This window comes from Sodalis sp. RH20 (assembly GCF_047324205.1).
In the GTDB taxonomy this organism is placed as follows: Bacteria; Pseudomonadota; Gammaproteobacteria; order Enterobacterales; family Enterobacteriaceae; genus Acerihabitans.
Window position 1 is genome coordinate 3,630,246 of sequence record NZ_CP178733.1, and the last position, 57,671, is coordinate 3,687,916.

48 protein-coding genes (1 of these 48 only partly in view) are annotated in these 57,671 nt (G+C 57.1%); 15 read left to right on the forward strand and 33 right to left on the reverse strand.

Translation table 11 applies throughout. The features are described 5' to 3' along the window. A protein-coding gene (locus tag ACL2XM_RS16765) for an ABC transporter permease (RefSeq protein ID WP_410016621.1) crosses the window boundary here: on the reverse strand, positions 1-191 show its start. 577 nt of this gene lie to the left of the window's left edge; only the first 191 of its 768 coding nucleotides appear in the window; the start codon lies at positions 189-191; its stop codon lies off the left edge, out of view. Continuing rightward, complete coding sequence (locus ACL2XM_RS16770; protein ID WP_413722152.1) at positions 191-1,126, reverse strand: ABC transporter ATP-binding protein; 936 nt, start codon at positions 1,124-1,126, stop codon at positions 191-193. Before ACL2XM_RS16770 ends, ACL2XM_RS16765 begins: the two co-directional genes overlap by 1 nt. 109 nt (positions 1,127-1,235) lie before the next feature. Here ACL2XM_RS16770 and can point away from each other — a divergent pair, with 109 nt between their 5' ends. Then, on the forward strand, positions 1,236-1,892 hold the full coding sequence (gene can / locus ACL2XM_RS16775; protein ID WP_410016385.1) for a carbonate dehydratase: 657 nt from the start codon (positions 1,236-1,238) through the stop codon (positions 1,890-1,892). A gap of 51 nt (positions 1,893-1,943) precedes the next feature. Here the strand turns inward: can and hpt are convergent, their stop codons facing one another. Next, positions 1,944-2,477, reverse strand: coding sequence for a hypoxanthine phosphoribosyltransferase (gene hpt / locus ACL2XM_RS16780; protein WP_410016386.1), 534 nt, complete (start codon positions 2,475-2,477; stop codon positions 1,944-1,946). Between the two features lie 300 nt (positions 2,478-2,777). Between hpt and ACL2XM_RS16785 the strand changes: the two genes are divergently transcribed. The 3 genes from ACL2XM_RS16785 (at position 2,778) to speD (ending at position 4,936) form a co-directional block, all read left to right on the forward strand. Beyond that, positions 2,778-3,125 carry a YacC family pilotin-like protein gene (locus tag ACL2XM_RS16785; protein WP_410016387.1) on the forward strand — a complete coding sequence of 116 codons (348 nt, stop codon included), beginning with the start codon at positions 2,778-2,780 and terminating at the stop codon, positions 3,123-3,125. A 124-nt stretch (positions 3,126-3,249) separates the two neighbouring features. Then, a complete protein-coding gene (speE, locus tag ACL2XM_RS16790; protein ID WP_410016622.1) occupies positions 3,250-4,113 on the forward strand; it encodes a polyamine aminopropyltransferase in 864 nt (287 codons plus the stop codon). Positions 4,114-4,141: 28 nt separating this feature from the next. Further along, entirely contained in the window at positions 4,142-4,936 is a 795-nt protein-coding gene (gene speD / locus ACL2XM_RS16795; RefSeq protein WP_413722151.1) for an adenosylmethionine decarboxylase, read from the forward strand. 25 nt (positions 4,937-4,961) lie between these two features. Here speD and ACL2XM_RS16800 read toward each other — a convergent pair whose 3' ends face one another. The 9 genes from ACL2XM_RS16800 to pdhR form a co-directional block, all read right to left on the reverse strand. Continuing rightward, positions 4,962-6,746, reverse strand: a complete 1,785-nt coding sequence (locus ACL2XM_RS16800; protein WP_413731268.1) for an ankyrin repeat domain-containing protein — start codon at positions 6,744-6,746, stop codon at positions 4,962-4,964. A 171-nt stretch (positions 6,747-6,917) separates the two neighbouring features. Next, positions 6,918-7,280 (reverse strand): YacL family protein, encoded by a 363-nt coding sequence (locus tag ACL2XM_RS16805; RefSeq protein ID WP_413731269.1) that lies wholly within the window; start codon positions 7,278-7,280, stop codon positions 6,918-6,920. Between the two features lie 249 nt (positions 7,281-7,529). Then, positions 7,530-8,831, reverse strand: a complete 1,302-nt coding sequence (locus tag ACL2XM_RS16810; RefSeq protein ID WP_413727142.1) for an ankyrin repeat domain-containing protein — start codon at positions 8,829-8,831, stop codon at positions 7,530-7,532. Positions 8,832-9,282: 451 nt separating this feature from the next. Further along, on the reverse strand, positions 9,283-11,880 hold the full coding sequence (acnB, locus tag ACL2XM_RS16815) for a bifunctional aconitate hydratase 2/2-methylisocitrate dehydratase (protein ID WP_413731271.1): 2,598 nt from the start codon (positions 11,878-11,880) through the stop codon (positions 9,283-9,285). 375 nt (positions 11,881-12,255) lie between these two features. After that, positions 12,256-15,126 (reverse strand): M66 family metalloprotease, encoded by a 2,871-nt coding sequence (locus ACL2XM_RS16820; RefSeq protein ID WP_413731272.1) that lies wholly within the window; start codon positions 15,124-15,126, stop codon positions 12,256-12,258. Positions 15,127-15,846: 720 nt separating this feature from the next. Next, a complete protein-coding gene (gene lpdA / locus ACL2XM_RS16825; RefSeq protein WP_413723545.1) occupies positions 15,847-17,274 on the reverse strand; it encodes a dihydrolipoyl dehydrogenase in 1,428 nt (475 codons plus the stop codon). A 232-nt stretch (positions 17,275-17,506) separates the two neighbouring features. Continuing rightward, positions 17,507-19,423, reverse strand: coding sequence for a pyruvate dehydrogenase complex dihydrolipoyllysine-residue acetyltransferase (gene aceF, locus ACL2XM_RS16830; RefSeq protein WP_413722147.1), 1,917 nt, complete (start codon positions 19,421-19,423; stop codon positions 17,507-17,509). A gap of 15 nt (positions 19,424-19,438) precedes the next feature. After that, positions 19,439-22,108, reverse strand: a complete 2,670-nt coding sequence (aceE, locus tag ACL2XM_RS16835; RefSeq protein WP_410016395.1) for a pyruvate dehydrogenase (acetyl-transferring), homodimeric type — start codon at positions 22,106-22,108, stop codon at positions 19,439-19,441. A 262-nt stretch (positions 22,109-22,370) separates the two neighbouring features. Next, positions 22,371-23,135 (reverse strand): pyruvate dehydrogenase complex transcriptional repressor PdhR, encoded by a 765-nt coding sequence (gene pdhR / locus ACL2XM_RS16840; protein ID WP_162363949.1) that lies wholly within the window; start codon positions 23,133-23,135, stop codon positions 22,371-22,373. A gap of 580 nt (positions 23,136-23,715) precedes the next feature. Between pdhR and ACL2XM_RS16845 the strand changes: the two genes are divergently transcribed. The 3 genes from ACL2XM_RS16845 to ACL2XM_RS16855 all read left to right on the forward strand — a co-directional run bounded on the left by ACL2XM_RS16845 (position 23,716) and on the right by ACL2XM_RS16855 (position 27,681). Beyond that, positions 23,716-25,092, forward strand: a complete 1,377-nt coding sequence (locus ACL2XM_RS16845) for an amino acid permease (protein WP_410016396.1) — start codon at positions 23,716-23,718, stop codon at positions 25,090-25,092. A 198-nt stretch (positions 25,093-25,290) separates the two neighbouring features. Next, positions 25,291-26,694, forward strand: a complete 1,404-nt coding sequence (locus tag ACL2XM_RS16850) for a glycoside-pentoside-hexuronide (GPH):cation symporter (RefSeq protein WP_413731274.1) — start codon at positions 25,291-25,293, stop codon at positions 26,692-26,694. Positions 26,695-26,721: 27 nt separating this feature from the next. Further along, positions 26,722-27,681 (forward strand): family 43 glycosylhydrolase, encoded by a 960-nt coding sequence (locus tag ACL2XM_RS16855; protein WP_410016398.1) that lies wholly within the window; start codon positions 26,722-26,724, stop codon positions 27,679-27,681. 39 nt (positions 27,682-27,720) lie between these two features. On the opposite strand, the gene ampE is transcribed toward ACL2XM_RS16855, so the two are convergent. Together ampE and ampD are read right to left on the reverse strand one after the other, a co-directional pair. Then, complete coding sequence (gene ampE, locus ACL2XM_RS16860) at positions 27,721-28,575, reverse strand: beta-lactamase regulator AmpE (RefSeq protein WP_410016399.1); 855 nt, start codon at positions 28,573-28,575, stop codon at positions 27,721-27,723. After that, a complete protein-coding gene (gene ampD, locus ACL2XM_RS16865) occupies positions 28,572-29,150 on the reverse strand; it encodes a 1,6-anhydro-N-acetylmuramyl-L-alanine amidase AmpD (protein ID WP_413722146.1) in 579 nt (192 codons plus the stop codon). Before ampD ends, ampE begins: the two co-directional genes overlap by 4 nt. A gap of 93 nt (positions 29,151-29,243) precedes the next feature. On the opposite strand from ampD, the gene nadC reads away from it, so the two are divergent. The 4 genes from nadC to hofC all read left to right on the forward strand — a co-directional run bounded on the left by nadC (position 29,244) and on the right by hofC (position 33,216). Continuing rightward, a complete protein-coding gene (nadC, locus tag ACL2XM_RS16870; protein ID WP_413722145.1) occupies positions 29,244-30,134 on the forward strand; it encodes a carboxylating nicotinate-nucleotide diphosphorylase in 891 nt (296 codons plus the stop codon). A 212-nt stretch (positions 30,135-30,346) separates the two neighbouring features. Further along, entirely contained in the window at positions 30,347-30,787 is a 441-nt protein-coding gene (gene ppdD / locus ACL2XM_RS16875; protein ID WP_410016402.1) for a prepilin peptidase-dependent pilin, read from the forward strand. Positions 30,788-30,790: 3 nt separating this feature from the next. Beyond that, complete coding sequence (locus ACL2XM_RS16880; RefSeq protein ID WP_410016403.1) at positions 30,791-32,014, forward strand: ATPase, T2SS/T4P/T4SS family; 1,224 nt, start codon at positions 30,791-30,793, stop codon at positions 32,012-32,014. Beyond that, positions 32,011-33,216, forward strand: a complete 1,206-nt coding sequence (gene hofC, locus ACL2XM_RS16885; protein ID WP_413731276.1) for a protein transport protein HofC — start codon at positions 32,011-32,013, stop codon at positions 33,214-33,216. The genes ACL2XM_RS16880 and hofC overlap by 4 nt, the downstream gene beginning before the upstream one ends. Positions 33,217-33,351: 135 nt before the next feature. Here hofC and ACL2XM_RS16890 read toward each other — a convergent pair whose 3' ends face one another. Further along, positions 33,352-34,395: a GMP reductase gene (locus ACL2XM_RS16890; protein ID WP_410016405.1), complete on the reverse strand. Its 1,044-nt coding sequence runs from the start codon at positions 34,393-34,395 to the stop codon at positions 33,352-33,354. 191 nt (positions 34,396-34,586) lie between these two features. Here ACL2XM_RS16890 and coaE point away from each other — a divergent pair, with 191 nt between their 5' ends. The 3 genes from coaE to yacG all read left to right on the forward strand — a co-directional run bounded on the left by coaE (position 34,587) and on the right by yacG (position 36,238). Continuing rightward, positions 34,587-35,210, forward strand: a complete 624-nt coding sequence (gene coaE / locus ACL2XM_RS16895) for a dephospho-CoA kinase (protein WP_413731278.1) — start codon at positions 34,587-34,589, stop codon at positions 35,208-35,210. Next, the gene (gene zapD / locus ACL2XM_RS16900; protein ID WP_410016407.1) at positions 35,207-35,962 is read left to right on the forward strand and encodes a cell division protein ZapD; all 756 of its coding nucleotides are present in this window, start codon (positions 35,207-35,209) and stop codon (positions 35,960-35,962) included. The genes coaE and zapD overlap by 4 nt, the downstream gene beginning before the upstream one ends. Before the next feature lie 93 nt (positions 35,963-36,055). Next, positions 36,056-36,238 (forward strand): DNA gyrase inhibitor YacG, encoded by a 183-nt coding sequence (yacG, locus tag ACL2XM_RS16905; protein ID WP_413733232.1) that lies wholly within the window; start codon positions 36,056-36,058, stop codon positions 36,236-36,238. A gap of 35 nt (positions 36,239-36,273) precedes the next feature. On the opposite strand, the gene mutT is transcribed toward yacG, so the two are convergent. From mutT to secM, 3 genes are all read right to left on the reverse strand, one after another. Continuing rightward, positions 36,274-36,666, reverse strand: a complete 393-nt coding sequence (gene mutT, locus ACL2XM_RS16910) for an 8-oxo-dGTP diphosphatase MutT (RefSeq protein ID WP_410016624.1) — start codon at positions 36,664-36,666, stop codon at positions 36,274-36,276. Positions 36,667-36,753: 87 nt separating this feature from the next. Further along, positions 36,754-39,471 carry a preprotein translocase subunit SecA gene (secA, locus tag ACL2XM_RS16915; RefSeq protein WP_410016408.1) on the reverse strand — a complete coding sequence of 906 codons (2,718 nt, stop codon included), beginning with the start codon at positions 39,469-39,471 and terminating at the stop codon, positions 36,754-36,756. Between the two features lie 88 nt (positions 39,472-39,559). Continuing rightward, positions 39,560-40,081 (reverse strand): secA translation cis-regulator SecM, encoded by a 522-nt coding sequence (gene secM / locus ACL2XM_RS16920; protein ID WP_413722143.1) that lies wholly within the window; start codon positions 40,079-40,081, stop codon positions 39,560-39,562. Positions 40,082-40,108: 27 nt separating this feature from the next. On the opposite strand from secM, the gene ACL2XM_RS16925 reads away from it, so the two are divergent. Beyond that, entirely contained in the window at positions 40,109-40,636 is a 528-nt protein-coding gene (locus ACL2XM_RS16925; protein ID WP_410016410.1) for a DUF721 domain-containing protein, read from the forward strand. Between the two features lie 30 nt (positions 40,637-40,666). Here ACL2XM_RS16925 and lpxC read toward each other — a convergent pair whose 3' ends face one another. From lpxC to mraZ, 15 genes are all read right to left on the reverse strand, one after another. Then, positions 40,667-41,584: a UDP-3-O-acyl-N-acetylglucosamine deacetylase gene (gene lpxC, locus ACL2XM_RS16930; RefSeq protein ID WP_410016411.1), complete on the reverse strand. Its 918-nt coding sequence runs from the start codon at positions 41,582-41,584 to the stop codon at positions 40,667-40,669. A 100-nt stretch (positions 41,585-41,684) separates the two neighbouring features. After that, complete coding sequence (ftsZ, locus tag ACL2XM_RS16935) at positions 41,685-42,845, reverse strand: cell division protein FtsZ (RefSeq protein WP_410016412.1); 1,161 nt, start codon at positions 42,843-42,845, stop codon at positions 41,685-41,687. A gap of 71 nt (positions 42,846-42,916) precedes the next feature. Further along, positions 42,917-44,173, reverse strand: coding sequence for a cell division protein FtsA (gene ftsA / locus ACL2XM_RS16940; protein WP_162363969.1), 1,257 nt, complete (start codon positions 44,171-44,173; stop codon positions 42,917-42,919). Between the two features lie 2 nt (positions 44,174-44,175). Beyond that, complete coding sequence (gene ftsQ, locus ACL2XM_RS16945; protein ID WP_413727149.1) at positions 44,176-45,009, reverse strand: cell division protein FtsQ; 834 nt, start codon at positions 45,007-45,009, stop codon at positions 44,176-44,178. A 79-nt stretch (positions 45,010-45,088) separates the two neighbouring features. Further along, on the reverse strand, positions 45,089-46,564 hold the full coding sequence (gene murC, locus ACL2XM_RS16950; RefSeq protein ID WP_410016414.1) for a UDP-N-acetylmuramate--L-alanine ligase: 1,476 nt from the start codon (positions 46,562-46,564) through the stop codon (positions 45,089-45,091). Between the two features lie 64 nt (positions 46,565-46,628). Beyond that, the gene (gene murG / locus ACL2XM_RS16955; RefSeq protein WP_410016415.1) at positions 46,629-47,720 is read right to left on the reverse strand and encodes an undecaprenyldiphospho-muramoylpentapeptide beta-N-acetylglucosaminyltransferase; all 1,092 of its coding nucleotides are present in this window, start codon (positions 47,718-47,720) and stop codon (positions 46,629-46,631) included. Continuing rightward, the gene (gene ftsW, locus ACL2XM_RS16960) at positions 47,717-48,919 is read right to left on the reverse strand and encodes a cell division protein FtsW (protein ID WP_410016416.1); all 1,203 of its coding nucleotides are present in this window, start codon (positions 48,917-48,919) and stop codon (positions 47,717-47,719) included. Before ftsW ends, murG begins: the two co-directional genes overlap by 4 nt. Further along, positions 48,919-50,235 (reverse strand): UDP-N-acetylmuramoyl-L-alanine--D-glutamate ligase, encoded by a 1,317-nt coding sequence (gene murD, locus ACL2XM_RS16965; RefSeq protein ID WP_413733233.1) that lies wholly within the window; start codon positions 50,233-50,235, stop codon positions 48,919-48,921. Before murD ends, ftsW begins: the two co-directional genes overlap by 1 nt. Before the next feature lie 5 nt (positions 50,236-50,240). Beyond that, positions 50,241-51,323, reverse strand: coding sequence for a phospho-N-acetylmuramoyl-pentapeptide-transferase (mraY, locus tag ACL2XM_RS16970; RefSeq protein WP_410016417.1), 1,083 nt, complete (start codon positions 51,321-51,323; stop codon positions 50,241-50,243). Then, positions 51,317-52,690 (reverse strand): UDP-N-acetylmuramoyl-tripeptide--D-alanyl-D-alanine ligase, encoded by a 1,374-nt coding sequence (gene murF, locus ACL2XM_RS16975; protein WP_413722142.1) that lies wholly within the window; start codon positions 52,688-52,690, stop codon positions 51,317-51,319. The genes mraY and murF overlap by 7 nt, the downstream gene beginning before the upstream one ends. Beyond that, on the reverse strand, positions 52,687-54,174 hold the full coding sequence (gene murE, locus ACL2XM_RS16980; RefSeq protein WP_413722141.1) for a UDP-N-acetylmuramoyl-L-alanyl-D-glutamate--2,6-diaminopimelate ligase: 1,488 nt from the start codon (positions 54,172-54,174) through the stop codon (positions 52,687-52,689). The genes murF and murE overlap by 4 nt, the downstream gene beginning before the upstream one ends. Further along, complete coding sequence (locus ACL2XM_RS16985) at positions 54,161-55,924, reverse strand: peptidoglycan glycosyltransferase FtsI (protein ID WP_410016420.1); 1,764 nt, start codon at positions 55,922-55,924, stop codon at positions 54,161-54,163. Before ACL2XM_RS16985 ends, murE begins: the two co-directional genes overlap by 14 nt. 24 nt (positions 55,925-55,948) lie before the next feature. Beyond that, positions 55,949-56,269 (reverse strand): cell division protein FtsL, encoded by a 321-nt coding sequence (ftsL, locus tag ACL2XM_RS16990; protein WP_410016421.1) that lies wholly within the window; start codon positions 56,267-56,269, stop codon positions 55,949-55,951. Next, positions 56,266-57,210: a 16S rRNA (cytosine(1402)-N(4))-methyltransferase RsmH gene (gene rsmH, locus ACL2XM_RS16995; protein ID WP_410016422.1), complete on the reverse strand. Its 945-nt coding sequence runs from the start codon at positions 57,208-57,210 to the stop codon at positions 56,266-56,268. The genes ftsL and rsmH overlap by 4 nt, the downstream gene beginning before the upstream one ends. A gap of 2 nt (positions 57,211-57,212) precedes the next feature. Continuing rightward, a complete protein-coding gene (mraZ, locus tag ACL2XM_RS17000; RefSeq protein ID WP_331119622.1) occupies positions 57,213-57,671 on the reverse strand; it encodes a division/cell wall cluster transcriptional repressor MraZ in 459 nt (152 codons plus the stop codon).

Here is a 57,671-nt window from a genome sequence, read left to right on the forward strand (position 1 = left end):
CCCGGCACGATAAATTGCATATACGAAAAGCCATGCATTTCGCCGATGCGCGATCCGATAAGATTGCCGAAAATAATAAAATACAATGCCATGGTAATCACCGGCGGCACCAGCGTCTGGATCCAGATCCGGCCGAAGCGGTTTATTTCCTTACGCCAGATACTCTTTAAGGCGATCCAATAAAGATGCATCATAATTTGGCCCTCCTGCTGGCCCGGTCGTCTTTTACCAGCGTGACAAACAGCTCTTCCAGCCGGTTGGCTTTATTACGCATACTCAACACCTGCACCCCCTGGGAGCTGAGCTGGCCGAACAAACTGTTCAGCCCCTGTTCCCGCATCACCTCCACTTCCAGGGTGCTGGTGTCCAGCAGTTGATGGCGATACCCCTGTAATTGCGGCAACGGGCTCTTGGCCGCCAGATCGAGAATAAAGGTTTCTGATTTCAGCTTGGACAGCAGCAGCCGCATAGACGTATTTTCCACCAGCTCGCCGCTCTGGATAATGCCGATATTGCGACACAGCATTTCCGCTTCTTCCAGATAATGGGTGGTCAGGATGATGGTGGTGCCGCTGCCGTTCAAATCGCGCAGGAAACCCCACATCGAACGTCTGAGCTCGATATCCACGCCGGCGGTGGGTTCATCGAGGATGAGCAGCTTAGGCTCGTGCATCAGGGCGCGGGCGATCATCAGGCGGCGTTTCATCCCGCCGGAAAGCATGCGCGCGCGCTCGTCGCGCTTGGTCCATAAATCCAGCTGGTTGAGGTACTTCTCGGCGCGCTTCTCCGCCACTTTGCGTTCCACGCCGTAATAACCGGCCTGGTGAACCACAATCTGCCAGACGGTTTCAAACGGATTAAAATTAAATTCCTGCGGTACCAGGCCCAGCTGGCGTTTGGCATTCACAATATCTTTATCGATGTCGTAGCCGAATACGCGCGCCTTGCCGGAGGTTTTATTGACCAGCGCGCTGATGATGCCGATGGTGGTGGACTTACCCGCGCCATTGGGTCCCAGCAACGCATAAAAGTCCCCCGCTTCCACATTAAGGTCTATCCCTTTTAGCGCCTGTACGCCTCCTGCGTAGGTCTTGGTCAACTTCTCCAACTCCAATGCATATGTCATAGATAACGACTTACCTTATTCTCAATGGATGTGACGAACTGATTTAAAAAAACGCACGGTTGACCTATATTAACGCATCGCACTACGTCGTTACGGGCTAAAAACCACAATGAAAGACATCACGGACCTTATCAGCAACAACCAAACCTGGTCTAAGCATCTCAAAGAAGAAGACCCGGGTTTCTTCGAGCGTCTGGCGCTGGCCCAGAAGCCGCGATTCCTTTGGATAGGCTGTTCCGATAGCCGGGTGCCGGCGGAGAGGCTGACCGGTCTGGAGCCGGGGGAGCTGTTTGTGCACCGCAACGTGGCCAACCTGGTTATCCATACCGATCTCAACTGCCTGTCGGTGGTGCAGTACGCCGTGGACGTACTGGAAGTCGAGCATATTATTATCTGCGGCCATTACGGATGCGGCGGCGTACAGGCCGCCATCGACAATCCGGAACTGGGATTGATCGACAACTGGCTGCTGCATATCCGCGATTTGTGGTACAAGCATAGCTCAATGCTGGGGGAGCTTCATCCCGAGGATCGCCTCAACACCTTATGTGAAATCAACGTTATCGAGCAGGTCTACAACCTGGGGCACTCCACCATTATGCGCTCGGCCTGGAAACGTGGCCAGAAGGTGCAGCTGCACGGCTGGGTATACAGCATACACGACGGCCTGCTGCGTAATATGGACGTCTCCGCCACCAGCCGGGAGACGCTGGAACAGCGCTACCGCCAGGGCATCGCCACGCTTTTGCAACAGCACGGCAAATAGCCGGCTACCCGTGCGTCATCCCTGAGACCGCCAAGGACCGCCGCCTGGCGGTCAATCCTGACGCACGACCTTGCCGACAAAAGGCAAATGCCGGTAGCGCTGCGCGTAATCGATACCGTATCCCACCACGAACTCGTCGGGGATGGCAAAGCCCACCCACTCCACCGGCACCTGCACCTCGCGGCGATCCGGCTTATCAAGCAAGGTGCAGATAGCCAGGGATTTCGGCTGGCGCAGTTGCAGGATCTCGCGCACTTTACTTAGCGTGTTGCCGGAATCAATGATATCTTCCACGATCAGCACATCCTTGCCGCGGATATCCTCATCAAGATCCTTCAAAATCTTAACGTCGCGCGTGCTGCTCATGCCGCTGCCATAGCTGGAGGCGGTCATGAAATCCACTTCATGCGGCACCGTCACGGCGCGGCAAAGGTCGGCCATAAACATAAAAGAGCCGCGCAACAGGCCGACCAGGACCATCTCACTGCCGCTGTCGCGGTAATGCAGGCTGATATCATGGCCAAGCTGCGCGACCCGGTCAGCGATTTCCCCGGCGGAAATCATGACGTCCACGGTGTGTTTCATAGCGGGATCACATTACAGAAAGTTGAAAAGAGGCGAATTTTAGCATAACCGCCAGGCGCATGCGATGCGCGGACACAAGGTTTGCACGGCTCTTCGTGCCCGCCCTTCCCGCTCAAGCCCACCGCGCGTATCAGCAATCTTAGCGGTTTTACCCACCGCGCGCGGGACAATCCGCCAGGTTTGCTCCATACTTTCATCAAGCGGTTTTCACCGCCAAAAATGCGGCTGCAGAATAAAACTTAGGGCGAAAATCATTAAATATGATAACGTCAACCTATAACGAATGATTCAGGTTTTCACATGAAATACACCCTATTGGTGACGCTGTTGCTCGGGCTGCTGGGTTTTTCAACCGCGTCACAAGCCTTATCCGAACCCGAAGCCGAAGACATGGCCGATTTAACCGCCGTGTTTGTTTATCTGAAGAACAACTGTGGTTATACCGACATGCCCAATGAACAAATCCGGCGTGCCATCCTGATTTTTGCCCAACAAAACCGTTGGGACCTCAGCAACTATGCCAGTTTCGACATGCGCGCCCTGGGAGAAGACAGCTATCGCGATCTTAGCGGCATCGCCATTCCCACGCCGAAGAAATGCGAAAGCCTGGCGACAAATTCCCTTAGTTTGCTCGCCTACGCAAAATAAAGAGTTTTAAATCCTGTTTGTGTGAAAATCATCCGTGCAAGGTGGGGCGGAGTTAGCTATTATGTTGCGCCGTTTTCTCATGGCGGTTTTCGCCGAGGGTTAGCTCAACATGTCACATCCCAACATGCCACAACACGACATCTGGTACGAAACGCTGCATGATAATTTCGGGCAGTATTTTCACGTGGACGCTATCTTGTACCGGGAAAAAACCGCGCATCAGGATCTGGTGATTTTCGCCAACGCCGCGTTTGGCCGCGTTATGGCGCTGGACGGCGTGGTGCAAACCACCGAACGCGATGAATTTATCTATCACGAAATGATGGCCCACGTACCGCTTATCGCCCACGGCAACGCCCGCAAGGTGCTGATTATCGGCGGCGGCGACGGCGGCATGCTGCGTGAAGTCTGCCGGCACCCCGGCGTAGAAAGCGTGACCATGGTGGAAATCGACGCCGGCGTCGTCACCTTCTGCCGGCAATATCTGCCGGGGCACAACGCCGGCTCGTTCGACGATCCGCGTTTTCATCTGGTTATCGACGACGGCGTGAATTTTGTCGGCGCCACCGACGACACCTTTGATGTGATCATCTCCGACTGTACCGATCCTATCGGGCCGGGATCGAGCCTGTTTACGTCTGATTTTTATCAGGGCTGCGCGCGCTGCCTGAACGAAGGCGGCATTTTTGTCGCCCAAAACGGGGTGTGTTTTTTACAGCAGGACGAGGCGGTACACAGCCACCGCAAACTCAGCCATTACTTCAGCGATGTCAGCTTCTACCAGGCGGCGATACCGACCTACTACGGCGGTTTGATGACCTTCGCCTGGGCCAGTCAGGACCCGGCGCTGCGCCAGCTGGACGCCGCCACGCTGAAGGCGCGCTTCTCCGCTGCGAAATTGGAATGCCGCTATTATAATGCAGCTATTCATCACGGCAGCTTTGCCCTGCCGCAGTATTTACTCAATGCCTTGTCGTCAGCACGCTGAGACGCAAGCCATAAGGGGGTGAACTCAATTGCAGAAGTTAAAACTACACGGCTTTAATAATTTAACCAAGAGCCTGGGTTTTTGTATTTACGATATTTGTTATGCCAAAACGGCGGACGACCGTGATGGATATATCGCTTACATTGACGAACAATATAATGCCAATCGCCTGACTGAGATCCTGAGCGATACCTGCGCGATGATCGGCGCCAACATCCTGCATATCGCGCGGCAGGACTATGAACCCCAAGGCGCAAGCGTCACCATTTTGGTCAGCGAAGATCCTATCGATCCGCTCAGCATCGATAAATCGGAGCACCCGGGGCCGTTGCCGGAATCGGTGGTGGCGCACCTGGATAAAAGCCATATCTGCGTGCATACCTATCCGGAAAGCCATCCGGAAGGCGGCCTTTGCACGTTCCGCGCCGATATTGAAGTTTCAACCTGTGGCGTGATTTCGCCGTTGAAGGCGCTCAATTACCTGATACATCAATTAGAATCGGATATCGTTACCATGGATTATCGGGTGAGAGGCTTTACCCGGGATATCAATGGCATAAAACATTATATTGATCATGAAATCAATTCAATACAGAACTTTCTATCGAAAGATATGAAGGCGCAGTATCACATGATGGACGTCAATATCTATCAGGAAAATATTTTCCATACCAAGATGATGCTGAAGGATTTTGATTTAAAGCATTATCTGTTCAATGCCAGGCCGGAAGATCTGAGCCCCAGCGAACGCAAGGAGATCACGGACCTGCTGTATAAAGAAATGCGGGAAATTTATTACGGACGCAACCTGCCGGTGGTATGACCCGCCGGTAGGTGTTCGGACCGGCTCAGGCTTCGTAGCCGGAATATTCCTCCCTACCTGCGCTCTCCGGAGCCCCTGCCGCCAGCAATTTAATCACCGCCCTATGGCCATAACAGCGGGCATAATCCATGGCGGTCTGGCAATGGCTATCGGCTATTGCGCCGTTGGCGCCGTGCGCAATCAGCAGCCGGACAATATCGACATGTCCCCGCGCAGCGGCAATGCTAAGCGCCGTCCTGCCATCACAGCCGATATCATTGACGTTAAGATTCCGGTCCAGCAGTGACCTGACAATGTCGCTATCACCATAGCGCGCCGCATACATCAGGCTGGTATAGCCGAAAGCGTTTTTGATAAAGGGGTCGGCGCCGCGTTCCAACAAGACATTAATGATCGCGGCATCGCCGCGCTGCAAAGCAAATGCCAGCGCCGTGTCACCATAGATATCGCCGGCATTGATATTGCAGGGTTGACGCGAAAGGGTAGCTAAAATGACGTCATTGACATTGACGGCGGCATACATCAGCGCCGTGCGATTTAGACAATCCGTCAGGGAAACATCGGCCTGGTGTTCGATAAGTCTTTTGATGATATCTTCACAGGAGGCATGAGCCGCCAACATCAAAGGCGTGGTGCCTAAAATATCCTGCGCATTCACATTGGCGCCATTGCTTATCAATATTTTTACTATTGTTTCCTGATGCTGTCCAATGGCATGCATTAAAGGTGTAAACCCCCTCCTATCCGTCATGTCAGGGCGGATATTTTTATTAAGCAAATGAATCATTATGCTTGGCCGACCATAAATGGCGGCATATATCATAGCGTCGTGGCCCAGGTAATCGCTTTGCAAAGGGTCGGCACCCTGTGACAGTAATAAATAAAAAAGTTGCTCAGTATTATATTGAATAGATATCATCAGCGCCGAGGCGCCCATCAAATTAACGGCGTTGATGTCGGCGTGATAATCCAATAAATAACCTACTATCTTATCGTTGCCGGTCATGGTGGCCAACATCATGGCCGTCAACCCCTGTTTGGTTTTAGCATCTGGATTGGCCCCGTTTGCCAGCAACAGGCGTACCACCGGTATTTGATTGTGAGAAATCGCATACATCAGCGGCGTTATACCCTCGCAGTCAGGTCTATTGATGATTTCCGCACCGGCATGACTCAGGAACAAGCGGACCAAGGCCTCATCGCCGCAGAGGCAGGCATGACACAACGCCCGCCTTAACAGACCATGCCAAATCTCGGGGTTGACGCCATGGTTATCCATGTCCGCGATAATATCCGCCCTGCCCAGATAGGCCGCCGCCACGAGCACACTCAGGCTTTTTTCCTGGCGATGCTCCCCCCTCAAGGCCGGCAAGGTCCCCTCCACAGGCGGGAATAGGGGAGAGGGTTGGCCGGTCAACGGCGTTATGCGGGCAATATTGACCTGATGGCCGCGGTGCTGCACACCGGGCGGCGCCGTGGGTTGGCCAAGCCTGTTTTTTTTGGCGGGCGAGTGGTCAGGCACGCATGGCGTTTGCGCCGTCACGGCGCAAGAAACGGCGGGCGCCGCCGGCGCCACGACGGCGGGACGTTTTAGACCGCCGTCGTGGCAAAGGTTAAGCGGATGTGCGCCATCATTACCGGCAGGAGGGTTTGTTACTGTGTGTACGTTGACAGACAAATTAACACAGGCGGAAAGCTTCTTTAATTTTGTCCAATATGCTTTTTCTGGCTTTTCGCCATCAGCAGAATGATATGTTCCTTCCAAGTGAGCTTGATTAATTTCACCTGAATTAATTGAGTTAGAATTCATAGCGACACCTGATGATCATTTTTTCATCGCCATCATGTCATAGGCACACTATTTTTTGAATTTCACTACTCGTTGCCATGGCGGATAATCTGGGAATAACTTTTATCGTTACGTTCTTATTTATAAATAAAACAAACGACGTCGCAGCCGGATCGGATGATACCCAGCGGGTTAGCGGGACAGACTAAAATCGCGATAATGCCGTAAAACCTGCAAAAAATCATCGGTCCCGCATAACGACAGGCTTTCTTCATCATAATAATTCATGCCTTCCTCCAGTTCGTCGTTCACAAAGGCAAGTTCATTGGCGCGGATTATCACCTCATCGCCATCGGTCCAGAAAGTGTACTCATGCCCGACGCATTGCCAACTGTCCTGGCCGCCGGCCAACCGCTTGATATGCCCCTCCACCTCGTCCAATAACACGAGATTGCCCTTGACCTCTTCGTTAAGCCAATGTCCCACGGCTTCATGCCCCATGGAAAAGGTCACTCTTATCTGACCGGTGATATCCCGTTGAAACGCGTAATCCATAGCCGTCCGCCCATACTCAGCCAATTGCGGGAGATGGCAGATAATTTCTGCGCAGGCCCGTACAGTAACGGTTATTTTACCCGTTTACCGGCATAAGATCGTTAGCTATGTTGTGTTTTACCGCGCTCGTGAGCGTTAAAGGGCGGAGAATGACGCGCCGGCCCGCCCTTCAGCCACATCGCCAGGTATAAACCATTGGTATAACCCGTTTGGCCGCGAACAAAAACCTATCCCTGAAAAAAGCCACAGCTACTGGAAAAATAACTGGCTCAAACGCTTTATTTTATTGATTAAATTAGCAAACCTTATGCCGTTAATGCCGGAGGGACCCGCGGCGCCGGACGTCGCGGCACTATGATGTTGCAGCAACGCCATGACCGGCGTATGACCGCGCCGCGCGGCGTAAAATAATGCGTCCCGGCCGTTATTATCAACGAGCGTAGCGTTCGCGCCGCGTAGCAATAGCGCATTGACCGTCACCTTGGCGCCGCGTTCGGCGCTTTGCATCAGCGCCGTACGGCCAATGGCGTTAACTTCGTTAATATCTGTCCGGTTTGCCAGCAGGGCATCGATCAATTTCAAATCGTCTTTTTTCGCCGCCATCATAAAAGGGGTCAGCGGTTCCGCGGGCCGGTCTGGAATATCGTCGCTTATGCCGGGCCTGGCCGGGGTATGGGGCAGCCCGGTTTGCGGTACAATGCCGGGGGAGCGTCCGCGCGGGCGCAGGATAGTCTGCGGCGGCGCAGGCGCGCTGGTGGTCGGCGGCTTGCGACGGGTGGTCTCGACAGCGGCCGTCGCCGGCGCCGCGTCATTACTCTGATACGCTTGCGTCAATAGCGTAATCATATCCAGCTGATGCATGGCCCTTGCGGAATCCATGGCCGTCGAACCGGTATTGTCGGTTTCATTGACATCCGCGCCTTGCGCCAGCAAAAAAGCGGCAATGCGCATATCACAGGCGCGTGAAGCCACCAAAAATACGCTCTCGCCACGGTTATTCAGCAACCAAAGGTCCGCGCCTGCAGCGAATATCGCCATAAAATGATCATAAAGATTCAAGCGCGCGGCATACATCAGGGCGGTGTTGCCCTTAAAATCCCTGGCGTCATAATCGATGCCTCTGTCCAGAAGCAGCCGGGTGACTGAAATATCACTCTCGGCGAATTCTTCAGAAAGCATTAACGCCGTCATCCCCACCCAGCATGCATTGATCTGAGCGCCGGCATCCAGTAATATTTCCACCACTGCACTTTGGTTATTAACCGTGGCGACATGTATCGGCAACATCCCTTTATGCGGCCATCTGATTGCGGCTATTTCAACGCTTACCCCTTGCGATATAAACATTTTGACCACTTCGCCCATGCCCACGCTGGCCGCATAAATTAACGGTACTTCTCCGTACGGATTATTATTGGCGAGCGCCAGGGCTGCTTCCAACTCGGTTTCTCTTTTCTGCTTACGCCCTCTTGCGGCATAATGCCCGGCATACATAATTTTATCTTTGCGGGCTAATACTATTTCCGCCATCGCGTCAGGATCCAGCGGCATAGCGGAGGTCGCTTCATGGTGATCATTTCCGGGCGTCGCGCAAGGTGGCGCGTCCGGCAGAGTAAAAGGAAAAGAGACCGGCAGGTTTTGCAAGGAAATTGCAGAATGGGAAACATTTTTCAAAATATTCCCTATTCGATTAACGCCGGTATAACTTTGTGCGGAATTATCGCCCAGCGCGCAATTTGCGCCGTTCGCTAATAAACAAGGATAAACGCCTGCATTCATAGAGAGACCTCCGTGCCTTGCACTTTATCGGGTAAATCAAAAGTGACATAAAATATAAACCCTATTTGCCCACTTTAGAATTGCGGTGGTTGTTTCACATAGCTTACGTTGAAAATTTAAAGTCGCTTCTGCTTTTCAACCCTAAAAAAACGGCCAGCCGCAATGGCTGGCCGTGGGATCGAAGCGCCGGGGGTTACGTTTGCGTATCCCAGGCATTACCCAGTTACACCGCCGTCTGGAAAATCACCTCGTCGGCTTTGTCGGTATACTCCGTCAACCGGTCAAAGTTCAGGTAGCGATACGTATCGGCAGCGGTTTTATCCACCAGAGCAATGGCCTGCAAATATTCCTCCACCGTTGGTAAACGTCCCAGCAGCGCGGTTACCGCCGCCAGTTCCGCCGAAGCCAGGTAGACATCCGCGCCGTTGCCCAATCGGTTGGGGAAGTTGCGGGTAGAGGTGGAAACCACCGTCGCGCCTTCGGCCACACGCGCCTGGTTGCCCATGCACAATGAGCAGCCGGGGATCTCGACGCGCGCCCCGCTTTTGCCGAAGATGCTGTAATAGCCTTCTTCCGTTAACTGGGCGGCATCCATTTTGGTCGGCGGCGCCACCCACAGACGGGTCGGCAGCTGGCCTTTGTGCTGGTCAAGCAATTTACCCGCCGCGCGGAAGTGGCCGATGTTGGTCATGCAGGAGCCGATAAACACTTCGTCGATTTTATTGCCGGCCACCTCGGAAAGCAGACGGGCATCGTCCGGGTCGTTCGGCGCGCACAGGATCGGTTGGTTGATATCCGCCAGATCGATTTCAATCACGGCGGCATATTCCGCGTCGGCATCCGCCGCCAGCAGATGAGGATCGGCCAGCCAGCTTTCCATGCCCTTGATGCGGCGCTCCAGGGTGCGGCGATCGCCGTAGCCTTCGGTTATCATCCACTTCAGCAGCACAATATTGGAACTGAGGTATTCGACGATCGGCGCCTGATCCAATTTGATGGTACAACCCGCCGCCGAACGTTCCGCCGAGGCGTCCGCCAGTTCAAACGCCTGTTCCACCTTCAGCTCCGGCAGGCCCTCGATTTCCAAAATACGGCCGGAGAAGATGTTCTTCTTACCCTTCTTTTCCACCGTCAGCAGTCCCTGCTGGATGGCATAATACGGAATGGCGTGCACCAGATCGCGCAGCGTGATGCCGGGCTGCATCTTCCCCTTGAAACGCACCAGGACCGATTCCGGCATATCCAGCGGCATGACGCCGGTGGCGGCGGCAAACGCCACCAGGCCGGAACCCGCCGGGAACGAAATGCCGATGGGGAAGCGGGTATGGGAATCGCCGCCGGTGCCGACGGTGTCGGGCAATAGCATACGGTTCAGCCAGGAGTGGATAATACCGTCGCCGGGGCGCAGCGAAACGCCGCCGCGGTTCATGATAAAGTCCGGCAGGGTATGGTGGGTCTCCACATCCACCGGTTTCGGATAGGCGGCGGTATGGCAAAACGACTGCATAACCAGATCGGCGGAGAAGCCCAGGCAGGCCAGATCCTTCAGCTCATCGCGGGTCATCGGGCCGGTGGTATCCTGCGAGCCGACGGAGGTCATTTTAGGCTCGCAATACTGGCCGGGGCGGATGCCCTCCATGCCGCAGGCGCGGCCGACCATTTTCTGCGCCAGGGTAAATCCCTTGTCGCTGGCGACCACGGCCCGGGCATGGCGGAATATTTCGCTGGGCGGCAGGCCCAGGGATTCACGGGCGCGCGCGGTCAATCCACGGCCGATGATAAGCGGAATGCGGCCGCCGGCGCGCACTTCGTCCACCAGCACCTCGGTATTGAGCGCGAAGGTGGCCAGCAGCCGGTCGGTATCATGGGCGCGAATCTCCCCCTTGAACGGATAGATATCAATCACGTCGCCCATGTTCAGCTCGGAGACATCAACCTCGATGGGCAGCGCGCCCGAGTCTTCCATGGTATTAAAGAAAATCGGCGCAATCTTGCTGCCCAGCACCACGCCGCCGCCCCGCTTATTCGGCACGTAAGGCAGGTCGTCGCCCATATACCACAGCACCGAGTTGGTGGCGGATTTGCGCGAGGAGCCGGTGCCGACCACATCGCCCACATAGGCCAGCGGGAAGCCTTTCTGGTTCAGCGCTTCAATTTGTTTGATAGGTCCGACGCTGCCGGGCTGATCGGGATCGATACCGTCGCGGGCATTTTTCAGCATCGCCAGGGCGTGCAGCGGAATATCCGGCCGGGACCAGGCATCGGGCGCCGGCGACAGGTCATCGGTATTGGTTTCACCGGTGACTTTAAATACCGTCACGGTGATTTTTTCCGCGAGCGCAGGGCGCGACAGGAACCATTCGGCGTCGGCCCAGGCGCGCATCACCCGCTGAGCGTGGACATTGCCGGCCCTGGCCTTGGCTTCAACATCAAAAAAGCTGTCAAACATCAGCAGCATGTGTTTCAACGCATCGGCGGCAATCGGCGCCAGGGTCTCGCTATCCAGCGCGTCAACCAACGGCTGGATATTGTATCCGCCCTGCATGGTGCCGAGCAATTCAACCGCCCGGACGGGCGTAAGCAGCGGAGAGTGCGCGTCGCCTTTGGCGACGGCAGCCAGGAAACCGGCCTTGACATAGGCCGCTTCGTCTACGCCTGGGGGAACACGGTTAGTTAACAGATCCAGTAAAAAATTTTCTTCGCCGGTCGGCGGATTTTTCAGCAGTGTCACCAGCGCCGCCATTTGCGCAGCGTCAAGAGGTTTTGGCACAATCCCCTGGGCAGCACGTTCGGCCACGTGCTTACGGTAGTCTTCTAGCACGACGATCTCCTCGCTTTAATAAGTCATTGCTCACTTTTATTGCTCTCGGCAGTCTAACAGAATTTGACCGTACTGTTAATTTGTTTACAACTAAGCAACATAATTTTTAGCTGAAACGTTAAGGCTATGGCGCTGATTTTACTGTGTTAAATTAACACTATTTTATAGTTACAACTACAGACCGTTGCCAAAAATACGATGTGGACGCCTACCCGAAAGCGACATAGGCAGCATCGAATTTTTGGATGCCACAAAAAATGGATAAGTGCGTTAATTCAAAATTTACCTCAGTTCGTTTTTAAAAAGTCTTGCCCTGAATTAAAATGCACTCATCGCAGCCAATATACCCGAAGTTGTCGGCTATGAGTGCCGATTTTAGGTATCTGACGATAAATCATTTTCAGTATTCAGAGCGGCGTTTTCCTGAGAACTCATTGGGCTATCTATCTCCTTTTGCCAGGCATCCTCTATAAAAATAAATTTTGCGACTTCACCACGCGCAATAATATATTGCTGTTTATCGTCTAAAATCACGTTTGTTGGAAAACCCGAATTTCCTGCGATCTCCACACGTTGACCATTGTACGCGAAAGGAGGCAATTTCAACATATCCAACCGATCGGTCTTAGTGAGCTGGATATTGACAGTAAAATTTTCCGCTAAGTAACCAAATAATTTCTCAGGGAAATTATTTAATTCATTAATATTAGCCTTGCCATTTATAAACTTCATTGAACGAGAGGATAATCCATTGACTGTGTAACCCAATCTGGTTGTTGGAGGGTTGAGCGTTAACGAGGTAACAATAACATTTCTTATAATAATATCCGCTCTGGCGGCCCGGTCTATCTGCCTGATATTGATATGGAATTTATTCATTCCAGCAGGGTTAATACGGCCTCTTGCTAATTGATAATGAATAATATCTGTTGACGTAGTCACCCGCAAATAGCATTCAAGCGGACTGACATTTTGGGAGGAAGAATAAATAAAACCATAACCACCATGCAATGCAGGATAAATAGTTGTAGGTAGAATTCTCTCGGGGTCATAATAACCCACTACCGTCGTTACCGGAACGCCAAATTGGCGAGGTACCCGCGTTCCTAACGCATCATTTTTTTCACGCGAGTGCCAAAGATTATTTTCAGCCACATAGCGTGTCGAATCTCCAGTTCTATAGATAATGGGAGTATTATTAACCATCACCGTCACGTCCCATGTTGCCCGGTTAGTGAAAGAAATAATCCGACCAAGGCTAATCGCTCTTGCAGCAGGAAAGCTAATATTACTGGTCCATGCACCATCACGAACTATAATTTCAACTTCTTGAAATCTTTGTAAAATAGTGCTTAGTTCAGCACCAGAAGGATCATTCCCCAGCCGCGTCAATTGTTGTTGAGTGTCGATGCGATAAATAGTATCATCTGTGTAAATAGGTGGATAAAAGGGCAACATGACATTTGGATCAATTAAGCCATTTACAGTTTTAACGCCACAATTGGCATTTTCAAAATCTCCTTCATTTTTATTTGACACTGAACCGCAGCCACGCTCACAATCGCATTTATCTTCACAATTATTTTTATTACGATGGGGGCACGCTCTCTTTTCTTCTTGTTGTAAAATAATCTCAAGAGTATTCGAGTTAAAGGGTAAATTGTCAGCGAGTATTATCCAATTCCTATTTCTTACTATAAAAATACTACTATTCCTGTATGAGACTCGATGAGATTGATTACCAATAATAATAAACATATCTGATTGTGCATCACTATCTACCCAAACGATGCTACCCTCGAGTTGTGCGTCTGCCGTAGGGAGATGAACATTACGAATCCAATTACCGTTACTGGGTATTAGTTGCACAATGCCCATGCGTATAAGCTGTGTTCTGATAAAGTTGCCACTGGTATCATTGGCTATAGCATTAAACTGCGCTTGATGGGAAATAATAACACTAGGTGGCCTGACATAGTTAACGTAATTAATATATCTCAGACTTTGTGGATCCCAAATTTTAAAACCAGTCGGTGAACTGCTTGAGAAAACAGCGTGCCGCTCAATAAAATTTTGTATGACATTAAGGACATATGGCGTATGTAACGCATAATAAGATAAAGGAGAACTTGCATGTCCTGATGCCATCACATCAGTATTAAAACGGTTGCCTTGGAAGGGGGGAATACTACCGCCGCAACAATTTTGGTTTCCTCCTTTGTCCCAGAAAAAGTTGGCGATAAATCGGTTAAGATCGCGATCCCAACCCCATGCGGCGTTAACACCATTAACACTAGGGCGTTGATGGGATGAACCTCGCCATTGTCCAGGATAATGACCGAGGCTATATGCGTGGCCTGCTTCATGACTCCATTCTTCTCCTGAAGAATCTTCGATAGTAAGCATTCCATTTCCACCGCTTCCACCATGTACTATAATTCCATTCTGATAGCGCCCACGTGAATTATGCGCAGTAATTTGAAATGCAACATAATTATCCGGTATTTCAATAGACCCATCAGAGCTATTAATACCATAATTTGCGCAATTGATACCTTGGGATATCAGAAACTTACCAATATATTCACGCATATCCCCTGTATGCCAACTACCATTGTCCGCCGATTGGCTTGTATAGATGACACCATTTGGCATGACTACACGTGTAAGATGGATGGGTTCGTATTCTCCAACAATAAGACGGCTAACGGGAATTTTTTGATAATAATCTCGATGTAAACTGGGCTGATTAGCAAAATCAAAACGATCGCGGGGGGTTACCAACATTCCGATATCGATTGTTTGGATAATCACTTCATTGGGAGCACCAATAACAATATTATTTAGACTACCAGATTGATTGCCGGCTTCAAATAAAAGCCTTAGACCAGGGTTTATCCAAGTCGCGGGTAATATAACCGACCACATATTGCGAGCATAAATTATATTTGTGATCGCAGGTGAATCAACCGTCGGCAACTGAGCAGGGGGTACCAGGTCCAAAACACCGAGTCTAACGCCATCAGCACGCGTTCCAGTTACGGAAATCGATGGCGGAAGCGTTACTCGGGGCTGTACCAGTAATAGGGTATCTCGTTGGGCCACCAAACGCGGACGGATATCATGCGGGGTTGCTCTTTGATACAACGTAATATTTTGCGCATAACATATTCTGGCTTCAAAATTACCAGTGAGATCACTTGTTGCCGGTAATTCATCAAATGCAAAGTTATTTAATATTTCCATTATGCTTACCTCATATAACATCTCTAATTAAATAGATGGATAAAGGCATATGACAATGCTTATATTCCATGGCTATATTAAGTGTTTATATTCAGTGAGTATGGCATTTGGTTGCATTCTAATCAATTTCAAAATTTAGTATCTCTATGTTATCCTCTGCTAATATATGCAATTCGAGACGATCATGCTTAAATTTGTGATCAGAGACAAAACTATTCTGTATTCAGATTGGACGCTTATCCGGAATGCGTTAGCTAAATTAGTGGCGCTCGGACCTTTATTACCCGGAGGCCAAGTATAACCGGCATCCAGCCTGATTATGGATTTCGACTTCTCTTAATATATCTGCGCTGCGATTCCACTGAAAAATAACAGTATTTGCAGATGCGTCGGGTGGTGGTAAAACCTGCATGGCTATGTCATGCAAGGTCAGGTCACGCTTGCCGGGCGTGATGTGCTGTTATGCCACGGATGCCTGGTTTATTGAAATGTATGTTCCAAGGCCCGCTGCCCGATCTTTAATAATCTTGAAAACCTTTAATCAAAGAGAGGATTTCGGGTAGCTTCCAAGGGGGATAAGAGCAGGACCAGGCAAAATAGGCGTAAAAAAATCCAGGAACGCAAACTTTCCCGGATTTTTGCACAGTATAAAAATTTTTCTAGATTTCCGGCGCGGCTCCTGAGCTGAGGGAGCCATCAGCCAATCTTAATCAGACTTGATTATTTCTTTTTCTTGGCCTTGGCGTTCGGCAGGTCGGTAATGCTGCCTTCATACACTTCCGCCGCCAGGCCGACCGATTCGTGCAGCGTCGGATGGGCATGGATGGTCAGCGCAATATCCTCAGCGTCGCAACCCATCTCGATGGCCAGGCCGATTTCGCCCAGCAGCTCGCCGCCGTTGACGCCGACCACCGCGCCGCCGATCACCCGATGGCTTTCTTTATCGAATATCAGCTTGGTGACGCCGTCCTGGCAGTCGGAAGCGATGGCGCGGCCGGACGCCGCCCAGGGGAAGGTGGCCACTTCGTAGCTGATGCCTTTTTCCTTCGCTTCTTTCTCGGTCACGCCGACCCAGGCCACTTCCGGCTCGGTATAGGCAATCGAGGGGATGACCTTGGGATCGAAGTAATGTTTCTTGCCGGCGATAACTTCCGCCGCCACGTGGCCCTCGTGAGTGCCTTTGTGCGCCAGCATCGGCTGGCCGACGATATCGCCGATGGCATAGATATGCGGCACATTGGTGCGCAGCTGTTTATCGACGCGGATAAAACCGCGATCGTCCACTTCCACCCCGGCCTTGCCGGCGTCAAGCAGCTTGCCGTTCGGCACGCGGCCGATAGCCACCAGCACCGCATCGTAGCGCTGCGGCTCGGCGGGCGCCTTCTTGCCTTCCATGGTGACGTAAATGCCGTCTTCCTTGGCTTCCACCGTGGTCACCTTGGTTTCCAGCATCAGGTTGAACTGCTTGCTGATGCGTTTGGTGTAGACCTTGACGATATCCTTATCCGCCACCGGGATCACCTGATCGAACATTTCGACCACGTCGATTTTGGAGCCGAGCGCATAATACACCGTGGCCATTTCCAGGCCGATAATGCCGCCGCCCATGACCAGCAGCTTTTCCGGCACGGTGCGCAGCGCCAGCGCGTCGGTGGAATCCCATACGCGCGGGTCGTCATGGGGAATAAACGGCAAGGTGATCGGCCGCGAGCCGGCGGCGATGATCGCATTGTCGAAATTGATGGTGGTGGTGCCTTTTTCGCCCTCCACCACCAGGGTGTTGGCGCCGGTAAATTTACCCACGCCGTGCACAACATTCACTTTACGGGCTTTGGCCATACCGGTCAGTCCGCCGGTCAACTGGTTGACAACCCGTTCTTTCCAGGTACGTACTTTATCGATATCGGTTTTCGGTTCACCAAAGGTGATGCCGTTTTCGCTTAGCGCTTTTGCTTCTTCAATCACCTTGGCGACATGCAGCAGCGCCTTGGAAGGAATACAGCCCACGTTCAGGCAAACACCGCCCAGTGTCGCGTAACGTTCGACCAGCACGGTCTCCAGACCTAAATCGGCGCAACGGAAGGCGGCGGAATATCCCCCCGGGCCCGCCCCAAGTACCACGACCTGGGTTTTGATTTCAGTACTCATCATGACCTCTTAGTTGTTTGACCAGCGGTAAGGCGTTAATTTTCTGACGAATTAAAGGCATAACGCGCCGATACCACCGGGACGCCTCCATCAAAACCAGTTTACAGAAATGTTAATAATCTGCAAAGCGGGTTCGGACGGCGCGTGACCTGTTTGCCCTGCCGGGGGAAAATGCGCCCAACCGGCAGCGTCACATTAAACAATCAGGCCGGCCCTGGGGCCGGCCTCGGGCTTACATCACCAGACGACGAATATCGGACATTACGTTGTTGATGAAACTGATAAACCGGGCACCCGCCGCGCCGTCGATGACGCGATGGTCATAGGACAGGGACAGCGGCAGCATCAGGCGCGGCGTAAATTCCTTACCGTTCCATACCGGTTTCATCGCCGATTTGGACACGCCGAGGATCGCTACTTCCGGCGCGTTGACGATAGGCGTAAACGCCGTGCCGCCGATGCCGCCAAGGCTTGAGATGGTGAAACATCCGCCCTGCATATCGGAGGACGTCAGTTTACCGTCACGCGCCTTTTTCGAGATCTCCGCCAGTTCGCGCGACAGCTCAAAGATACCCTTCTTATTCACGTCGCGGAACACCGGCACCACCAGGCCATTCGGCGTATCCACCGCCACGCCGATATTGATGTATTTCTTCAGCGTCAGCTTCTGCGCATCCTCGGACAGCGAGCTGTTAAAGCGCGGCAGTTCCTCCAGCGCCTTGGCCACGGCCTTCATGATAAACACCAGCGGGGTGATTTTCACATCCAGCTTTTTCTTTTCCGCTTCGGCGTTCTGCTGTTTACGGAAGTTTTCCACTTCAGTGATATCCGCCTCGTCGAATTGCGTGACGTGCGGGATCATGACCCAGTTGCGATGCAGGTTGGCGCCGGAAATTTTCTGGATGCGGCCCAGTTCGACTTCTTCCGTATCGCCGAATTTGCTGAAATCCACCTTCGGCCACGGCAGCAGGCCCGGCAGAGAGCCGCCGGCGCCGGCTGCGGGAGCGGCCTCGGCGCGTTTTACCGCATCCTTGACGTAGGCCTGGATATCTTCGCGCAGGATACGGCCTTTACGTCCGGTCCCCTTCACCTTGCCGAGATTAACGCCGAACTCACGCGCCAAACGACGGATAACCGGCGTGGCGTGCACATAGGCGTCGTTTTCGGCAAACTCGCTCTTGCCCTCGGTTTTAGGCTGGGCCGCCGCCGCGGCGTTTTTATTGGCCTGCGATGCGGGCGCCGGCGCCGCGGCGGCGGCGGTCTCGGTCTTCTCCGCGGCCGGAGCCGCGCCTTCCACCTCAAAGACCATGATCAGGGTACCGGTGCTAACCTTGTCGCCGGTGCTGATTTTGATCTCTTTAACCGTGCCGGCGAACGGTGCCGGGACTTCCATCGAGGCTTTATCGCCTTCAACGGTAATCAGCGACTGCTCGGCGCTGACCTTGTCGCCGACCTTAACCATCACTTCGGTCACTTCCACTTCGTCGCCGCCGATATCCGGCACATTGACGTCTTTCGTGCCGCCGGATTGAGCCGGCGCGGCAGCGGCCGGCTTGCTGTCCTGGGCCGGCGCGGCGGATGCGCCACCCGCGCCCGCCACTTCAAACACCATAATCAACGAACCGGTGCTGACTTTATCGCCGGTATTGACCTTGATTTCAGTGACTTTACCGGCAAACGGCGCCGGGACTTCCATCGAGGCTTTGTCGCCTTCGACAGTGATCAGCGACTGTTCGGCCGCCACGGTATCGCCGACCTTGACCAGCACTTCGGTCACTTCCACTTCGTCGCCGCCGATATCCGGCACCTCGACATTTTTACTTTCCGCTGCGCCGCCCGACTGCGGTTTCGCCTCGGCGGGCTTGGCATCGTTTGACGCCTCGGCCTTGGCCGGCGCGCTGTCTTCCGTCGCGCCGCCCTGGTCTTCAAAGACCATGATAAGCTTGCCGGTGGTGACTTTATCGCCCACCGCCACTTTCAGCTCTTTGACCACCCCCGCCTGCGGCGAGGGTACTTCCATAGAGGCCTTGTCGCCTTCGACGGTGATAAGCGATTGTTCGGCGTCAACCTTGTCGCCCACGCTGACCAGCACTTCGGTGACTTCAACTTCATCGGTACCGATATCCGGTACGTTAATTTCAATAGCCATTGATTTCTCTACCTCTTATGCCAAACGCGGGTTAACTTTGTCCGCGTCGATGCCGAACTTGGCGATCGCCTTGGCGACCACATCGGCGTCGATTTCGCCACGCTTGGCCAGTTCGCCCAGCGCCGCCACGACCACGTAAGACGCATCCACTTCAAAATGATGACGCAGGTTTTCGCGGCTGTCGGAACGACCGAAGCCATCCGTACCCAATACCCGGAATTCGCTGGCCGGGATAAAGTTGCGGATTTGTTCGGCAAACAGTTTCATATAGTCGGTGGAGGCCACCGCCGGCGCATCGCTCATGATCTGGGCGACATAAGGCACACGCGGTTTTTCAGCCGGGTGCAGCATGTTCCAGCGTTCACAATCCTGCCCGTCGCGCGCCAGTTCGGTAAAGGAGGTCACGCTATAGACATCGGAGCCGACGCCGTAGTCCCGGGAAAGGATCCCGGCGGCTTCGCGCACGTGGCGCAGGATGGCGCCGGAGCCCATCAGCTGAACCTTGCCTTTGGCGCCGTCAAGGGTTTCCAGTTTATAGATACCCTTGCGGATCCCCTCTTCCGCGCCTTCGGGCATGGCCGGCATATGGTAGTTTTCGTTCAGCGTGGTCAGGTAGTAATAGACGTTTTCCTGCGCCTCGCCGTACATACGGGTCAGGCCGTCATGCATGATGACCGCCACTTCATAGGCGTACGCCGGATCGTAGGAGATACAGTTCGGGATGGTCAGCGACTGGATATGGCTATGGCCGTCCTCGTGCTGCAGACCTTCGCCGTTCAGGGTGGTGCGCCCCGACGTGCCGCCGATCAGGAAGCCGCGCGCCTGCTGGTCGCCCGCCGCCCAGCACAAATCGCCGATACGCTGGAAGCCGAACATGGAGTAGTAGATATAAAACGGGATCATCGGCAGGTCGTTGGTGCTGTAGGACGTTGCCGCCGCCAGCCAGGACGACGCCGCGCCCAGTTCATTAATCCCTTCCTGCAGGATCTGGCCTTTCTCGTCTTCACGGTAATAAGCGACCTGCTCACGGTCCTGCGGGGTGTACTGCTGGCCGTTCGGGCTGTAGATGCCGATCTGGCGGAACAACCCTTCCATACCGAAGGTACGCGCTTCATCGGCGATAATCGGCACCAGGCGATCCTTGATCGACGGGTTCTTCAGCATCACGTTCAGTACACGGACAAAAGCGATGGTGGTGGAGATTTCTTTTTTCTGTTCTTCCAGCAGCGCGCCGAAGTCCGCCAGGGTCGGCAGCTCCAGCGGCTTGGTAAAGTTCTTCAGGCGGGTCGGCAGGTAACCGTGCAGCGCCTTGCGGCGGGCATGCAGGTATTCATACTCTTCCGAACCTTCCTTGAAGGTGATATAGGGCAGTTGCTCGATGGTCTCATCGGACACCACCGGGGACAGATTGAAACGATCGCGGAAATAGCGCACGCCGTCGATGTTCATTTTCTTGACCTGGTGGGCAATGTTCATGCCTTCCGCGGTCTCGCCCATGCCGTAGCCTTTAATGGTATGGGCCAGGATGACGATAGGCTTGCCGGTGGTCTTCTGCGCTTTTTGCAGCGCGGCGAAAACTTTTTTCGGATCGTGTCCGCCGCGGTTCAATGCCCAGACTTCGTCGTCGCTCATATCCTTGACCAGCGCGGCGGTTTCCGGATACTTACCAAAGAAATGCTCGCGCACATAGGCGCCGTTCTTCGATTTAAAGGTCTGGTAGTCGCCGTCGACGGTTTCGTTCATCAGTTGGATAAGCTTGCCGCTGGTATCCTTGCGCAACAGTTCATCCCAACGGCTGCCCCAGATGACCTTAATGACTTCCCAGCCGGCGCCGCCGAAGATACCTTCCAGCTCGTTGATGATTTTGCCGTTGCCGGTAACCGGGCCGTCCAGGCGCTGCAGGTTACAGTTGATGATAAAGACCAGGTTGTCCAGCTTTTCGCGGGTGGCGATGGTGATCGCGCCCTTGGATTCCGGTTCGTCCATTTCACCGTCGCCCAGGAAAGCGTATACCGTCTGCGCGGTGGTGTTTTTCAGGCCGCGGTGGTTGAGGTATTTGAGGAATTTAGCCTGATAGATGGCGCTGATCGGCCCCAGGCCCATGGAAACGGTCGGGAACTGCCAGAACTCAGGCAGCAGCTTGGGATGCGGATAGGAAGGCAGGCCTTTGCCGTGGACTTCCTGGCGGAAATTATTCATCTGGTCTTCGGTCAGGCGGCCTTCGATAAAGGCGCGGGCGTAGATCCCGGGGGAAATATGGCCCTGGAAGTACACCAGATCGCCGCCGTCCTGATCGTTGCGCGCACGGAAGAAGTGGTTGAAGCAGACTTCATAAATGGTGGCGGACGACTGGAACGACGCCATGTGGCCGCCCAAATCCAAATCTTTCTTCGATGCGTGCAGTACCGCCATAACGGCGTTCCAGCGGATAGCGGAGCGAATGCGGCGCTCCAATTCCAGATTGCCGGGATACTCAGGCTCGTCTTCAACCGGAATGCTGTTGATATAATTACGGCCCGAGGCACCGGCAGCGATGCTGACGCCACCTTTACGCGCGCCATCAAGTACCTGATCAATCAGGAACTGTGCGCGCTCAATACCCTCTTCACGGATAACCGATTCGATCGCCTGTAGCCAGTCGCGTGTTTCGATCGGATCCACGTCATTGTATAAACGTTCTGACATGGTGGTGTTCCTTATCTATCGCTATTAAATTGATTTAGTTGGAGCCTGTCTTCCTGTGCTCGTTGGCGCCGATGCGTTAGAACACACGAAGACAGGCTCATTATTTCGTTGCCGTTTTATCCCCGTCATACTTCAAGTTGCAGGTGCGTTGGCATTCCTCACTCACCCCGGTCGCTTACTTGAGTAAGCTCCCGGGGATTCGCTGTGTCGCCGCCTTCCTGCAACTCGAATTATTTAGGGCATAGCTCCCGTCGCCGGAGGCTTAGTCCTTGCGTTGCTGGAGCCGGCGCAGCGATCGTTCGCGCCTGCTGTGTTCCCGACTGAGGTCCAGCAAAATTTCCTCAATAAACGCCAGATGGCGGTGAGAAGCTTCGCGCGCTTTTTCCGGCTCGCGTGCCACTATCGCCGCGAAGATCCCGGCGCGGTGACTGCTCACCTGCGCCAGCATTTCCCGGCGCGAGTAGAGCAATTCAAAATTCTGACGTACGTTTTTTTCCAGCATCGGCCCCATACAGCGCACCAAATGCAATAAAACCGCATTATGGGCGGCTTCGGTGACGGCGATTTGATACTGCAGTACGGCATCGGCTTCGGCGTCGAGATCGCCGTTTTCCTGGGCCTGCTGGATAATCTGGTGGCAATCGCGAATGCGGTCGAGGTCCTCTTCCGTACCGCGCAGCGCGGCGTAATAAGCGGCAATCCCCTCGAGGGCATGGCGCGTTTCCAGCAGATCGTATTGTGATTCCGGGTGTTCGGCCAGCAGTTCAGCCAGTGGGTCGCTGAAGCTTTGCCAAAGATTGCTTTGAACAAATGTCCCGCCGCCCTGGCGGCGCAGGAGCAGGCCTTTGCCTTCGAGACGCTGGATGGCTTCCCTTAGGGAGGGACGGGAAACGTCGAACTGTTTGGCGAGTTCGCGCTCCGGCGGCAGCTTTTCACCGGGACGCAACGTCCCTTCCAGAATCAAATATTCCAGTTGCTGCTCGATGACATCCGAAAGTTTTGCCTGGCGGATTTTACTATAGGCCATTTATAATCATCTTTGCGATTGGCGCGGAGTCAATTGGTAATACCAATTTCATAAACGTGACGCTAAAGTAACAAAGTATTCACCTCCTGTCCATGACGGCTTTGACCTAAATCATGAAACACCGCACATTTAAACAATTGCACTAAGCTTGTGCTGCAATTTGATAACTATCCAGTTCCATCCACTGAATTTGAGAAATGACATATTTAACCATTTTGCAACGTTCAATCCGCCAAGCTGAACCGTTTGAGCCAATATTTTAGATTAAATAATAAGCAAATATTGCCTGGCAAAGTGTAACCATAACATTGTTGCTACATCTTTTTTTACAACATCCGTTTTTTACCGCTTCTCCTGGAAAATGCGTCAGATCATGCGGTTTTTGTATTTTCCCGTCCGACCCCATAAATCAGGTGCAAACTTTTTTGCATACCACTATTCTTGTGCCAACGACAGCCCGCGACAAAAAATAGCTCGACGGCTAACGTAAAATATAACGTACATAAAACGTAATGCAGGGATTACAGACCGCAATTTTACACTGGGATGGTCCGCAGACCGTACTAAAAGAGGATTTTCGATGGATGGTAAACAGCGCGGAGAGACGCTGAAACGCGGGCTAAAAAACCGCCATATTCAGCTTATTGCCTTAGGTGGCGCGATCGGCACGGGCTTGTTCCTGGGGATTGCCCAAACGATTAAAATGGCCGGTCCGTCGGTGATCCTGGGCTATGCCATCGGCGGCTTTATCGCCTTTCTCATTATGCGTCAATTAGGGGAAATGGTGGTCGAGGAACCGGTAGCCGGTTCGTTCAGCCATTTTGCCTATAAATACTGGGGCGATTTTGCCGGCTTTGCTTCCGGCTGGAATTACTGGGTGCTGTACGTACTGGTCGCCATGGCGGAACTGACCGCCGTGGGCATTTATATGAATTACTGGTGGCCGGGCCTGCCGACCTGGATCTCAGCGGCACTATTTTTTATCGTCATTAACGTCATCAACCTCGCCAACGTCAAGGTGTACGGCGAGATGGAATTTTGGTTTGCCATTATCAAAGTCGTCGCCATTATCGCGATGATTGTGTTTGGCGCCTGGTTGCTGATAAGCGGCCACGGCGGCCCGGACGCCAGCGTGACCAACCTCTGGGCCCAGGGCGGGTTCTTCCCCAATGGCGTCAGCGGCCTGATTATGGCGATGGCGGTGATCATGTTTTCGTTCGGCGGCCTGGAGCTGGTGGGCATTACCGCCGCCGAAGCCGATAACCCGGAGCAAAGCATACCCAAAGCCACCAACCAGGTCATCTATCGCATCCTGCTGTTTTATATCGGCTCGCTGGCTATTCTGCTGTCGTTGTATCCCTGGAGCAAAGTGGTGGAAGGCGGCAGTCCCTTTGTGCTGATTTTCCATGCGCTCAACAGCGACTGGGTGGCGACCATCCTTAACCTGGTGGTGCTGACCGCTGCGCTATCGGTATACAACAGCTGCGTCTACAGCAACAGCCGTATGCTGTACGGCCTGGCGCGCCAGGGCAACGGCCCAAGGCTGCTGGCGGCGGTCGATCGTCGTGGCGTACCGGTCATGGCGATCGGCGTGTCGGCCCTGGCGACCGCCGTTTGCGTGCTGATCAACTATCTGATGCCCGGAAAAGCCTTCGGCCTGTTGATGGCGCTGGTGGTATCCGCCCTGGTCATCAACTGGGGCATGATAAGCCTGGCGCACCTGAAGTTTCGCCGCGCCATGGCCCGCCAGGCCAGGGTGACGAAATTCCAGGCGCTGTGGTACCCGTTCGGCAACTATCTGTGCCTGCTGTTTATGGCGGCGATCCTGGTGGTGATGCTGATGACCCCCGGCATGGAAATTTCGGTCTACCTGATCCCGGTGTGGCTTTGCCTGCTCGGCATCGGCTTTTATTTTAAACAGAAAAATCAGCGCGCGTCCGGCGAACTGAGCCGTTAAGCCGCCTTCTGCGCGGCCTGGCTGGCCGCGCAAAGTTCTTTCCGCCGGCCTGCGCGACAAAATGCCGGCGCCTTCACAAATTTCCCGTTATGACCCGTTTGTCCATTTCATCAACCCGATCCTGCCGATCCTTTCACGCCGAATAGGCCAATACTGCCTGTTGTACTTCATGTCTTGTTTACAACGGAGAGTAGATCCATGAAAACACAGGCTTTGTCATTAACGGAAAAAATGGGTTTCGGCATGGGAGATGCCGGCTGCAATATGGTATGGGGTTCCATTACCATGTTCCTGGCCTATTTTTACACCGACGTTTTCGGCCTGGCGCCGGCCCTGGTGGGCGTATTGCTGCTGTCGGTGCGCATTATCGACGCGGTCACCGACCCGATCATGGGCGCCATCGCCGATCGCACGCGCTCCAAATGGGGCCGGTTCCGGCCTTATCTGCTGTGGCTGTCGGTGCCGTTCGCGGTGTTCAGCATTTTAATGTACACCACGCCGGACTGGAGCTACGGCGCCAAAGTAGTGTATGCCTTCGCCACCTATTTCCTGATGTCGCTGATTTACACCGCCATTAATATTCCCTACTGTTCACTCGGCGGGGTGATTTCCAGCGATCCGCAGGAGCGGGTCTCCTGCCAGTCCTGGCGTTTTATCCTGGTTGGCGTGGCGACGTTGATTATTTCGCTCACCCTGCTGCCGATGGTGGATTGGTTTGGCGGCGGCAACCGGGCCAAGGGGTTTCAATGGGCGATGACGGTGTTATCGATTATCGGTTGCCTGATGTTTTTATTCTGTTTCGCCACCGTGCGCGAACGCGTTAAACCGGCGATCCCGACCCATGACGCGCTGAAGGCCGATCTGCGCGATATCTGGAAAAACGACCAATGGGTACGCATTCTGCTGCTGACCTTCTTTAACGTTTGTCCCGGTTTTATCCGCATGGCGGCCACCATGTACTACGTGACCTATGCCATGGATAAAACCTCCGGGTTCGCCAGTATGTTTATCAGCCTGGGGGTCGTGGGCATGATGATCGGCAGTTGGCTGGCCAAACCGTTGACCGACCGCTTTTGCAAGCTGAAGGTATTTTTCTGGACCAATATTATCCTGGCGCTGTTTTCCTGCGGTTTCTATTTCCTTAATCCGCATCTGACCACGCTTATCCTGGTGATGTATTTCCTGCTCAATATCCTGCACCAGATCCCCTCGCCGCTGCACTGGTCGCTCATGGCGGACGTCGATGACTACGGCGAGTGGAAAACCGGCAAACGCATTACCGGCATCAGCTTTTCCGGTAATTTGTTTTTCCTGAAGGTCGGACTGGCGGTGGCCGGCGCCTTTGTCGGTTTTATCCTGTCCGCCTATGGCTATCGCGGTGACGCCATCACGCAAAGTCCCGGCGCCGTCCAGGGCATCGTGCTGCTGTTTACCGTGATCCCGGGCGTCGGTTACCTTATCACCGCGGGCGTGGTCAGGCTGCTGAAAGTGGATCGGCGGCTGATGCGGCAAATCCAGGACGAGCTGGAAAAACGCCGGGAGAATTATCATGAACTGGGCGCCTGGCGCGAGGACTCCCTGCTGGAAACCAAACATCCGTAAACCGCAGAATAAACAGGAGACGCTATCATGACCGAAGGACATTGGCCGAACCCACTGATAGAGCAGCGCGCCGACCCCTTTATCTACCGCCATCACGACGGGTACTACTATTTTATCGCCTCGGTGCCGGAATACGACCGGCTGGAGATCCGCCGCGCGACCACGCTTGCCGGCCTGGCGCGGGCCGAGCCGGCGGTGATATGGCGCAAGCCGGCCACCGGCGAAATGAGCGCGCTGATCTGGGCGCCTGAACTGCATGTTATCGACGGGAAATGGATTATTTATTTTGCCGCCGCCAAAACGCCTGACATTGTCGACGGGCTGTTCCAGCATCGTATGTTTGCGCTGGAGTGCGCCGATGACAATCCATTAACCGGGCGATGGCGTGAAAAAGGCCGCATCATAACGCCGCTCGATACCTTTTCGCTGGATGCGACGCATTTTGTCCACCGGGACAAGCATTATTACCTGTGGGCGCAGAAAGATCCGGCTATTCGGGGCAACTCCAATCTTTACCTGGCCGAACTGGCGACGCCCACCTCGCTTAACACCGCGCCGGTGATGATTAGTCGTCCTGAACTGCCGTGGGAAACCATCGGTTTTTGGGTTAACGAGGGGCCGGCGTTTATCCGCCACGGGCGACGGCTGTTTATTACCTATTCGGCCAGCGCCACCGACGAGAATTATTGTATCGGTTTGCTGTGGGCCGACGCCGACGCCGATATTACCGACCCGGCGCAGTGGCATAAGCTGCCGCAGCCGGTGTTCCGCACCCATAGGCGACACCGGCAGTTCGGGCCGGGCCATAACAGCTTTACCATTGGGGAACGGGGCGAGGATGTGCTGGTCTATCACGCCCGCCCGTATACGGAAATTACCGGCGATCCGTTGTACGACCCCAACCGGCATACCCGGGTTAAAGCCTTTGACTGGGATGAGGACGGCATGCCCCGCTTTGGCGAACCACCGGCGGACACCGCGGGTTAGCCGGGCGGATAACCACGCCGGGCGGTGGCGCTGACGGCGTTAAACCAGCGCGCCGTAGATGGTCAGCAGCGCCACCACCACCACAATCACCTGGGTGATTTTTTTCGCCAGCGATACCGCCGCGCGCGGCGTCAGCACGTCGTCCAGATGCGGTTCCCGCGCCAGCGAGAACTGTGCCAGCCGGGTTAATACCTGATATTGGCCGGTATGCACATCCGCCAGGGACGCAAACCATGCGGGCAGCGCTTTTTCACCGTGTCCCAGCAGCGCGTAGGCCACCCCCGCCAGACGCACCGGAATCCAGTCCAGCCAGTGCAACAGCATATCGATGCCGGAACGCGCGCGCTTGAGTGGCGTGGAGCGGCGCGCCATCCAGGTTTGGTACGCGCGCAGGAAAGCATAGCCGGCCAGCGCCACCGGACCGTACGGGCCGCCGACCACCAGCCAGAACAGCGGCGCCAGGTAAAAACGGAAGTTTATCCACAACAGGGCGTTCTGCAGTTCGCGCAGACGCTCCTCTTTATCGCAATCCACCGGCAGGCCGTGGATCAGGGCCAGTTCTTCGCTCATGGCGTCGCAGGCGTGGCCGTCGCTGGCGGCCGCGGCCCGCAAATAGGCCCGATAGTGCTTACGGATGCCGCCGGCGCCGATGCATAACAGGGAAATGATGATCCACAACACCAGCAACGGCACGCCAAAAAACCAGTTAGCCAGCAGCCGCAGGCACAGCGCCACGATAATCATCCAGCCCAGGGCCATTAAAACGGTCAGGGCCAGGGAGGCATGACGGATGCGGACAAACACCCGTTCCAGATGGTGATCCAGCTGCCAGTGCTCGCCCTGCTTGAACAGGCGTTCCCAGGCCAAGACCAATAGTAGCGTAAACAGCGTCATGAACCCTGACTCTCCTTCTTTATGTCCCCGCAGCGCGCAGCAACCAGCCGCAGGTAATGTTGCCACCGAAACGACGGCCCGGGATCGGTTTTACGCGCCGGGGCGATAGCGCTATGGCCGGTAATGCGCGCCGGCGTAATCGGATAATGCCGCATCAACAAGGCGGTCAGCGCGGCCAGCCGGTGGTACTGCGCGTCGGTGTAAGGGATATTATCGGTGCCTTCAAGCTCGATACCAATGGAAAAATCATTGCAGCGTTCCCGGCCGTCGAACGTCGATACGCCCGCATGCCAGGCGCGTTTATCAAACGGCACGTACTGGACAATTTCGCCGTCGCGGCGAATCAGGCAGTGCGCGGAAACCCGCAACTGATAAACCTGGCGGAAAAAGGGATGCGCCGCGGGATCGAGCGTGCCGGTAAAGAGCCGGTCGATATCCCCGCCGCCGAAGCGGCCCGGCGGCAGGCTGATATTATGCACGACCAATAGCGATGGCGCCTCGTGCGCGGGCCGCTCATCGCAATGCGGCGACAACACGTGCCTGACCCCCGGCACCCAGCCATTTTCCAACCGCATTATTCACCTCGCGCAGACCGGCGGTGGTACTTATCCCAGCAACAGAGTAGCATGTTTCTCCGATTCCCTTTATCCGCTATTTCGGAGTTTTTTATGCCGACACGCCGTTATAACGTCGAACGCCGCCGGGCCGAATTGCTTGAGCGTATTCAGCATGATATCCCCTTATCCGTCACCCAGGCCCTGCGCGAAGACCTGGGCGGCACCACCGACGCCAAAGCCGATATCACCGCCCGTTTGCTTGGGCAGGAGAGCGAGGCCAGCGCGGTTATCATCACCCGGGAAAACGGTATTTTCTGCGGCCAGCGCTGGCTTGAGGAAGTCTTTGCCCAGCTCGGCGGCGGTGTTTCCGTCGCGTGGCAGGTACAGGACGGCGATGCGATCCGCGTCAACCAGCCGCTGTGCCGTTTAAGCGGCCCCGCGCATCTGCTGCTCACCGGCGAGCGCACCGCGCTGAATTTTGTGCAGACGCTGTCCGGGGTGGCCAGCGAGGTCAAACGTTACGTTGATCTTCTGGCCGGCACCGGGACCCAACTGCTCGATACCCGCAAGACGCTGCCCGGCCTGCGCACCGCGCTGAAATACGCCGTGCTGTGCGGCGGCGGCGGCAATCACCGCCTGGGGCTGGCGGACGCCTTCCTGATCAAGGAAAACCATATCATCGCCGCCGGCTCTATCGCCAACGCGGTGGCCAACGCACTGGCCCTGCGCGACGATGTGCCGGTGGAGGTGGAAGTGGAAACCCTGGACGAGCTGCGCCAGGCGCTGGACGCCGGCGCCGATATCATCATGCTGGATAATTTTACGCCGGCCGATATGCAGCGGGCGGTGGCGGCCACACAAAAGCGCGCCCTGCTGGAAGTCTCGGGCAATGTCACGCTGGACACGCTCCGTGAATTTGCCCAAACCGGGGTGGACTATATCTCCGTGGGCGCGCTGACCAAACATATCCGCGCGCTGGACTTGTCGATGCGGTTCCAGTAGCCGGGCATCCCATACCACAGGCCTTCGGTCATCTCCGAAGGCCTTTCCCCCCTCCTTATCCTTAATTTTGCGGCATCCTACGCAAAATTCCTAAACCTCAGGTCACTCATCGCGTTTTTTTTGCCAACCTTTATCCCGTATGGCGACCCGCCGCTGGCCGGCCGAAGGCGTTGCCGGTAAGGTCGGGGCAGGATCGGCTGCGAGGGAAACGCATGTTTAATCAACAGGGATTTACCTTGGTGGAATTAATGGTGGTAATCGCCATTATCGCCATGCTCAGCGCTATCGGCCTGCCCGGCTACCAGCGCTATCTGGATAAAGCCGCCATGACGGATATGCTGCAGATGCTGGCCCCCTATAAATCGGCGGTGGAGCTGTGCGCGTTGCAGCGCGGCGAGGTCCGGGAGTGCCAGGCGGGCCAGGACGGCATACCCGAGGGCATGGCCTCGCGTTATGTCGACCGGGTCACGGTGCAGGACGGCGTCATCAGCCTGACCGGCAGACAGGCGCTGAAGGGCCTGACCCTGGCCTTGACGCCCAAACGGCACGGCGACGGGCTGCGCTGGGGCAGCGACTGCCGCGCCATGGAGAACGCCCGGCATCTGCTCGGGCCTTGCCAGGCGCTGTTTCACATGGATGGCGCGGAGGAGTAGCGGGTGACGGCAACCTACGATGACACGGCGCTGCGGGATTATATCGACGCGCTGCTCAACCAGGCACAAGCGCTCAAGGCGTCGGATATCCATATCGAACCCACGGGCGCGGCCGAGTATCGCATCCGGTTGCGCGTAGACGGCCTGCTGCGGGAAAGCGCCCATTGCATGCCAATACTTGCTGCGCGCCTGCTGGTGTGCTTAAAGATGATGGCCCGGCTGGATATCGCCGAGCGGCGCCTGCCCCAGGACGGGCAATTTGTCTTCGGACCGCCTGACAGGCACTGCTCGTGCCGGCTCTCCACACTGCCGACGCTGCGCGGCGAGAAGCTGGTGCTGCGTCTGTTGCGCGGGGCGCCGGAAGATCTCGCCCTGGAGCGACTGGGCATGCCGGCGGCCCTGCGCCGGCGGTTCCTGCGCCTGCTGCACCGTCCCCAGGGATTGATTCTGCTCACGGGGCCGACCGGCAGCGGTAAAACCATGACGCTTTACAGCGCGCTGAATACCCTGGCGCGCGACAGGCTGAATATTTGCAGCGTGGAGGATCCGGTGGAAATGTCGCTGCCGGGCATGACCCAATGCCAGGTCAACGCCAAGGCCAGGCTGGATTTTCCGGCGTTGCTGCGCGCCCTGCTCCGCCAGGATCCCGATGTGGTCATGGTGGGTGAAATCCGCGATCGCGCGACCGCCGCCATGGCGGTTAACGCCGCCCAGACCGGTCATTTGGTACTGGCAACCCTGCATACCCGCTCCGCCGCGGATGCCGTGGCCCGTCTTAGCCAGTTCGGGCTGGACGCCGAGCTGGCGCGCTCCGCCCTGCTGCTGGTGATGGCGCAGCGGCTGGTCAGGCAGCTCTGCCCGCTATGCCGCCGCGAGGCAGGCGCGCCGGAACAAACGGCGCTGCGGCTGCCGCCGGGCTGGGCGCCTCGCCGTCAATGGCATGCCGTGGGTTGCGAACAGTGCCACCAGGGTTATGCCGGCCGGCGCGGCATTTTTCATTTGTTGCCGGCGCAGCCCTCCCCCCATGACGGTGCGTACCCCGGGGAAAGTCGCCAAAGCGGCCCATGCAATGCCGCACAGGCGGCAGGGCGCGCCATGAACGACGCGGCGTTCAACCGCAAAGGCCGGCCAGGTCCCTCGGGACTTTGGCGCGCGGGCCTGGTATTGGCGGCGCGGGGAGTGACCTCCCTTGATGAGCTGGCGCGGGTACTGGGTGAACCGGCATGACCGGCTTCTGGCTTTACTCCTGGCGCGGCGTTACCTCCGCCGGGGAAGCCTGTGCCGGGCAGATCCTCGGGCGGGATAAAACCTCGGCGCGCCGGCAGTTGATCCGCCGGGATCTGCAACCGTTTCACCTGCGTACCGCCGGCTATCTGGGGGCCGGCTATTGGCGCAGGCATCAGCTTGCCGCGCTGACCGCCCAATTGGCGACGCTGCTCGGCGCGGGGCTGCCGCTGCGCGAGAGTCTGGAGCTGCTGGCGGAAGATCACCCGCGCGCCGGCTGGCGGTGCCTGCTGCGCCTGCTGGGCGAAAAGATCGAGCAGGGCCACACCCTGTCCCAGGCCCTGGCCGACTTTCCCCAGGTCTTCCCACCGGTTTATTGCGCCATGATGGCGCTCGGCGAGCTGACCGGCCGGCTGGATCGCTGCTGCCTGGCGCTCGCCGACCATGAGGAACGGCTCGGCAGGTTAACAAAAAAAGTGACGGGCGCGCTGCGCTATCCGGCGTTTATCCTGCTGATGGCAACGATGGTCATGGGGTTGCTCCTGGCATGGATTCTGCCGGAATTCTCCCGGCTCTATGCCGCCATCAATCTGCCCCTGCCCTGGCCGACCCGCTGCCTGCTGGCCGCGGCGGCAGGCGTGGAAGAGCATGCGCCGGCATTGCTTGCCGGGGTAGCGCTGCTGTCCCTGGTTTACCGGCGGTTCTGCCATTACCATGACCGATGGCGGCGGCGCCTCCAGGCGGGGGTGTTATATTTGCCCGCGGTGGGGACGCTGCTGCGTCATCACGCGCTCTACCAGTTGTTCCAGACATTGGCCATGACCCATCCGGCCGGCGTGCCGCTGGATAATGGCCTGGAGATTGCCGCGCGCACCCTCGGCCATCCCTTGTACCGCGAGGCGGCGCTGCAATTACGGCGGCATATCCAGCGGGGATATGCGCTGCATCAGGCATTTTATCGCCATCGCCTGTTCCCGCGCCATTGCCACCAGCTTATCAAGACCGGCGAGTTTTCCGGCACGCTGGACGAGGTATTCCGCCGGCTGGCCAGCATGCATGAGGAACAGGCGCAACGGCGCGCCGACGCGCTGGCGCAGCTGGCCGAACCCCTGCTGCTGTTGATCATGGGCGCTCTGGTGTGCGCGCTGGTGATGGCGCTTTATCTGCCGCTGCTGCAAATGGGCGATCTGTTTGGCCACGGCTGACGCCGTCCCGGTGATGGGATGGTAATACGCAGGAACACGCCGGACCGGATCTGAGGCAGGCGGATGCAGACTTAAGGCGTGGGGCCGCAGGATGGCTATCATTCGCATGATAGCCATCTATAGGACCGCAACAGGCTACAGCTGGGTAAACACCTGGTTTTCCTGCTCGGCCACGCGGATAAAGGTGGTGCGTTTGGTCAGTTCTTTCAAGCGGGACGCGCCGACATAGGTACAGGCCGAGCGCAATCCGCCCAGGATATCGCGTATGGAGTGTTCGACCGGCCCGCGCAGCGGCAGCTTGACGGTTTTACCTTCCGCCGCCCGGTACTGCGCCACGCCGCCCACATGGCGGTTCATGGCCGACTCGGAGCTCATGCCGTAAAACAGCATGAATTTTTCGCCGTTTTCCTCCACCAGCGTGCCCTCGCATTCGTCATGGCCGGCCAGCATGCCGCCCAGCATGACAAAGTCCGCCCCGCCGCCGAAGGCTTTCGCCACGTCGCCCGGCACCGAGCAGCCGCCGTCGCTGACAATCTGGCCGCTTAAGCCATGGGCGGCGTCCGCGCATTCAATCACCGCCGACAATTGCGGGTACCCTACGCCGGTCTTGACGCGGGTGGTGCATACCGAGCCCGGTCCTATACCCACCTTGACGATATCGGCGCCAGACAGGATCAATTCCTCCACCATTTCACCGGTGACCACGTTGCCGGCGCAGATGACATTATTGGGACAGGCCGCGCGCGCTTTTTGCACAAAATTAACGAAATGCTCGGAATAGCCGTTCGCCACGTCGATGCAGATAAAGGTCAATAACGGCGACAGGGCCAGGATATGCTTCATTTTCACGAAGTCCGCTTCCGAGGTGCCGGTCGAGACCATGACATGCCGCAATACCGATTCAGGGGCCCGCGCAACAAAAGCGCGCCATTGCTCCACGCTATAATGTTTATGCACCGCGGTCACGACATCAAAGGATGCCAGGGCTTCCGCCATGCGAAAGGTGCCGACGGTGTCCATATTGGCGGCGATGATGGGCACGCCCGACCAGGAGCACCCGGGGTGCTTAAAGGTAAAGTCACGCTGCAGTTCGACGTCGGAGCGGCTCTTGAGGGTAGAACGCTTGGGGCGGATCAAGACGTCTTTAAAACCTAACTTGATATCTTCTTCAATACGCATAACGGTTTTTCCTGGTCAATGGCGACGGGTCGCTTATAAGTTTCGGGTACAGAATGCCAATTCCAGTGACGGTATCATACGCCGGATTATTCTTACGGCAAGACTGCGAAAACCGCCCGATATACGCTACAATCGTAGCAATTTACCTGCAAACGGGCAGAAAGGAATACAGTAAGGAGTCAGTAGACTGTATGCGTTATATTGTTGCATTAACAGGGGGAATCGGCAGTGGCAAAAGTACCGTGGCCAATGCCTTCGCCGCACTGGGTGCCACGATTGTCGACGCCGATGTTATCGCCCGCCAGGTTGTAGAACCGGGCAGCGACGCGCTGCGTGCCATACAGGCCCGTTTTGGCGCCAGGATCCTGCTGCCCGACGGACGACTTGACCGCGCATTGCTGCGCCAGCGCGTGTTCAGTTCACCCGCCGACAAGGACTGGCTTAACCGTTTGCTGCATCCGCTTATCCAACAAGAAACCCGGCAACAACTGGCCCGCGCCGATGGACATTACGTATTATGGGTGGTGCCGCTGTTAATTGAAAACCAATTGCAGTCCCAGGCGGACCGGGTACTGGTGGTCGATGTGCCGACAGAGATCCAGATTGCCCGCACCCTAAGCCGCGACGGCATCAGCCCCGACCAGGTCAAAAGCATTCTTGCCGCGCAGGTTTCACGCCAACAGCGTCTGGCCTGTGCCGACGATATTATAGATAATAGCGGGCGTCCCGAAGCGCTAACGGCCGAGGTGGCAAAACTGCACCGCCGTTACCTTCAGCTTGCGGCATCAGCAACCCGACAGGATGAATTAAAATGAGTGACGTCTACTCGACCACGGTGCTGTTTGAGCATCCGTTAAATGAAAAAATGCGCACCTGGCTGCGTTTGGAATTTTTACTGCAGCAACTGTATAACTATCCGACGTTGACTGACATCTCAAGCGCGTTGCCGTTTTTTCGCAGCGTCTCCGATTTGCTGGATGTGCTTGAGCGTGGCGATGTACGCACTGAAATGCTCAAGGAACTGGACCGCCAGCAGCAGAAAATGCTGCAGTGGGACGGCGTGCCCGGCGTCGACAGTGAGCGCGTCAGGGCGCTGCGCAGCGAACTCAAACAGTGCGCCGCAGTATTGATGGCCGCGCCGCGCCTGGGACAGGCGGTACGCGAGGACCGTTTAATCGGCTCGGTGCGCCAGCGCCTGTCCATTCCCGGCGGCTGCTGCAGCTTTGATTTGCCCGGCCTGCATATCTGGCTTCATCTGCCGCAGACCGTGCGCGATCAGCAGGTGAATCTGTGGCTGAAAACATTTGACCCGCTGCACAGCGCATTAACCATTACGCTGGATTTGGTCCGGCATTCGGAACCCTTTAAAAACCAGATCAGCCTGAACGGCTTTTTCCAGGATAACGCCGAGGACGCCGATTTGCTGCGTATGCGCATCCCGCTGGTGTCCCAGCTTTACCCGCAGGTTTCCGGCCATAAAACCCGCTACGCCATCCGGTTCTTATCCCTGGACAGCGAAAACGGCGTGGTGCCGAACCGTTTGTCCTTTGAATTGGCCTGCTGTTGATCAATTGCGTTAAGATAACGGGTCGAGCACCGGTTGGCGTGACAGCCGACCCGATTTGCAAGGTTTCAGGAGTTAACATTGAGTGACGATATCATGGTAGTAAACTGCCCCACCTGCGGCGCGGACGTTGAGTGGACTGCGCAGAGCAAGTTCCGGCCTTTTTGCAGTAAACGCTGCCAGCTGATTGATCTCGGCGAGTGGGCCGATGAGGAAAAAATTATCCCCAGCGATACGCAGCTTACCGATAGCGAAGACTGGAGCGAAGATCAGCGCTGAAAGTGATATGGCCCCGGGGCGGGGCCGGATGCAGGTCAGGTCGCGGCGATAAGCTGGCGGATGATTGACGCATTGGCGGGCGGGAATTCATCGGCCCGCAGTTCCGCCTGGGGGCACCAGCGCACCGGCTGTCCCTCTTTGCCGTACGGCGTGCCTTGCCAGTCCTCGACCAGGAAAAAATAGAAGGCCATATCCCGATCGGCAAACTGGTGCTGGCTGGTGGCCAGCAGTTCGGCCCGTTCGACCCTGATGCCGGTCTCTTCCAGCAGTTCCCGTTTTAACGCCTGCTCGGGGGTTTCGCCCTCTTCCATTTTGCCGCCGGGGAATTCCCAGAAACCGCCCATATGCGAGTCCGCCGGCCGCTGGGCGATAAAGATCTGCTGTTGCGCATTACGGATAATGCCTACGGCAATGGTGCGAATAGTTATTGTCACAGGTACTCCGATAAAATCATCTCAGCACGGCTCAACGCCGTCACCCTAAGGCGACAGCGTCCCTAGCCTATCACTATTATATTATTGCTGTAATTTGCCGTGGCATTGCTTATATTTTTTACCGGAACCGCAGGGGCACGGATCGTTGCGCCCGACCTTGCGTCCCTCATGCACCGGCGTGTTGGCCAAGGCACCCACGTCGGCAAGCATCGGCTCGGGCTGGTGGCTAAGCTGCTGCTGGCGCGCCAGGCGCTCCGCCTCTTCACGACGCTGCTGCTCCAGGGCTTCCACTTCCTCGGGCATGCGCACCTGGACCTTGCTCAGGGTGCTGATGACTTCATATTTCAGCGATTCCAGCATGGCGGCAAACATGGCGAAAGATTCACGCTTGTATTCCTGCTTGGGATCTTTCTGGGCGTAACCACGCAGATGGATACCCTGGCGCAGATAGTCCATCGCAGCCAGATGTTCTTTCCATAAGGAATCAAGCGTTTGCAGCATCACGCCTTTTTCAAAGCTGCGCATCATCTCGGTGCCGACCACCTCCTCTTTACGCTTATACTGTTCCAGCGTTTGTTCCAGGATGCGCTCGCGCAGGGTTTCCTCGTGCAGGCCGGGCTCTTTATCCAGCCATTCCGCAATCGGCATATCCAGATCGAAATCGTCCTTCAGCCGTTTTTCCAGTCCCGGCACGTCCCACATTTCTTCCAGGGACTGCGGCGGGATATGATTGTCGAGCACGGTTTTCAGCACGTCCTCGCGGATGCTGATAATGGTCTCGCTGATATCGGCCACATCCAGCAGTTCGTTGCGCTGGCTATAGATAGCCCGGCGCTGGTCGTTGGCGACGTCATCGTATTCCAGCAGCTGTTTACGGATGTCGAAGTTGCGGCTTTCCACCTTGCGCTGCGCATTGGCGATAGCCTTGGTCACCCAAGGATGCTCGATGGCCTCGCCCGGTTTCATGCCCAGCTTGCGCATCATGCCGGTGACGCGGTCGGACGCGAAGATACGCATCAGGGCATCTTCCATCGACAGGTAGAAACGCGAGGAGCCGGCGTCGCCCTGACGGCCGGAACGGCCGCGCAGCTGGTTATCGATACGGCGCGATTCATGGCGTTCGGTACCGATGATATGCAGGCCGCCGGAGGCCAGCACCGCGTCGTGGCGAATCTGCCAGGCGGCTTTGATTGCGGCGATGTCCTCTTCGCTCGGGTTCTCCAGGTGGGAAATCTCCGCCTGCCAGCTGCCGCCGAGCACGATATCCGTACCGCGACCGGCCATGTTGGTGGCGATGGTCACGGCAAAGGGCGAACCGGCCTGGGCCACGATATCCGCTTCCATGGCATGGAATTTAGCGTTCAGCACCTTATGCTCGATGCCGGCTTTTTCCAGCTCGCGCGACACCACTTCGGATTTTTCGATGGAAATGGTCCCCACCAGCACCGGCTGCCCTTTGGCGGAGCAGGCCTTGATATCATCGATGATGGCGTCGATCTTTTCTTTTTCGGTCATATAGACCAGATCCGGTAAATCCTTGCGGATCATCGGCCGGTTGGTCGGCACCACGATAGTATCGAGCTTATAGATCGAGCTGAATTCAAAGGCCTCGGTATCGGCGGTACCGGTCATGCCGGCCAGTTTTTCATACAGGCGGAAGTAATTCTGGAACGTGATGGAGGCCAGCGTCTGGTTTTCGTTCTGGATCGCCACATGCTCCTTGGCCTCCACCGCCTGGTGCAGCCCGTCGGACCAGCGGCGTCCCGGCATGGTGCGGCCGGTATGTTCGTCGACGATGATCACCTCGCCGTCCTTGACGATATAGTCCACATCGCGCGAGAACAGCACGTGGGCGCGCAGCGCGGCGGTGACGTGATGCATCAGCATGATATTGGCCGGGGAATAGAGCGACTCGCCCTCTTCCATAATACCGGCCTGGACCATCAGTTCTTCAATCAGCACCAGGCCGCGCTCGGTGAGATTGACCTGGCGTGATTTTTCATCCACCGAAAAATGCCCCTCGCCCTGGAACGAGTCGGAGTCTTCTTTATCCTGGCGGATCAGGTGGGGAATGAGTTTATCCACCCGGATATACATTTCGGAGCTGTCTTCCGCCGGGCCTGAGATAATCAGCGGCGTACGGGCTTCATCGATAAGGATGGAGTCGACCTCATCCACCAGCGCGTAGTGCAGTTTGCGCTGTACGCGCTCTTCCGGACTGAACGCCATGTTGTCGCGCAGGTAATCGAAACCGTATTCGTTATTGGTGCCATAGGTAATATCGGCGGCATAGGCGGCGCGTTTGGCCGGAGCCGGCATATTCGGCAGGTTGATGCCGACGGTCAGCCCGAGGAATTCAAACAGCGGACGGTTGTTTTCGGCATCGCGCTGGGCCAGGTAGTCATTGACCGTGACCACATGGACGCCCCTGCCGCTCAGGGCGTTCAGGTACGCCGGCAGGGTGGCGGTCAGCGTTTTACCTTCACCGGTGCGCATTTCCGCGATGCAGCGGTCGTTAAGCACCATGCCGCCCTGTAGCTGGACATCGAAGTGGCGCATGCCGAAGACGCGTTTACTGGCCTCGCGCACCACGGCAAAGGATTCCGGCAGTAAGCTGTCGACGCTTTCGCCCTTCTCAAGACGGGCGCGGAACTCCACGGTCTTGGCGGCCAGCTGCGCGTCGCTCAGCTTTTCCAGCTCCGGCTCCATCCGGTTAATCAGTTCAACGGTTTTGCTCATGCGACGCAGGGTACGATCGTTGCGACTACCAAAAACTTTTGTAAGCAGTTTAGATAACATAATTATTTAAATCTCGTCACGGCCGGCGCTGATTATCAGGCAGCGGCCAATAGATGCGTAAGGGGTATAAAAAGTCCGTGATATACGGTTAGCTGAGGCGGAGGGGTCCGGCGCGAATTCCCTGTACCTGCGCCAGGCGAATTCCTGTACGATGATCGATAACGGGCCGGTAGTCCGCCCGGGCGATATGACGAATGACGGCCGGCAGCTTGGGCTCGTGGGTCAGCAGGGCGCTAAGGGAGCTTAACAGGACCTGGCGCTGTAGGTTTAACGGGGCGGCATTGTCCGCCGTCAATGCAGGAACGCCGGCGTGCTGCGCCACCCAGGCAATGGACAAATGGCGGATGACCGTGCGAATGGCATGCTGATGCCAATAATCCACCGTAAACGACGGACGGCGCTGCGCGTCCTTCAGCAGGGCCAGGTGGGTAAAGCCGGCGTGACAGGCGTTTTGCCGGCTCAGGCTTGGCAGGGTATTGGCCAGCTGCGCCTGCTCCTGCCCGCTGTTGAGGGCATAAGGCACGCCAAAGCCGGCCGCGACCATCCCCAACAGGAGATGCGGCCAGAAATAACGTCTGCCAAATTGTCGCCAACAATTTAAAATACCCATTACTTAATGCATTCCGCCGGAGTTGTTATGCGCGACAGTCGTCCACAATCCATTGATACCCTGTTTACTGTTCTTGCGACGCCGGAGCGCCAGACCCTGCAGCAAATCCAGCAACGCGCCGTGGCGCTGTTAAAGCTGAACCAGGCAGTGGCCGCGCTGCTTCCCGCGCCGATGAAACCCTGGTGTCGCGTAGCCAATTTCAGGCAAGGGGTATTGGTGCTTGAAACCGCCAATGCCAGTTGGATGATGAGGTTACGCTATGAACAATCACGGTTATTATCCGCTTTACGAGCGCAGATTCTACCATCATTGTCATCCATCGACATCAGGATTAACCCGACACTGGCAACAAAAGGGCATTTGATCACGCAAAACAGCAGCGAGCGGCAGATAAAGGATCAGGGGGAGGACATAAAAAGACGCAGGCTAAGCCCGCAGAGCGCCGAGGCGATTCGCCACCTGGCGGCCCGCAGCCCCGAGAAGCTGCAAAAGCTGCTCGAACGGCTGGCAGGGCTGGCCGGAGAAGGTGCCAACCCCACCCGTCGTGGGAAATAACAGTCCGTTAGAGCGCTAAATACCCGTGCGTCAGGCAATCACAAACGAGGGCGCGGCAAATGCCAGCGGCATTTCGGCTTCGTCTTCGAAGGTCACCATTTCCCAGGCTTCCTGGCGGGCCAGGACGGTCTGCAGCAATTTGTTATTTAATGCATGGCCCGGCTTGAACGCCGTAAACGAACCAATGATATTGTGGCCGCACATATACAGATCGCCGATACCGTCGAGCATTTTGTGGCGGACAAACTCATCCTCAAAACGCAGCCCATCTTCGTTCAGCACTTTATAATCATCAACCACGATGGCGCAATCGAAACTACCGCCCAGGCACAGGCCCCGGGACTGGAGGTATTCGATGTCGCGCATAAACCCGAAGGTGCGCGCGCGGCTGATTTGCCGCACGAAAGACTCGGCGGAAAAATTCAGGCAATAACGTTGCGAGCTTGCATCGATCGCAGGATGTTTGAAATCAATGGTAAAATCGAGCTTGAAACCATTAAACGGCGTCAGTTCAGCCCATTTATCGCCATCTTCAACGCGAACCTTGTCCTTGATGCGCAGGAATTTCTTGGCGCAGTTAAGCTCCTCGATTCCGGCGTCCATCAGCAGATAGACAAAGGGGCTGGCGCTGCCGTCCATAATAGGAATTTCAGGCGCATTGACTTCAACGATGATGTTGTCGATGCCCAAACCTGCCAATGCGGCGTTAAGATGTTCGACGGTGGAGATACGAACATCATGCTCATTGACCAGACACGTGCAAAGCATGGTATCCCGCACCGATTTAGCATCCGCCGGGAAGTCCACCGGAGGATTCAAATCCGTGCGGCGATAGATGACCCCGGTGTTAGCCGATGCAGGGCGCAGGGTCAGTTTTACCTTTTTACCGGTATGTAAACCAACGCCTGTGGCCTGCACAATACGTTTCAGTGTCCGCTGTTTGATCATCAGTTTATCTCGCAATGTTATCCATACCACCGACACATTATAGGCTAACGTCGGTGGGGCAGTTTAGCACAAAGAGCGGAGATTCCCAATTTCGTCTGATTTAGTCGGCCTGCTTGCGCAAAAACGCCGGGATATCCAGGTAATCGGGTTCCTTGCCGGCCTGCGAGTTTTGCTCGTTGACCGCCTTGGCCGCAATTTTCTGCTCTTGCTGTATGGGCGACATGCCGTGATTATGCTGCTGATAGCGGTTTTCCATTATCGGCTGGCTGTTTTGCTTATTGGTCACCAGGGTAATTTCAGGACGCTTGTCCATGCCGATACCGGTGGCCACGACCGTCACACGCAGCTCGTCGTTCATATCCGGGTCAAGGGAGGTGCCGATGACCACGGTCGCGTTGTCGGAGGCGAACGCGCGGATAGTGTTACCCACGGTTTCGAACTCATCCAGACGCAGGTCGAAGCCGGCGGTGATATTGACCAGTACGCCGCGCGCGCCGGACAAATCGATATCTTCCAGCAGCGGGCTGGATATCGCCATTTCAGCCGCTTCTTCCGCGCGATCTTCGCCGCAGGCAACGCCCGAGCCCATCATGGCATAGCCCATTTCGGACATGACGGTGCGCACGTCGGCGAAGTCGACGTTCATCAGACCGGGACGGGTGATCAATTCCGCGATACCCTGCACCGCGCCTTTCAGTACGTCGTTGGCGGCGCCGAAGGCGTCCAGCAGCGAAATACCGCGTCCGAGCACCTTGAGCAATTTGTCGTTGGGGATGGTGATAAGCGAGTCCACGTGCTTGGACAGCTCGGCGATCCCCTGCTCGGCAAACGCCATGCGCTTCTTGCCTTCGAAATTAAACGGCTTGGTCACCACGGCCACGGTCAAAATGCCCAATTCCTTGGCCACTTCCGCCACCACGGGCGCAGCCCCGGTGCCGGTGCCGCCGCCCATGCCGGCCGCGATAAACACCATATCCGCGCCTTCCAGCGCCGCGCGCAGCGCTTCGCGATCTTCCTCGGCGGAATTGCGACCCACCTCGGGATTGGCGCCCGCTCCCAGACCTTTGGTGATGCCGCCGCCAATCTGGATGGTCTGGCCGACCGCGGTTTTACGCAATGCCTGGGCATCGGTGTTGACCGCAAAAAATTCCACGCCTTCGATGCGTTCGCGCACCATATGCTCAACGGCGTTGCCGCCGCCGCCGCCGACGCCGATGACTTTAATCACCGCGTCGTTGGTTAATTCCATAGGTTCAAACATAGTTTCTCTCCGTTTTGTGCCTGTCGCATCGGAGCCAGCCGCCTGCACAGCATGACCCCGCAAGTAAACAATTAAAACTCTTTCCTCAGCCAGCTGCTGATGCGTTTGACCCAGTTGCTTACCGAGGTACGTTTTTCCACTTCAATCTCACCGCTCAAATGAGACTCTTTACCGTAATGCAATAACCCGACAGCGGTAGAATAGTACGGTGCCTGCGCATAATCCGTCAGACCGGTAATATTCAGCGGTTGTCCAATACGCACCTGCGTATGGAACACCCGTTGGGCGCAGGCCGCCAGGCCGTCGATTTGCGCCGCGCCGCCGGTTAACACGATACCGGCGGCCAGATGATGCTTAACCCCTTGCTGGCGAAGCTGCTCCTGCAGTTGCAGGATTTCGTCGTTCACCAGGTTCAATAATTCCGTATAACGCGGCTCAATCACTTCCGCCAGGGTCTGCCGTTGCAGACTGCGCGGCGGACGGCCGCCAACGCTTGGGACTTCGACGGTTTCGTCTTTGCTGACCGCCGAGCCCAGGGCGCAGCCGTGGCGCACCTTGATGGCCTCAGCGTCAGCCGGCGGCGTACCGAAGGCATAGGCGATATCGCTGGTCACCACGTTGCCGGCGTACGGTATCACCTTGGTATGCCGCAGGGCGCCCGCGGTATAGACCGCGATATCCATGGTGCCGCCGCCGATATCCACCACGCAGACGCCAAGTTCGCGCTCGTCCTCGGTCAGTACCGCGTAGCTGGACGCCAGGCCGGCGAAAATCAGCTGATCCACTTTCAGGCCGCAGCGCTCGACGGCTTTAACAATGTTCTTCGCCATATCATTATGGCAGGTTATCAGATGAACCTTAGCCTGCATGCGCACGCCGGATAAACCGACCGGATTTTTGATGCCTTCCTGGTAGTCGATGGCATAATCCTGGGGTATCACATGCAAAATCCGGTGTTCGTCGCGCACCCGCACGGATTTGGCGGTATGCACCACATTCTCCACATCTTCCTGCGTAACTTCTTCTTCTGAAATAGGAACCATCCCTATTTCGTTCTGGCAACTTATATGCTTGCCGGATAATGCCAGGTAAACCGAGGAGATTTGGCAATCCGCCATCAGCTCGGCCTGATCGATGGCGCGCTGGACGCATTTCACCACCGATTCGAGATCGTTTACGCCGCCTTTATCCATACCCCGGGAAGGGCAGCTGCCCACCCCGATAATATTGACCATGCCATCGGGCAGAACTTCCCCTACCAATGCGGCGACCTTTGCCGTACCGATCTCCAGTCCAACTACCAGTTTTCTGTCCGTCGACTTGATCATTATTATTTAGCCTGTACCTGATTCTGTTGCGAAATACTATTTTGCTGCTGATCGATAAACGCCGGCGCCCAGCCTACCGCGACTCCCGCGTCATAGCGCAAATCCACATAGCTGATGCGTTTGTTATCGGTCCGGGCCTGCTGGAGTAGCACCGGATAAATCCCGATAAAGCGCTGCAAACGCCGGGCCCGGTCGTCGCGGCCCAATTCCAGCCGGATATCATCCGCAAGCGTCAGCTGCCAGGAGTGCCGTGCGCTCATACTGACCGTTTTTAACTGAAATTTATGGGCGGTCATCACTTCATTCATGGTGCGGTAACCCGTCAGCACATCCTGTTCGCTGCCTTCCGGTCCGTACAGCATCGGCATGGGCTGGTTGCCGATACGCTCGGCGGGAACGCTGAAGGCCTTGCCGCTGGCGTCCAGCATATGCAAATCGTTCCAGCGCGCCACCGGTACATATTCCACCAGGTGGATTTTGAGTTCATCGGGCCACTGCTTGCGCACGCTGGCCTGCTTGATCCACGGCAGCCGTTCTATCTGCTGCTGGATGACATTGACGTCCTGGGTCATAAACGTGCCCGGCGCGCCCAGCGCCAGTATCGCCTGGCGGATATCATCGTTGGTGGTGTAATAACGTTGTCCGGTAACCACCAGCCGGGAAAGCGGCAGACGATGCGCGTCTTTCATCCAGCCGACCACCATCCAGCCGCCCCAGACGATGGTGGCGAGCACCATCATCAGGAATATCAGCCCCGCCAGCTGGCCGCCGTTGCTGCGCCCTGTGGCGGCGCTTTCAGCCTCGCGGCTGCGGATGTTTATCGCTGCCTGGGACATATATCAGCCCGCCACGCTATCTGCGGGCCGCAACGGCACGCGGTGGTTGACGAAAACGCCGCCCGGCGGATGGTTGTTATCAGGCATGTCGTCCCTCTGCGATTGGTCGGGGCTGCAAATGGTTATCGGCCACTTTGCGCGCGATTTTGCCTACGGTTCCGGCGCCCTGCATCAGCACCAGATCATTATCCTGCAACGCCAGCGCCAGCATTTCCGGCAGCGACTCCATGTCCGGCACCATGATGGGGTCGATCTTTCCCCGTCCACGGATGGTCCGGCACAATGAGCGGCTGTCGGCGCCCGGAATTGGCGACTCGCCGGCGGGATAGACATCCAGCATCAGCAACACATCCACCCCGGACAGCACGTTGGCGAAATCCTCATATAAATCGCGGGTGCGGGTATACCGGTGCGGCTGGAACACCATGACCAGGCGTTTATCCGGCCAGCCGGCGCGCGCCGCCTTGATGGTGGCGTCCACCTCGGTCGGATGGTGGCCGTAGTCATCCACCAGCATCACCTCGCCCGTCTTGCCGTTCACATTATCCAGGGGATAGCTGCCGAGGAAATCAAAACGGCGCCCCGTACCCTGGAATTGGAACAGCGCCTGCAAAATACTGTCGTCCTCAATGCCTTCCTCGGTAGCCACCGCCACCGCCGCCGCCGCGTTGAGCGCGTTGTGGCGGCCCGGCGCGTTAAGGGTTACCGCCAGCACCGGCTTATCCTGCCGATGGAGATTAAAGCTGCCCTGGGCCCCCTGCTGGCGGTAATCGGTGATGCGCACATCCGCGTCATCGCTGAAGCCATAGGTAGTGATATGACGGCCCACTTTCGGCAGCAGCTCGCGAATCACCGGATCGTCCATGCACATCACCGCGCGGCCATAAAACGGCAAATTATGTAAAAACGTAATAAACGTCTGTTTCAGCAGTTCGAAATCGCCCTGGTAGGTATCCATATGGTCGGCTTCGATATTGGTGATAATCGCCACCATCGGCTGCAGGTGCAGGAACGAGGCGTCGCTTTCATCCGCTTCGGCAATCAGGTAGCGGCTGCACCCCAGCCGGGCGTGCACGCCGGCCGCCTTTACCAGCCCGCCGTTGACAAAGGTCGGGTCCAGCCCGGCCTGGGCGTAAATACTGGCCACCATGGCGGTGGTGGTGGTCTTGCCATGGGTGCCGGCGATGGCGATGCCATGGCGAAAACGCATCAGCTCCGCCAGCATTTCCGCGCGCTGGATAACCGGGATCCGGGCCTCTTTGGCCGCCACGATTTCCGGATTGTCGCTGGCGATGGCGCTGGAGACGACGACGACGCTTGCCTCGCTGATATTTTCCGGGCGGTGGTTAAAAAAGATCGTGGCCCCCAGTTCCGTCAATTGCTGCGTCACGGCATTCGGCGCCAGATCGGAGCCGCTGATTTGATAGCCTTCGTTCGCCAGCACTTCCGCGATACCGCCCATACCCGCGCCGCCGATGCCGACAAAATGGATTTGCCGCACACGCCGCATCTCGGGTACAAAAGTTCGCAGTTTCGCCAGTTGTTGTGTATTCACGTTTTAACCACTTAAAGTATTATGATTTCTCAACAGACGGCGCCATGGCCCCGTCCGGTTAATGTCACATTGCCGGCGCGTAGCGGTTATCCGCCTTCACCGCCGCCGCCACTTCCCGCGCCACCCGCTCCGTCGCGTCCGGAATCGCCGCTTTGCGGGCATTCTGCGCCATCGCCAGCAGCGTCAATCGATCCCATCCGGCCAGCGTCTCGCTCACGCTGTCCACCGAGAACTGCGGCTGTTCGATAATCCGCGCCGCGCCCGCCTGTTCCAGCGGACGGGCGTTCCAGTACTGCTGCCGGTCTTTATGCAAAAACGGCACAAAAATCGCGGGCAGGCCGGCGGCGGCGATTTCACTTACCGTCAGGGCGCCGGAGCGGCAAACCACCACATCCGCCCAACCGTAAGCCGCCGCCATGTCGTCGATGAATTCGGTCACGTTATGCCCGGTCTGTCCCAGCGCGGCATAAGCCTGGTTCACTTCGTCCAGCGCGCCTTTGCCCACCTGGTGCCAAAGCGTGATGCGCTCGCCCAGCCGGGCGGCCACGCCGGGCATGGTCTGGTTCAAAACGCGCGCGCCCTGGCTGCCGCCAATCACCAGCACCCGCACCGGTCCCTGCCGGTCCCGCAGGCGTTCCGCGGGCAACGGCAGCGCCAGCACATCGGTGCGCACCGGGTTGCCCACCACGTCGGCGTTGGCAAACGCGCCGGGAAACGCCTGCAATACTTTTGTCGCTATCTTCGCCAGCCAGCGGTTGGTCAGGCCGGCGATGCCGTTTTGCTCATGCAGGACGACCGGCACCCCGCACAGCCACGCCGCCAGGCCGCCGGGACCGGAAACATAACCGCCCATGCCCAGCACCACATCCGGCCGGTAGGCGCGCATAATGGCTTTCGCCTGCCGCACCGCCCGCCAGATGCGCACCGGCGCATACAGCTGTGCCCGCCATCCTTTGCCGCGTAATCCGCTGATGCGGATAAAATCAATGTCGATACCGTTTTTCGGCACCAGATCGGCTTCCATGCGATCGGCGGTGCCCAGCCAGCGTACCTGCCAGCCCTGCGCCATCAGATAATGCGCCACCGCCAGCCCCGGGAATACATGACCGCCGGTACCGCCGGCCATCACCATTAAACGCCTGGTTTTGCCGGTCATCGGGGCCCCCTTGCAAACGCCTGCGCCTTGGTCAGGCGCGTTTCATAATCGATACGCAATAATAATACGATGGCGGTAGACATAATCAGCAAACTCGACCCACCATAACTGATAAGCGGCAACGTCAGCCCCTTGGTGGGCAGCATGCCCGCGGCCGCCCCCACGTTGACCAACGCCTGGAAACTGAACCAGATCCCGATGGCGCAGGCCAGGAATCCGGAGAAGCGCTGATCGATCTCCAGCGCCTTGCGCCCGATGGACATGGCGCGAAAAGCGACGAAGAATACCATCAACAGCGCCAAAACCACACCGAAATACCCCAGTTCCTCACCTAAAATCGCAAAGATAAAGTCGGTATGCGCCTCGGGCAGATATTCCAGTTTCTGTACCGAGTTCCCCAGCCCCTGTCCCCAGAATTCGCCGCGGCCGAACGCCATCAGCGATTGGGTCAGCTGGTAACCGCTGCCGAAGGGGTCCTGCCAGGGATCCCAGAACGAGGTGACGCGGCGCATACGGTAGGGTTCGGCGATAACCAACAGCACCACGGCAAAAATGCCCGAGCCGATAATCGACAGGAACTGCCACAGCTTCGCGCCGGCCAAAAACAGCATCGCCAGCGTGGTCACGAACAGCACCACCACGGTGCCCAGGTCGGGCTGCGCCAGCAGCAGCACCGCCAGAACCACCATCACGCCCATCGGTTTGCAAAAGCCCCAGAAGTTGGTACGGACTTCTTCCACTTTGCGCACCAGGTAACTGGCGAGATAGCAAAACAGCGACAGTTTGGATAATTCCGCCGGCTGGATACGCAGCGGTCCCAGCGCTATCCAGCGCGAGGCGCCGTTGACCGAACTGCCCACCACCAACACCACCAGCAGCATCACCATGGTGATCAACAGCATGCCCGAGCTGTAGCGCTGCCAGACTTCCATCGGTATGCGCAACGTCACCAGCGACAGGCCGAACGCCAGCGCCAGGTAAAAGGCATCGCGCTTGGCAAAATAAAACGGGTCGTCGGACAGCCGCTGGCCGATGGGCATCGACGCCGAGGTGACCATGATAAAACCGAGGCAGGCAAGACCCAGCGTCAGCCAAAGCAAAGTGCGATCGTAGAGCACGTTGGTGGGCGCCTCGACATCGCGCACGCCCATAATCCAATCTTTCAGTCCGCCAAAACGGCTCAGCCCCGGCATATGCATCAGCCTAACTCCTTTGCCAGCCGCACGAATTCATCGCCGCGATGTTCAAAACTACGGAATTGATCGAGGCTGGCGCACGCCGGCGACAGCAGGACCATGTCCCCTGCCCCGCATTGGCCGGCAATCAGTTTCATTGCCTGTTCCAGGGTCTCGGTGAGCGTCGAGACTTCCGGACGCAGGCCGGCCAGCTGCGCGCCGTCGCGGCCAAAGCAGTACAGTCGTATCCGTTCGCCCTGCAGCAGCGGCAGCAGCGGGCTAAAGTCCGCCGATTTGCCGTCGCCGCCCAGCAATAAATGCAGCGTGCCGTCGACCGCCAGGCCATTCAGCGCCGCCTCGGTACTGCCGACATTGGTGGCCTTGGAGTCATTGATCCAGCGCACGCCGCGGTGTTCATAGGCCAGTTGGAAACGATGGGCCAGGCCGGTAAACGTCTCCAGCGCCTTCAGGCTCGCCGCGCGCGGGACGGATACGGCATCGGCCAGGGCCAGCGCCGCCAGGGCGTTGGTATGGTTATGGCGTCCGGTCAGCTTCATCGCGGCGGTATTGAGCACATCCTCGCCCCGGACGCTCAGCCATTGGCCGTCCGGACGCAAATCGAGCCGGTAATCCCCGGCGCCGACGCCAAAACTGACGCAGCGCGGGTCATTGCCGCGCACCGGCATGGTCAGGGCGTCATCGGCATTCACCACGCAGACCCGCGCCTGTTCGTAAATCTTTAATTTGGCCGCGCGGTACTGCTGCATACCCAGCGGATAACGGTTCATATGATCCTCGGTAACATTGAGGATGGTGGCGGCGGCGGCACGCAGGCTGGAGGTCGTTTCCAATTGGAAGCTCGACAGTTCCAGCACGTACAGCTGATAAGGCTCGTTGAGCAGCATCAGCGCCGGCCAGCCGATATTACCGCCCACGCCCACGTGCCAGCCGGCGCTTTTCGCCATCTCGCCCACCAGCATGGTGACGGTGCTTTTGCCGTTGGAACCGGTAATCGCCACGATTGGCGCCCGGGCCTCGCGGCAAAACAGTTCAATATCGCCGACGATTTCCACGCCCGCGGCGGCGGCGGCGGCCAGGGCCGGATGCGCCAGGGCGATGCCGGGGCTGGCGACGATCAGATCCGCCTCCAGCAGCCAGTCTTCATTCAGGCCGCCCAGGTGCCGTTCCACCTTATCGGCAAGCTTATCCAGCCCTGGCGGTGTAAAACGGGTGTCCATCACCCGGGGCGTGACGTTTCGGCTGATAAAAAAATCAACGCAGGAGAGACCGGTTAGTCCCAACCCGATAATGACAACATTTTTACCCCGATAGTCGGTCATCATAGTTACCGCACCTTCAGCGTCGCCAGTCCAATCAGGACCAGCATCAGCGAGATTATCCAAAAGCGCACGATCACGCGCGGTTCCGGCCAGCCTTTCAGCTCATAATGATGATGAATCGGCGCCATGCGGAAAATCCGCTGGCCGCGCAGTTTAAACGACCCCACCTGCAGGATCACCGACATGGTCTCCATGACAAACACGCCGCCCATGATCACCAGCAGGAACTCCTGGCGCAACAGTACCGCAATGGTGCCAAGCGCCCCGCCCAGCGCCAGTGAGCCGACATCGCCCATAAATACCTGGGCCGGGTAGGTGTTAAACCATAAAAAACCCAACCCGGCGCCGACGATGGCGGTGCAGACTATCACCAGTTCCCCCGCGTAACGGATATAGGGGATATGCAGATAGTTGGCGAAATTCATATTCCCGGTGGCCCAGGCCACCAGCGCCAGCCCGGCGGCGACAAACACCGTCGGCATGATCGCCAGGCCGTCCAGCCCGTCGGTCAGGTTTACCGCGTTGCTGGTGCCGACGATGACGAAGTAGGCCAGCAGGACATACAGCAGCCCGAGCTGGGGCATGATGTCCTTGAAAAACGGCACCACCAGTTGGGTGGCCGGCGTCCCTTTGCCCACCTGGTACATGGTAAACGCCACCGCAATGGCGATGATCGACTGCCAGAAATACTTCCAGCGGGCAATCAGTCCCTTGGTATCCTTGCGCACCACCTTGCGGTAGTCATCGATAAATCCGACCACGCCGTAACCCAGCAGCACAAACAGCACGCACCATACATACGGATTCGACGGGTAAGCCCACATCAGCACCGAAATGGTGATGGAGGTTAAAATCATCAGCCCGCCCATGGTGGGAGTGCCGCGTTTGCTGAAATGCGACTCCGGTCCGTCGCTGCGCACCACCTGGCCGATTTGCAATTTTTGCAGCCAGGCGATCAGATGCGGTCCCATCCACAGCGAAATAAATAACGCGGTCAGCAGGCTGACGATGGCGCGGAACGTCAAATACGAAAAGACGTTAAAGCCCGAATAAAATTGGACCAAATGTTCGGCCAGCCAAACTAACATGTTGCTTTCTCCTGTAACGCGCGCACTACCTGCTCCATTGCGGAACTACGTGAACCTTTGACTAATAGGGTAATTACCGCATGTTCAGACAGTAACTGCGTCAGACGGGAAGTCAGCGACGCTTTATCCTGGAAATGTTCGCCACGGCCGCTGGCTTCGCTTATTGCCTGGCTCAGCCTGCCGACGCTTAAAACTTTGTCAATGCCCGCCATACGTATGGCGTCGCCCACCTGGCGATGGCATTCTTCTTCCCCGTCGCCCAGCTCGGCCATATCGCCCACCACCATCACCCGGTAACCCGGCATGTCGGCCAAAACCTGCGCCGCGGCGGTCATCGAGCCGACGTTAGCGTTATAGCTGTCGTCGAGCAACAACCGGCCCTGGCCCAACGTAATGGGAAACAGCCGGCCCGGCACGGCGCTCAGCTGCGCCAGGCCGAGAACCACGGCTTCAAGGGTGGCGCCGACCGACAGCGCCAGCGCGCTGGCCGCCAGCGCGTTCGCCACGTTATGGCGCCCCGGCAAGGGGAGTTTCACCCGGCATTCGCCCAACGGGCAATGCAGCGTAAAATCGACTCCGCCCTGGGTAGCGCAAACGTCGCTGGCGTAAAAATCCACCGCGTCGCCCGCCTGCGGCGAGAAGCGCCATACCTGCTTATGCTGCAGCAGCGCCTGCCAGTGCGGCCAATCGTGGCTATCGGCATTGATAATGGCCCGGCCCTGGGGCGGCAGGCTGCCGAAAATTTCGCCTTTGGCCTGCGCCACGCCGCTCAGCGAACCGAAACCCGCCAGATGCGCGGCGGACAGGTTGTTTACCAGCGCCGTTTCCGGCCTGACCAGATCGGTGGTATAGGCGATTTCGCCGATATGGTTGGCGCCAAGCTCGATAACCGCAAAATCATCCGCGGGCGTCAGGCGCAGCAGCGTCAGCGGCACGCCGATGTCATTGTTGAAATTGCCGTCGGTATATAACACCCGTCCGCACTGGCGCAGGATGGCGGCGGTCATTTCCTTGACCGACGTCTTGCCGGACGAGCCGGTCAGGGCCACGACCCGCGCGGGCACCTGGCTGCGCACCCAGGCGCCCAGCAATCCCAGGGCGCGGCGGGTATCGGCCACCAGCAGTTGGGGCACGTCCACCGGTAAGCGCTTACTCACCAGCAGGGCGATAGCCCCGCCGGCAATAGCCTGCCGCGCAAAATCATGGGCATCGAACGTCTCGCCCTTGAGCGCCACGAATAAACCGGACGGCGCCACGGCGCGCGAATCGGTGGATACGGCGCTGATAACGCTGTCCAACGCGCTGTCCGCGCCGATAAATTCCGCGTTCAGCACCGGGGCCAGCGTTGCGAGGGATACGCTAATCATGCGAGCGCCCCCAATAAACGCGCCACGGTGGTACGATCGGAGTAATCCAGGCGTTGCTTGCCGATCAGTTGGTAATCCTCATGGCCCTTGCCCGCCACCAGCACCACGTCCTGCTCGCCGGCCTGCATCACGGCGCTGGTTACCGCTTCGGCCCGGCCCGGGATCACCGTGGCGCCGCCCGCATTCAGCAGCCCCGCCAGGATATCGTTGATGATGGCCATCGGCGCCTCGCCGCGTGGATTGTCATCGGTGATCACCACCCGATCGGCGTATTGTTCGGCGATGCCGCCCATCAGCGGGCGCTTACCTTTATCACGATCGCCGCCGCAGCCGAACACGCACCACAGTTTACCGTGGCAGTGCTGCCTGGCCGCCGCCAGCGCCTTTTCCAGCGCATCCGGCGTATGGGCGTAGTCCACCACCACCGTAGGTTTGCCGGCGGCATGAAATACTTCCATACGGCCGTTTACCGACTGTAACTGCCCCGCTTTGCGGGCCAGTTCAGCCAGCGGATAGCCCAGCGCCAGCAGGGTGGCAAAGGCCAACAGCAGGTTGCTGACATTAAACTCGCCAATCAGCCGGCTGCGGATTTGCCCGCCGCCCCAGCTGGAATCAAACTGGATTTCCACGCCGGTGGCGTGATACTGCACCCGGGTGGCCTGCAGCCAACGGGCGGGCAAGGGCGACGGCAGGCGCTGGCTGACGGATACCGCCACCGCCTCAGGCAGCCGGGCCAGCCAGCGCCGGCCCACCTCGTCGTCGGCGTTGATAATGCGCTGCGCCACATTAGGGCTGGCGAACAGCTGCCATTTAGCCGCTTCGTAATGGGCCATATCGCCATGGTAATCCAGGTGATCGCGGCTCAGGTTGGTAAACGCGGCGGCGGCGAAATGCACATCGGCCACCCGGTGCTGCACCAGGCCATGGGAAGAGACTTCCATGGCGGCGAACTCCGCGCCCTGCTGATGTAGCTGATACAGCGTCTGCTGCACATCAACGGCCGAGCCGGTGGTATTTTCCGCCGGGACGACCTGGCCGAATAAACCGTTGCCCACGGTGCCCATGACGGCGCTCGTGTCACCCATCAGCTGCGCCCATTGCGCCAGCAGGTGGGTGGTGGTGGTTTTACCGTTGGTGCCGGTGACGCCGGCCAGCCGTAGCGCCTGCGACGGCTGGCCGTAAAAACGGCCGGCCAGGGCCGATAACCGCGCGTTCAGTCCGGCAAGGTAGATAACCGGGACGCCATGCTGCTCGCGCAGCTCGCCATCCGCGGCCTCGCCGTCGGCTTCCGCCACCACGGCGGCAACACCTTGCGCAATAGCCTGGGAAATATAGCTGCGCCCGTCCGCTTTATGGCCGGCTACGGCCACAAACAGATCCCCGGCAGCCGCCGTGCGGCTGTCCAGCGTCATTTCCCTCAGCGCGCGCTCCGGCGCCTGGGGCACCCACGGAGCGAGCAATTCGCGCAAATTACGATCGGTCACCTGATCCCTCTTTTCGATTAGTTACCATGTCATTTTTATCTCCGGTCTGAAGTGCATCCGGTTCCACGTTCATCGTTCGCAACACGCCGCCCATAATGGCGCCAAACACCGGCGCGGATACGGCGCCGCCGTAGTATTTGCCGGCCTGCGGATCGTTGATGACCACCACCAGCGCGAAGCGGGGCTGGCTGGCCGGCGCCACGCCCGCGGTATAGGCGATGTATTTATTGATGTATTGTCCGTCGGGACCGACCTTTTTCGCGGTGCCGGTCTTGATGGCGATGCGATAGCCTTTGATGGCGGCCTTGGTGCCGCCGCCGCCGGGCAGCGCGACGCTTTCCATCATATGCACCACGGTGCGCACCAGGGTCTCGGGGAATACACGCTCGCCCGCCACCGGCGGATCGACCTTGGTAATCGACAGCGGGCGCAAAATGCCCAGGCTGCCGACCGTGGCATAGACACGCGCTAACTGTAACGGCGTTACCATTAGCCCGTAGCCGAAAGAGAAGGTGGCCCTCTCTATGTCAGACCACCGTTGTTTATGGGGAAATAAGCCACTGCTTTCTCCGACCAACCCCAAATTGGTCGCCTTACCCAGGCCAAAACGCGAGTAGGTATCTACCAGCGCCGAGGAGGGCATCGCTAACGCCAGCTTGGAAACGCCGACGTTACTCGATTTTTGCAAAACCCCGGTCAGGGTCAGCTCGGCATAACGGGCCACGTCTTTGATCTCATGGCCGTTGATGTAATAAGGCACGGTATTGAGTACGCTATTTTCCTTGATAACGCCGCGCTGCAAGGCGGTCATTACCACCATCGGCTTCACCGTGGAACCCGGTTCGAAAATATCGGTGATGGCGCGGTTGCGCATCACGTCCTTGGTCGTCCCGCTCAGGTTATTAGGGTTATAGGAAGGGCTGTTGGCCATCGCCAGAACCTCGCCGGTGTTGACATCCACCAGCACCGCGGTGCCCGATTCGGCTTTATTAAAGGCCACCGCGTTGTTCAATTCCCGGTAGACCACCGCCTGGAGCCGTTCGTCGATACTGAGGACCAGGTTATGCGCCGCCTGGCTATCGACGGTGGAGATATCCTCGATAACCCTGCCGAAGCGGTCTTTGCGCACCGTGCGCTCGCCGGGCTGGCCGGTCAGCCAGCGGTCGAAGCTTTTTTCCACCCCTTCGATGCCCTGGCTGTCGATATTGGTAAAACCGATCAGGTGGGCGGTAACTTGCCCCGCCGGATAGTAACGCCGCGACTCCTGGCGCAAATAAATACCGGGCAGCTTCAGCTTGTGGATGTAGTCGCCAATGGCCGGATTGACCTGACGCGCCAGGTAAACAAAGCGTCCCTTGGGATTGGCGTTAATGCGCGAGGACATCTGATCGAGGGGGATGGATAACGCGTCGGACAGCGCCTTCCAGCGGCTGTCGACGGTGATGCCGCCATGTTCGTTCACTTCTTTCGGGTCGGCCCAAATGGCGTTGACCGGCACGCTGACCGCCAGGGGGCGCCCGGCACGGTCGCTTATCATGCCGCGCGCGGTGGGCACTTCCTGCACACGCAGCGACCGCATATCGCCCTCGCGCACCAGCATGTCCGGATTGATAACCTGCAAGTAGCCCACGCGAAAAACCAGACCCAGCAACGCAAGTAAAATACAGCCGCACAACAACGCAAAACGCCAGCTGACAAAGCTGGCCTGATCTACATAGCGTTTCAATTTTATCGCTCGCGCGGCTTTCATTAAATGTTTAGTTATCCGGTTGCGTTAAGGTTGAACCACAATATTTTCCTGTGAAGGATCCACATGCTGCATCATCAGTTTTTCCGTGGCGAAACGTTCGACCCGGCTATGGTCGCCCAGGGCGTTTTCCTCCAGGATCAGGTTGCGCCATTCGATATCCAGCGCGTCCCGTTCCAGGACCAGCTGCTCGCGCTGGGCGGTCAGGCGCCGCGTTTCATGGGTGGTCGTCACCACCAGAATCGCGGACACCAGTACGGCGACCAGCAAAATAAACGGGATTTTCCCCTGGCGCAGCAGATCGCCGCCGATAATGCCGACCAGGCCGTGCCGTTCGCCGCCGATCATGACGGCAGCCTCTCGGCAAAACGTAACACCGAGCTGCGCGCGCGCGGGTTATCCGCCACTTCCCGCTCCGACGGCTGCATTTTGCCCACCGGCTTAAGCTGCGCCTGGCCGCCCTGCTCGGCGATCTGCGCTTCGGTCAACGGCATGCGCGCAGGCACCTGGGGTCCGCGGCTATGGTCGCGGATAAAACGTTTGACCAGCCGATCTTCCAGCGAGTGAAAGCTGATGACCGACAGGCGCCCGCCGGGCGCCAATACGCCAAGGGCGCTATCCAGCGCCCGTTCGAGTTCTTCCAGCTCGCTATTGATATAAATGCGGATCGCCTGGAAGCTGCGGGTCGCCGGATGCTTATGCTTTTCACGAAACGGGCTGGCGTTAACGATAAGCTCGGCCAGTTCATGGGTGCGCGTCATCGGCGACTGCTTACTTTTTTCCACGATGGCCTCGGCGATGCGTTTGGCAAAGCGCTCTTCGCCGAAGGTCTTTAACACCCAGGCGATATCGTCGGCGCCGGCCTTGGCCAGCCACTCGGCGGCGGACAGCCCGCGGGAGGTATCCATGCGCATATCCAGCGGACCGTCGCGCATAAAGGAAAACCCGCGCAGCGGATCGTCAAGCTGCGGCGACGACACGCCCAAATCAAGCAGGATGCCGTCCACGCGGCCGGTCAGCCCGCGCTCGGACATATAGTCCGCGATGGCGGAAAACGGGCCGTGGATAATGCTGAACCGGGGGTCGTCTATGGCGCGGGCGGCTTCAATGGCCTGGGGATCGCGATCAATAGCCAGCAGTTGTCCCTCCGCCCCCAATTGGGACAGGATCAGGCGCGAATGACCACCGCGACCGAACGTGCCGTCAATGTAAATGCCATTGGGGCGCAGGTTCAGGCCGTTAACCGCTTCATCCAGCAAGACGGTGGTATGTTGATAAGTTTCTGCCATAGCTATAGTGACAAGTCTTGTAGTCGCACAGAGAGTGGTTCCTGCGCCGACAGTTCAGCGTCGATATCATCCTTGACTTGTTGATACCAGGTCTGTTCATCCCACAATTCAAATTTATTGAATTGTCCAACCAGCATCACTTCTTTGGTAAGTCCGGCGTGGAGCCGTAATGTTTGCGCAATAAGCAGCCGCCCGGCGCCATCCATCTGGCATTCGCTGGCATGTCCCAGCAACAGGCGCTGCACTCGGCGTTCGGCGGGGTTCATGCTCGACAGACGGGAAAGCTTCTGTTCAATCACTTCCCATTCCGGCAGGGGATAAAGCAATAGGCATGGTTGGTGGAGGTCGATGGTACACACCATCAATCCTTCCGTTTCCTCGATCAGCTTTTCCCTGTAGCGGGTTGGCACGGCTAGCCTGCCTTTACTGTCGAGATTAACCAACGTTGCCCCACGGAACAT

Bases quoted from the DNA above. Each gene is read 5' to 3' on its own strand.
- ftsW (WP_410016416.1), bottom strand. From the start codon at position 48,919: ATGCATATGCCGGGGCTGAGCCGTTTTGGCGGACTGAAAGATTGGATT.
- coaE (WP_413731278.1), top strand. From the start codon at position 34,587: ATGCGTTATATTGTTGCATTAACAGGGGGAATCGGCAGTGGCAAAAGT.
- lpdA (WP_413723545.1), bottom strand. From the start codon at position 17,274: ATGAGTACTGAAATCAAAACCCAGGTCGTGGTACTTGGGGCGGGCCCG.
- ACL2XM_RS16770 (WP_413722152.1), bottom strand. From the start codon at position 1,126: ATGACATATGCATTGGAGTTGGAGAAGTTGACCAAGACCTACGCAGGA.
- aceE (WP_410016395.1), bottom strand. From the start codon at position 22,108: ATGTCAGAACGTTTATACAATGACGTGGATCCGATCGAAACACGCGAC.
- ACL2XM_RS16855 (WP_410016398.1), top strand. From the start codon at position 26,722: ATGACCGAAGGACATTGGCCGAACCCACTGATAGAGCAGCGCGCCGAC.
- murF (WP_413722142.1), bottom strand. From the start codon at position 52,690: ATGATTAGCGTATCCCTCGCAACGCTGGCCCCGGTGCTGAACGCGGAA.
- nadC (WP_413722145.1), top strand. From the start codon at position 29,244: ATGCCGACACGCCGTTATAACGTCGAACGCCGCCGGGCCGAATTGCTT.
- ACL2XM_RS16800 (WP_413731268.1), bottom strand. From the start codon at position 6,746: ATGAATTCTAACTCAATTAATTCAGGTGAAATTAATCAAGCTCACTTG.
- yacG (WP_413733232.1), top strand. From the start codon at position 36,056: ATGGTAGTAAACTGCCCCACCTGCGGCGCGGACGTTGAGTGGACTGCG.
- ampE (WP_410016399.1), bottom strand. From the start codon at position 28,575: ATGACGCTGTTTACGCTACTATTGGTCTTGGCCTGGGAACGCCTGTTC.
- zapD (WP_410016407.1), top strand. From the start codon at position 35,207: ATGAGTGACGTCTACTCGACCACGGTGCTGTTTGAGCATCCGTTAAAT.
- ftsZ (WP_410016412.1), bottom strand. From the start codon at position 42,845: ATGTTTGAACCTATGGAATTAACCAACGACGCGGTGATTAAAGTCATC.
- secM (WP_413722143.1), bottom strand. From the start codon at position 40,081: ATGGGTATTTTAAATTGTTGGCGACAATTTGGCAGACGTTATTTCTGG.
- aceF (WP_413722147.1), bottom strand. From the start codon at position 19,423: ATGGCTATTGAAATTAACGTACCGGATATCGGTACCGATGAAGTTGAA.
- ppdD (WP_410016402.1), top strand. From the start codon at position 30,347: ATGTTTAATCAACAGGGATTTACCTTGGTGGAATTAATGGTGGTAATC.
- ftsL (WP_410016421.1), bottom strand. From the start codon at position 56,269: ATGATCGGCGGCGAACGGCACGGCCTGGTCGGCATTATCGGCGGCGAT.
- ftsA (WP_162363969.1), bottom strand. From the start codon at position 44,173: ATGATCAAGTCGACGGACAGAAAACTGGTAGTTGGACTGGAGATCGGT.
- secA (WP_410016408.1), bottom strand. From the start codon at position 39,471: ATGTTATCTAAACTGCTTACAAAAGTTTTTGGTAGTCGCAACGATCGT.
- ampD (WP_413722146.1), bottom strand. From the start codon at position 29,150: ATGCGGTTGGAAAATGGCTGGGTGCCGGGGGTCAGGCACGTGTTGTCG.
- ACL2XM_RS16820 (WP_413731272.1), bottom strand. From the start codon at position 15,126: ATGGAAATATTAAATAACTTTGCATTTGATGAATTACCGGCAACAAGT.
- mraZ (WP_331119622.1), bottom strand. From the start codon at position 57,671: ATGTTCCGTGGGGCAACGTTGGTTAATCTCGACAGTAAAGGCAGGCTA.
- ACL2XM_RS16845 (WP_410016396.1), top strand. From the start codon at position 23,716: ATGGATGGTAAACAGCGCGGAGAGACGCTGAAACGCGGGCTAAAAAAC.
- hofC (WP_413731276.1), top strand. From the start codon at position 32,011: ATGACCGGCTTCTGGCTTTACTCCTGGCGCGGCGTTACCTCCGCCGGG.
- ACL2XM_RS16985 (WP_410016420.1), bottom strand. From the start codon at position 55,924: ATGAAAGCCGCGCGAGCGATAAAATTGAAACGCTATGTAGATCAGGCC.
- murG (WP_410016415.1), bottom strand. From the start codon at position 47,720: ATGACCGGCAAAACCAGGCGTTTAATGGTGATGGCCGGCGGTACCGGC.
- can (WP_410016385.1), top strand. From the start codon at position 1,236: ATGAAAGACATCACGGACCTTATCAGCAACAACCAAACCTGGTCTAAG.
- ACL2XM_RS16890 (WP_410016405.1), bottom strand. From the start codon at position 34,395: ATGCGTATTGAAGAAGATATCAAGTTAGGTTTTAAAGACGTCTTGATC.
- lpxC (WP_410016411.1), bottom strand. From the start codon at position 41,584: ATGATCAAACAGCGGACACTGAAACGTATTGTGCAGGCCACAGGCGTT.
- murD (WP_413733233.1), bottom strand. From the start codon at position 50,235: ATGACCGACTATCGGGGTAAAAATGTTGTCATTATCGGGTTGGGACTA.
- ACL2XM_RS16785 (WP_410016387.1), top strand. From the start codon at position 2,778: ATGAAATACACCCTATTGGTGACGCTGTTGCTCGGGCTGCTGGGTTTT.
- ACL2XM_RS16850 (WP_413731274.1), top strand. From the start codon at position 25,291: ATGAAAACACAGGCTTTGTCATTAACGGAAAAAATGGGTTTCGGCATG.
- ACL2XM_RS16925 (WP_410016410.1), top strand. From the start codon at position 40,109: ATGCGCGACAGTCGTCCACAATCCATTGATACCCTGTTTACTGTTCTT.
- ACL2XM_RS16805 (WP_413731269.1), bottom strand. From the start codon at position 7,280: ATGGATTACGCGTTTCAACGGGATATCACCGGTCAGATAAGAGTGACC.
- speE (WP_410016622.1), top strand. From the start codon at position 3,250: ATGCCACAACACGACATCTGGTACGAAACGCTGCATGATAATTTCGGG.
- rsmH (WP_410016422.1), bottom strand. From the start codon at position 57,210: ATGGCAGAAACTTATCAACATACCACCGTCTTGCTGGATGAAGCGGTT.
- ACL2XM_RS16810 (WP_413727142.1), bottom strand. From the start codon at position 8,831: ATGCCGCTGGATCCTGACGCGATGGCGGAAATAGTATTAGCCCGCAAA.
- mraY (WP_410016417.1), bottom strand. From the start codon at position 51,323: ATGTTAGTTTGGCTGGCCGAACATTTGGTCCAATTTTATTCGGGCTTT.
- ftsQ (WP_413727149.1), bottom strand. From the start codon at position 45,009: ATGTCCCAGGCAGCGATAAACATCCGCAGCCGCGAGGCTGAAAGCGCC.
- hpt (WP_410016386.1), bottom strand. From the start codon at position 2,477: ATGAAACACACCGTGGACGTCATGATTTCCGCCGGGGAAATCGCTGAC.
- pdhR (WP_162363949.1), bottom strand. From the start codon at position 23,135: ATGGCCTATAGTAAAATCCGCCAGGCAAAACTTTCGGATGTCATCGAG.